Annotated in this window: 58 protein-coding genes; 15 read left to right on the top strand and 43 right to left on the bottom strand. The window is 68.6% G+C overall.

Annotation, left to right across the window (positions count from 1 at the left end; all coding sequences use genetic code 11):
• Positions 1-162: 162 nt before the first annotated feature.
• The 7 genes from KZ829_RS12495 to KZ829_RS12465 form a co-directional block, all read right to left on the bottom strand.
• Positions 163-1,512, bottom strand: coding sequence for an LLM class flavin-dependent oxidoreductase (locus tag KZ829_RS12495; protein ID WP_220144010.1), 1,350 nt, complete (start codon positions 1,510-1,512; stop codon positions 163-165).
• Complete coding sequence (locus KZ829_RS12490) at positions 1,512-2,408, bottom strand: TauD/TfdA dioxygenase family protein (RefSeq protein WP_220144009.1); 897 nt, start codon at positions 2,406-2,408, stop codon at positions 1,512-1,514. Before KZ829_RS12490 ends, KZ829_RS12495 begins: the two co-directional genes overlap by 1 nt.
• 27 nt (positions 2,409-2,435) lie before the next feature.
• The gene (locus KZ829_RS12485; RefSeq protein ID WP_220144008.1) at positions 2,436-3,314 is read right to left on the bottom strand and encodes an ABC transporter permease; all 879 of its coding nucleotides are present in this window, start codon (positions 3,312-3,314) and stop codon (positions 2,436-2,438) included.
• Positions 3,307-4,110 (bottom strand): ABC transporter ATP-binding protein, encoded by an 804-nt coding sequence (locus KZ829_RS12480; RefSeq protein WP_220144007.1) that lies wholly within the window; start codon positions 4,108-4,110, stop codon positions 3,307-3,309. Before KZ829_RS12480 ends, KZ829_RS12485 begins: the two co-directional genes overlap by 8 nt.
• Positions 4,107-5,132 (bottom strand): ABC transporter substrate-binding protein, encoded by a 1,026-nt coding sequence (locus KZ829_RS12475; protein WP_220144006.1) that lies wholly within the window; start codon positions 5,130-5,132, stop codon positions 4,107-4,109. The genes KZ829_RS12480 and KZ829_RS12475 overlap by 4 nt, the downstream gene beginning before the upstream one ends.
• 491 nt (positions 5,133-5,623) lie before the next feature.
• The gene (locus tag KZ829_RS12470; protein ID WP_220144005.1) at positions 5,624-6,634 is read right to left on the bottom strand and encodes a sporulation protein; all 1,011 of its coding nucleotides are present in this window, start codon (positions 6,632-6,634) and stop codon (positions 5,624-5,626) included.
• 117 nt (positions 6,635-6,751) lie between these two features.
• Positions 6,752-7,540, bottom strand: coding sequence for an SAM-dependent methyltransferase (locus tag KZ829_RS12465; RefSeq protein ID WP_220144004.1), 789 nt, complete (start codon positions 7,538-7,540; stop codon positions 6,752-6,754).
• 157 nt (positions 7,541-7,697) lie between these two features.
• Between KZ829_RS12465 and KZ829_RS12460 the strand changes: the two genes are divergently transcribed.
• Positions 7,698-8,156 (top strand): hypothetical protein, encoded by a 459-nt coding sequence (locus KZ829_RS12460; RefSeq protein ID WP_308285453.1) that lies wholly within the window; start codon positions 7,698-7,700, stop codon positions 8,154-8,156.
• Between the two features lie 18 nt (positions 8,157-8,174).
• Here KZ829_RS12460 and KZ829_RS12455 read toward each other — a convergent pair whose 3' ends face one another.
• Entirely contained in the window at positions 8,175-10,451 is a 2,277-nt protein-coding gene (locus tag KZ829_RS12455; protein WP_220144002.1) for a PAS domain S-box protein, read from the bottom strand.
• 79 nt (positions 10,452-10,530) lie between these two features.
• Here KZ829_RS12455 and KZ829_RS12450 point away from each other — a divergent pair, with 79 nt between their 5' ends.
• Entirely contained in the window at positions 10,531-11,328 is a 798-nt protein-coding gene (locus KZ829_RS12450; protein WP_220144001.1) for an SAM-dependent methyltransferase, read from the top strand.
• 239 nt (positions 11,329-11,567) lie between these two features.
• Here KZ829_RS12450 and KZ829_RS12445 read toward each other — a convergent pair whose 3' ends face one another.
• Positions 11,568-12,122, bottom strand: a complete 555-nt coding sequence (locus tag KZ829_RS12445) for a hemerythrin domain-containing protein (protein ID WP_220144000.1) — start codon at positions 12,120-12,122, stop codon at positions 11,568-11,570.
• 136 nt (positions 12,123-12,258) lie between these two features.
• Between KZ829_RS12445 and KZ829_RS12440 the strand changes: the two genes are divergently transcribed.
• A complete protein-coding gene (locus KZ829_RS12440; protein WP_188122704.1) occupies positions 12,259-12,576 on the top strand; it encodes a DUF3817 domain-containing protein in 318 nt (105 codons plus the stop codon).
• Between the two features lie 22 nt (positions 12,577-12,598).
• Here KZ829_RS12440 and KZ829_RS12435 read toward each other — a convergent pair whose 3' ends face one another.
• Genes KZ829_RS12435 through KZ829_RS12415 form a run of 5 tightly spaced genes read right to left on the bottom strand, consistent with a single transcriptional unit; the run spans position 12,599 to position 17,684 of the window.
• Complete coding sequence (locus KZ829_RS12435) at positions 12,599-13,537, bottom strand: cyclase family protein (protein WP_220143999.1); 939 nt, start codon at positions 13,535-13,537, stop codon at positions 12,599-12,601.
• Positions 13,521-14,663, bottom strand: a complete 1,143-nt coding sequence (locus KZ829_RS12430; RefSeq protein WP_220143998.1) for an alpha/beta hydrolase family protein — start codon at positions 14,661-14,663, stop codon at positions 13,521-13,523. Before KZ829_RS12430 ends, KZ829_RS12435 begins: the two co-directional genes overlap by 17 nt.
• Positions 14,664-15,587: a fumarylacetoacetate hydrolase family protein gene (locus KZ829_RS12425; protein WP_220143997.1), complete on the bottom strand. Its 924-nt coding sequence runs from the start codon at positions 15,585-15,587 to the stop codon at positions 14,664-14,666.
• An 8-nt stretch (positions 15,588-15,595) separates the two neighbouring features.
• Positions 15,596-16,537, bottom strand: coding sequence for a VOC family protein (locus tag KZ829_RS12420; RefSeq protein ID WP_220143996.1), 942 nt, complete (start codon positions 16,535-16,537; stop codon positions 15,596-15,598).
• Positions 16,538-16,547: 10 nt separating this feature from the next.
• Positions 16,548-17,684, bottom strand: a complete 1,137-nt coding sequence (locus tag KZ829_RS12415) for an FAD-dependent monooxygenase (protein ID WP_220143995.1) — start codon at positions 17,682-17,684, stop codon at positions 16,548-16,550.
• A gap of 112 nt (positions 17,685-17,796) precedes the next feature.
• Here KZ829_RS12415 and KZ829_RS12410 point away from each other — a divergent pair, with 112 nt between their 5' ends.
• Both KZ829_RS12410 and KZ829_RS12405 read left to right on the top strand, forming a co-directional pair.
• Entirely contained in the window at positions 17,797-18,726 is a 930-nt protein-coding gene (locus tag KZ829_RS12410; RefSeq protein WP_220143994.1) for a LysR family transcriptional regulator, read from the top strand.
• Positions 18,727-18,828: 102 nt separating this feature from the next.
• A complete protein-coding gene (locus KZ829_RS12405) occupies positions 18,829-20,022 on the top strand; it encodes an MFS transporter (protein ID WP_220143993.1) in 1,194 nt (397 codons plus the stop codon).
• Positions 20,023-20,567: 545 nt separating this feature from the next.
• Here the strand turns inward: KZ829_RS12405 and KZ829_RS12400 are convergent.
• A complete protein-coding gene (locus tag KZ829_RS12400; protein ID WP_220143992.1) occupies positions 20,568-21,137 on the bottom strand; it encodes a DUF2087 domain-containing protein in 570 nt (189 codons plus the stop codon).
• Between the two features lie 198 nt (positions 21,138-21,335).
• On the opposite strand from KZ829_RS12400, the gene KZ829_RS12395 reads away from it, so the two are divergent.
• From KZ829_RS12395 to KZ829_RS12385, 3 genes are all read left to right on the top strand, one after another.
• Positions 21,336-22,433: a lytic polysaccharide monooxygenase auxiliary activity family 9 protein gene (locus KZ829_RS12395; RefSeq protein WP_220143991.1), complete on the top strand. Its 1,098-nt coding sequence runs from the start codon at positions 21,336-21,338 to the stop codon at positions 22,431-22,433.
• A 470-nt stretch (positions 22,434-22,903) separates the two neighbouring features.
• On the top strand, positions 22,904-23,077 hold the full coding sequence (locus KZ829_RS12390; protein WP_220143990.1) for a hypothetical protein: 174 nt from the start codon (positions 22,904-22,906) through the stop codon (positions 23,075-23,077).
• Positions 23,074-23,820: an SLOG cluster 4 domain-containing protein gene (locus KZ829_RS12385; RefSeq protein WP_220143989.1), complete on the top strand. Its 747-nt coding sequence runs from the start codon at positions 23,074-23,076 to the stop codon at positions 23,818-23,820. Before KZ829_RS12390 ends, KZ829_RS12385 begins: the two co-directional genes overlap by 4 nt.
• Positions 23,821-23,957: 137 nt before the next feature.
• Here the strand turns inward: KZ829_RS12385 and KZ829_RS12380 are convergent, their stop codons facing one another.
• The 7 genes from KZ829_RS12380 to pcaH form a co-directional block, all read right to left on the bottom strand.
• Positions 23,958-24,578, bottom strand: a complete 621-nt coding sequence (locus tag KZ829_RS12380; protein ID WP_220143988.1) for a 3-oxoacid CoA-transferase subunit B — start codon at positions 24,576-24,578, stop codon at positions 23,958-23,960.
• Positions 24,568-25,236 (bottom strand): 3-oxoacid CoA-transferase subunit A, encoded by a 669-nt coding sequence (locus KZ829_RS12375; protein WP_220143987.1) that lies wholly within the window; start codon positions 25,234-25,236, stop codon positions 24,568-24,570. Before KZ829_RS12375 ends, KZ829_RS12380 begins: the two co-directional genes overlap by 11 nt.
• On the bottom strand, positions 25,233-26,411 hold the full coding sequence (locus KZ829_RS12370) for a thiolase family protein (protein WP_220143986.1): 1,179 nt from the start codon (positions 26,409-26,411) through the stop codon (positions 25,233-25,235). The genes KZ829_RS12375 and KZ829_RS12370 overlap by 4 nt, the downstream gene beginning before the upstream one ends.
• The gene (gene pcaDC / locus KZ829_RS45005) at positions 26,408-27,532 is read right to left on the bottom strand and encodes a bifunctional 3-oxoadipate enol-lactonase/4-carboxymuconolactone decarboxylase PcaDC (protein ID WP_220143985.1); all 1,125 of its coding nucleotides are present in this window, start codon (positions 27,530-27,532) and stop codon (positions 26,408-26,410) included. Before pcaDC ends, KZ829_RS12370 begins: the two co-directional genes overlap by 4 nt.
• 127 nt (positions 27,533-27,659) lie before the next feature.
• Entirely contained in the window at positions 27,660-28,865 is a 1,206-nt protein-coding gene (locus tag KZ829_RS12360; RefSeq protein WP_220143984.1) for a lyase family protein, read from the bottom strand.
• A gap of 62 nt (positions 28,866-28,927) precedes the next feature.
• Positions 28,928-29,491: a protocatechuate 3,4-dioxygenase subunit alpha gene (gene pcaG, locus KZ829_RS12355; protein WP_220143983.1), complete on the bottom strand. Its 564-nt coding sequence runs from the start codon at positions 29,489-29,491 to the stop codon at positions 28,928-28,930.
• A complete protein-coding gene (gene pcaH, locus KZ829_RS12350; protein ID WP_220143982.1) occupies positions 29,488-30,237 on the bottom strand; it encodes a protocatechuate 3,4-dioxygenase subunit beta in 750 nt (249 codons plus the stop codon). The genes pcaG and pcaH overlap by 4 nt, the downstream gene beginning before the upstream one ends.
• Positions 30,238-30,311: 74 nt before the next feature.
• Between pcaH and KZ829_RS44460 the strand changes: the two genes are divergently transcribed.
• Positions 30,312-31,061, top strand: coding sequence for an IclR family transcriptional regulator (locus KZ829_RS44460; RefSeq protein WP_220143981.1), 750 nt, complete (start codon positions 30,312-30,314; stop codon positions 31,059-31,061).
• A 40-nt stretch (positions 31,062-31,101) separates the two neighbouring features.
• Positions 31,102-32,271: a 4-hydroxybenzoate 3-monooxygenase gene (locus KZ829_RS12340; RefSeq protein ID WP_220143980.1), complete on the top strand. Its 1,170-nt coding sequence runs from the start codon at positions 31,102-31,104 to the stop codon at positions 32,269-32,271.
• Here KZ829_RS12340 and KZ829_RS12335 read toward each other — a convergent pair.
• Positions 32,194-32,793 (bottom strand): holin, encoded by a 600-nt coding sequence (locus KZ829_RS12335; protein ID WP_220143979.1) that lies wholly within the window; start codon positions 32,791-32,793, stop codon positions 32,194-32,196. The genes KZ829_RS12340 and KZ829_RS12335 overlap by 78 nt on opposite strands.
• Before the next feature lie 171 nt (positions 32,794-32,964).
• Between KZ829_RS12335 and KZ829_RS12330 the strand changes: the two genes are divergently transcribed.
• Positions 32,965-34,323 (top strand): DedA family protein, encoded by a 1,359-nt coding sequence (locus tag KZ829_RS12330; RefSeq protein WP_220143978.1) that lies wholly within the window; start codon positions 32,965-32,967, stop codon positions 34,321-34,323.
• Positions 34,320-34,889 carry an NAD(P)H-dependent oxidoreductase gene (locus tag KZ829_RS12325; protein WP_220143977.1) on the top strand — a complete coding sequence of 190 codons (570 nt, stop codon included), beginning with the start codon at positions 34,320-34,322 and terminating at the stop codon, positions 34,887-34,889. The genes KZ829_RS12330 and KZ829_RS12325 overlap by 4 nt, the downstream gene beginning before the upstream one ends.
• A 25-nt stretch (positions 34,890-34,914) precedes the next feature.
• Here KZ829_RS12325 and KZ829_RS12320 read toward each other — a convergent pair whose 3' ends face one another.
• The 11 genes from KZ829_RS12320 to KZ829_RS12270 all read right to left on the bottom strand — a co-directional run bounded on the left by KZ829_RS12320 (position 34,915) and on the right by KZ829_RS12270 (position 43,282).
• A complete protein-coding gene (locus KZ829_RS12320; RefSeq protein WP_220143976.1) occupies positions 34,915-36,333 on the bottom strand; it encodes a TIGR04013 family B12-binding domain/radical SAM domain-containing protein in 1,419 nt (472 codons plus the stop codon).
• A gap of 85 nt (positions 36,334-36,418) precedes the next feature.
• Positions 36,419-37,231, bottom strand: a complete 813-nt coding sequence (locus KZ829_RS12315; RefSeq protein ID WP_308285452.1) for a replication-relaxation family protein — start codon at positions 37,229-37,231, stop codon at positions 36,419-36,421.
• A gap of 68 nt (positions 37,232-37,299) precedes the next feature.
• Positions 37,300-38,529, bottom strand: a complete 1,230-nt coding sequence (locus tag KZ829_RS12310; protein WP_220143975.1) for a DUF2637 domain-containing protein — start codon at positions 38,527-38,529, stop codon at positions 37,300-37,302.
• A gap of 623 nt (positions 38,530-39,152) precedes the next feature.
• Positions 39,153-39,710 carry a hypothetical protein gene (locus tag KZ829_RS12305; protein ID WP_220143974.1) on the bottom strand — a complete coding sequence of 186 codons (558 nt, stop codon included), beginning with the start codon at positions 39,708-39,710 and terminating at the stop codon, positions 39,153-39,155.
• Positions 39,711-39,837: 127 nt separating this feature from the next.
• Entirely contained in the window at positions 39,838-40,479 is a 642-nt protein-coding gene (locus tag KZ829_RS12300) for a hypothetical protein (protein ID WP_220143973.1), read from the bottom strand.
• 38 nt (positions 40,480-40,517) lie between these two features.
• On the bottom strand, positions 40,518-41,426 hold the full coding sequence (locus KZ829_RS12295; protein ID WP_220143972.1) for a JmjC domain-containing protein: 909 nt from the start codon (positions 41,424-41,426) through the stop codon (positions 40,518-40,520).
• A 26-nt stretch (positions 41,427-41,452) separates the two neighbouring features.
• Positions 41,453-41,926, bottom strand: a complete 474-nt coding sequence (locus KZ829_RS12290) for a hypothetical protein (RefSeq protein ID WP_220143971.1) — start codon at positions 41,924-41,926, stop codon at positions 41,453-41,455.
• A gap of 75 nt (positions 41,927-42,001) precedes the next feature.
• A complete protein-coding gene (locus KZ829_RS12285; RefSeq protein ID WP_220143970.1) occupies positions 42,002-42,241 on the bottom strand; it encodes a DUF397 domain-containing protein in 240 nt (79 codons plus the stop codon).
• 137 nt (positions 42,242-42,378) lie between these two features.
• A complete protein-coding gene (locus tag KZ829_RS12280; protein WP_220143969.1) occupies positions 42,379-42,732 on the bottom strand; it encodes a hypothetical protein in 354 nt (117 codons plus the stop codon).
• Between the two features lie 8 nt (positions 42,733-42,740).
• Positions 42,741-43,031: a hypothetical protein gene (locus tag KZ829_RS12275; RefSeq protein ID WP_220143968.1), complete on the bottom strand. Its 291-nt coding sequence runs from the start codon at positions 43,029-43,031 to the stop codon at positions 42,741-42,743.
• Positions 43,031-43,282, bottom strand: coding sequence for a hypothetical protein (locus tag KZ829_RS12270; protein ID WP_220143967.1), 252 nt, complete (start codon positions 43,280-43,282; stop codon positions 43,031-43,033). Before KZ829_RS12270 ends, KZ829_RS12275 begins: the two co-directional genes overlap by 1 nt.
• A gap of 337 nt (positions 43,283-43,619) precedes the next feature.
• Here KZ829_RS12270 and KZ829_RS12265 point away from each other — a divergent pair, with 337 nt between their 5' ends.
• A complete protein-coding gene (locus KZ829_RS12265) occupies positions 43,620-44,186 on the top strand; it encodes an NUDIX hydrolase (protein ID WP_372453862.1) in 567 nt (188 codons plus the stop codon).
• Here KZ829_RS12265 and KZ829_RS12260 read toward each other — a convergent pair.
• The 7 genes from KZ829_RS12260 to KZ829_RS12235 form a co-directional block, all read right to left on the bottom strand.
• The gene (locus KZ829_RS12260; protein WP_220143965.1) at positions 44,183-45,559 is read right to left on the bottom strand and encodes a helix-turn-helix domain-containing protein; all 1,377 of its coding nucleotides are present in this window, start codon (positions 45,557-45,559) and stop codon (positions 44,183-44,185) included. The genes KZ829_RS12265 and KZ829_RS12260 overlap by 4 nt on opposite strands.
• Before the next feature lie 264 nt (positions 45,560-45,823).
• On the bottom strand, positions 45,824-46,474 hold the full coding sequence (locus KZ829_RS12255; RefSeq protein WP_220143964.1) for a HEPN domain-containing protein: 651 nt from the start codon (positions 46,472-46,474) through the stop codon (positions 45,824-45,826).
• Between the two features lie 74 nt (positions 46,475-46,548).
• A complete protein-coding gene (locus KZ829_RS12250) occupies positions 46,549-48,108 on the bottom strand; it encodes a type I restriction-modification system subunit M (protein WP_308285448.1) in 1,560 nt (519 codons plus the stop codon).
• The gene (locus KZ829_RS12245; RefSeq protein WP_220143963.1) at positions 48,105-49,517 is read right to left on the bottom strand and encodes a restriction endonuclease subunit S; all 1,413 of its coding nucleotides are present in this window, start codon (positions 49,515-49,517) and stop codon (positions 48,105-48,107) included. Before KZ829_RS12245 ends, KZ829_RS12250 begins: the two co-directional genes overlap by 4 nt.
• Complete coding sequence (locus tag KZ829_RS12240) at positions 49,514-53,071, bottom strand: DEAD/DEAH box helicase family protein (RefSeq protein WP_220143962.1); 3,558 nt, start codon at positions 53,069-53,071, stop codon at positions 49,514-49,516. Before KZ829_RS12240 ends, KZ829_RS12245 begins: the two co-directional genes overlap by 4 nt.
• Before the next feature lie 366 nt (positions 53,072-53,437).
• Positions 53,438-53,581 carry a hypothetical protein gene (locus KZ829_RS42860; RefSeq protein WP_246635458.1) on the bottom strand — a complete coding sequence of 48 codons (144 nt, stop codon included), beginning with the start codon at positions 53,579-53,581 and terminating at the stop codon, positions 53,438-53,440.
• A gap of 1 nt (position 53,582) precedes the next feature.
• The gene (locus KZ829_RS12235) at positions 53,583-54,026 is read right to left on the bottom strand and encodes a radical SAM protein (RefSeq protein WP_246635457.1); all 444 of its coding nucleotides are present in this window, start codon (positions 54,024-54,026) and stop codon (positions 53,583-53,585) included.
• Between the two features lie 240 nt (positions 54,027-54,266).
• On the opposite strand from KZ829_RS12235, the gene KZ829_RS12230 reads away from it, so the two are divergent.
• Positions 54,267-54,710: a hypothetical protein gene (locus KZ829_RS12230; protein ID WP_220143961.1), complete on the top strand. Its 444-nt coding sequence runs from the start codon at positions 54,267-54,269 to the stop codon at positions 54,708-54,710.
• Between the two features lie 3 nt (positions 54,711-54,713).
• Here KZ829_RS12230 and KZ829_RS12225 read toward each other — a convergent pair whose 3' ends face one another.
• Positions 54,714-55,124, bottom strand: coding sequence for a histidine phosphatase family protein (locus KZ829_RS12225; protein WP_220143960.1), 411 nt, complete (start codon positions 55,122-55,124; stop codon positions 54,714-54,716).
• A gap of 458 nt (positions 55,125-55,582) precedes the next feature.
• Here KZ829_RS12225 and KZ829_RS12220 point away from each other — a divergent pair, with 458 nt between their 5' ends.
• Positions 55,583-56,131, top strand: coding sequence for a Uma2 family endonuclease (locus tag KZ829_RS12220; RefSeq protein ID WP_220143959.1), 549 nt, complete (start codon positions 55,583-55,585; stop codon positions 56,129-56,131).
• Positions 56,132-56,290: 159 nt separating this feature from the next.
• On the opposite strand, the gene KZ829_RS12215 is transcribed toward KZ829_RS12220, so the two are convergent.
• Positions 56,291-56,545 carry a radical SAM protein gene (locus KZ829_RS12215; RefSeq protein WP_246635456.1) on the bottom strand — a complete coding sequence of 85 codons (255 nt, stop codon included), beginning with the start codon at positions 56,543-56,545 and terminating at the stop codon, positions 56,291-56,293.
• Positions 56,546-56,647 lie beyond the last annotated feature (102 nt).

Genomic DNA, 56,647 nt, shown 5'->3' with positions numbered 1-56,647 from the left:
CCCCTGCCCGGCCGCGCTGGGCATCGCCAGGCAACACGGCCTACCCAGGCGGCCGCCGAGCGACGCGGCCCTGCCTGGGCGGCCCGAGCGGGTGTTGCGGAACGCCCCCGGCCGGCCGCGCTGGGATGTTGTTGGGCAGCGCGGCCGGGTGGGTGGGCGGGCTTACGGGAGGAGTGCGGGTGGGCGGGTGTTGGTGTTGGTGTTGGCGGGGCGGGGTAGGCCGTAGTGTTCGCGCAGCGTGCGGCCGGTGTACTCGGTTCGGAAGCGGCCTCGTTCCTGGAGGATCGGGACTACCTGGTCTACGAAGGCGGCCAGGCCTGAGGGGAGGACCGGGGCCATGATGTTGAAGCCGTCGGCGGCGCCGGACTCGTACCAGTGCTCGAGTTTGTCGGCTACCTGGACGGGGGTTCCGGCGAAGGTGAGGTGGCCACGGCCGCCGCCGAGACGGCCGATCAGTTCGCGGACCGTGAGGCCCTCGCGGCGGCCCAGGTTGACGATCAGGGTGCGGCGGCTCTTGGCGCCCTCGATCTGTTCCTCCTCCGGCAGGTTCGCCGGGAGCGGGGCGTCGAGGGAGAGCTCGCCAGGGTCGACGCCGAGCAGGTCGGCGAGCTGGGTGAGGGCGTATTCGGGGCGGATCAGGCGTTCCAGTTCGGCTTCGAGTTCGCGCGCCTCCGACTCGGTGGCGCCGATGAGGGGCACGATCCCGGGGAGGATCTTGACGTGGTCGGGGTCGCGGCCGTGTTCGGCGGCGCGGCGTTTGAGGTCGTCGTAGAACGCCTGGGCGTCGGACAGGGTCTGGTGTGCGGTGAAGACGGCTTCGGCGTACTTCGCGGCGAAGTTGCGGCCGTTCTCCGACGAGCCGGCCTGGACCAGCACCGGGCGTCCCTGGGCTGAGCGCGGGAGGTTGAGGGCTCCGGCCACCGAGTAGTACCGGCCCTGGTGTGCCGGCGGGTAGATCCGGTCCTGGTCGCCCCAGACGCCGGTCTCCTTGTCGGCGACGATGGCGTCGTCGTCCCAGGAGTCCCACAACTTGACGGAGACGTCGACGAACTCGGCGGCGCGCTCGTAGCGATCCCGGTGGGTGGGCAGCGCGTCGAGGTTGAAGTTGCGGGCCGAGTCGAGGCCGGCCGTGGTGACGATGTTCCAGCCGGCCCGGCCGCCGCTCACGATGTCCAGGGAGGCGAACCGGCGGGCCAGGTTGTAGGGCTCGTTGTAGGTGGTGGACGCCGTGGCGATGAGCCCGATGTGCTGCGTGGCCCCGGCAAGGGCGGTGAGCAGCACGGTCGGTTCGAGGATGCCGGACGGGCGGCGGCCCACCTGGTCGAAGATGACCGGGACGTCGGCCAGGAACAGCGAGTCGAGCTTGCCGCGCTCGGCGATCCGGGCCAGGTTCTTGAAGTGCTCGACGTTCAGGTCGGCGTACGGGTCGCTCTCCGGAAGACGCCAGGCCGCCTCGTGGTGGCCGACACTCATCAGGAAGGCGTTGAGGTGAAGCTGTCCGGGACGGGTCATCACTGCACCCGCGGGGTGTAGTGGGTGGCCTCGTCGCCCTCGAGGATGCGGCTCTTGGTGCCGTCGGTGCCTACCGGGACGTCGCCGGCCACGGTGACACGGTGGAGCTTGCGGGCGAGGTCGCCGTAGTCGTCGGCGGCGTAGTGCTGGGTGGTGCGGTTGTCCCAGACCACGATGTCGCCGACCTGCCACTTGTGGCGCAGCGTGTTCTCGGGGCGGGTCACGTAGTGCTGGAGCAGGCGCAGGATGTCGCGGGACTCGGTACGGGACAGGCCGATGATCCCGGTGACGAAGTTGCCGATGAACAGGTTCGGCAGCCCGGAGTCGGGGTTGACGCGGACCACCGGGTGGGCGGTGCGGTAACGGGTGGAGACGAAGACCTTGTGGTATTCCTCCACCTCGGCCGAGCGGAACTGCGGGTGCTCGGCGTAGTCGTACTCGTTGGAGTGCTCGGCCCACAGCCGGTCGGCCAGCACCCGCAGGTGCTCGGGCAGGTCGGCGTAGGCGGCCGCGGTGTTGGAGAAGAGGGTGTCGCCGCCGTAGGGCGGGATGACGAGGCTGCGCAGGGTGGTGGCCTTCGGCGGGGCGACCACGAACGTGACGTCGGTGTGCCAGGCGTTGGCCCGGGCCCCCTCGGCGCCGGCCACCTCGAGCACGTTGGCCTGGCCCTCGACGGACGGGACGGTCGGGTGGGCCAGGGTCAGCGGGCCGAAGATCGAGGCGAACCGCTGGTGCTGCTCGTCGTCGAGGTGCTGGCCGCGGAAGACCAGGACCTTGTGCTCGACCAGGGCGTCGTGGATCTCCTTGGCGGTGACGTCGTCCACTGAGGTACGAAGGTCGACGCCGGAGATCTCGGCTCCGATCCGGCCACCGAGGCGCGTGATGTCGATGCTCATTGTCGTTCCTTTCCGAAAGCGAGGGGCTTAGTTGGTGCGCCAGGTGGAGAAGCGGCGCTCGGTGACGATCAGCAGCTGGTTCACGATCAGGCCGATGGCGGAGATCGTGATGATTCCGGCGTACATGTCGGGGACCGCGAAGTTGTACTGGGCGTAGTTGATGAGGTAGCCGAGGCCGGCTTTCGCGCCGACCATCTCGGCGGCGATCAGGATGAGGATCGAGGCGGCGCCGGCCAGCCGGATCCCGGTGAAGATCGTCGGCACGGCGGCCGGGAGCACGACCTTCTGGAAGAGCCGCACCGGGCCCAGTCCCAGCGATCGGGCCGATTTGATCAGGAGCGGATCAACGGTACGGACGGCGCTGACCGTGTTCAGCAGGATCGGCCAGGTGCACCCGTACAGGATGATCGAGATCTTGGAGGTTTCGCCGAGTCCCAGGATCAGCACGAACACCGGCAGGATGGCCAGCGCCGCGGTGTTGCGGAACACCTCGAGCAGCGGGTTCAGCAGGTTCGCGACCGGGCTGTACCAGCCGATCAGCAGGCCGAGCGGCACCGCGATGAGGATGGCCAGGCCGAAGCCGGCGGCCGAGCGGACCAGGCTGGCCTCGGTGTGGGTCCACAGTTCACCGGAGATCAGCAGGTCCCACCAGGCGACGAGCACCTCGGACAGCGGCGGCAGGAACGTCGGGTCGACCAGGTACTCCCCCGGGGCGGTCTCCCACTGCGGGGCGAGCTGCCAGACCAGGGCGAGCGCGCCGATCGCCGCGATCCGGGTGAGGACTGTGGTGAGAAAGCGGGCGCCCTTGCGGTACCAGGGGTTCACGGGGGCCGGCGACGCGGTGACCCCGACCACCGGGACGACCCGTTCCGACAGCGCGACCGGAACATCGGTGATGCTAGACATGGCTGCTCTCCAACTCCTCGCTCCGGGCGCGGTCGACCTCGTCGCGCAGCAGGCTCCAGATCTCGTGGCGGTAGTGCGTGAACTGCGGGTCGGAGCGCAGGTCCTCGGTGGCCGACCGGGCGTCGATCGGCACCTCCACGACCTCCTTGATCCGGCCCGGCCGGGAGGTCAGTACGGCGACGCGCTGGCCGAGGTAGACCGCCTCCTCGATGCCGTGGGTGATGAAGACGATGGTCTTGCCGGTCTTCTCCCAGATCCGCAGCAGTTCGTCCTGGAGGCCGTCGCGGGTCTGCGCGTCGAGGGCGGCGAACGGCTCGTCCATGAGCAGCACGTCCGGGTCGAAGGCGAGGCTGCGGGCGATCGCCACCCGCTGCTTCATGCCGCCGGAGAGCTCGTGCGGGTAGCGGTCGTGGAAGCCGGACAGGCCGACCAGGTCCAGGTACTCGCGGGCCTTCTCGGCACGTTCCCTCCGGCCGACGCCCTTGGCCTCCAGGCCGAACTCGACGTTGCCCTGGGCGGTTCGCCACGGCAGCAGCGCGTACTGCTGGAAGACGATGCCGCGGTCCAGGCCGGGGCCGGTGACCGGTTTGCCGTCGACCAGGATCCGGCCGCTGGAGATCTCGCTGAGGCCGCCGAGCAGGTCCAGGAGGGTGGACTTGCCGCAGCCGCTGGGGCCGACGATGACCAGGAACTCGCCGTCGCGTACCTCGAGGTTGATGTCCTGGAGGGCGGTGACGGTGCGGCCGCGGGCCTGGAAGGTCTTGCCGACGTTCTCGAACACGATCTTGGCGGTCATGCGGCACCGCCGGTGGCGAAGGAGTTGTAGTCGTTGGAGTAGATGTCGGTGGCCTTGATGTCCTTCTTCAGCTCACCGGACCGGTCCAGCCACTCGATCCAGGTGCTGAACTCGCGCTCCTCGATCACGCCACCCTTGCCGGCGACGCCGTAGCTCTTCCAGAACTTGGTCTGGCTGTCGTCCTCCTCGCGGCCACGCTTCTTGATGATCTCCTGGAGCTTCGCGATGACCTCTTCGCGCGGTGTGGCGCGCGACCACTCGATGGCCTTGCCGACACCGGCGACGAAGGTCTTCACGGTGTCCGGGTTCTTCCTGATGAAGTCGTCGCGGAAGATGTAGCTGCCGGCCGTGAACTTCCCGAGCAGGTCGTAGTCGGTGTAGAGGGGGTGGATGCCGCCCCGCTCGAGTGCCTTGTCGCGCAGCGTGCCACCGAGGGCGGCCACGTCGATCTGCTTGGCGCGCAGCGACTGCTCGGTGTTGACCGGCGGCACCACGATCAGTTCGACCTGCTTGATCTCCTCGTCGGTGAGGCCCTCCTTGGCCAGGTAGGTCTTGGTGATCGCCTCGGAGTGGGCGCCGAGGGTGTTGACGCCGATCTTCTTGCCGATCAGGTCGCGGGCCGACTTGATCGGGCTGTCGTCGAGGACGTAGAAGCCGTTGAAGTTGACGTCGTCGACGCCGTAGTAGCCGACCACCGCGGTGATCGGCGCGCCCGAGGAGGCGAGCTTCACGATCGCGCCGTTGAACGCGCCGCCGAAGTCGGTGTCGCCGGTGGTGGCGGCCTGGATGTCCTGCGGGCCGCTGATCGTGTTGCCGATCCACTTGAGCTTGACGTCGCTCAGGTAGCCCAGGTCGGCGGCCAGTTCGGCGAGGGTCACGGCGCCGACGTTGCCCTGGTAGCGCAGCTCCTTGACCTGGTCGCCGGCGGCGGCGGCCGAGCCGGATCCACCGCAGGCGGCGAGTGTGGTGACGGCGAGGACGCCGGCCAGCGCGGCGGCAAGTGTGGATCTACGGGTGGTCATCGGTACTCCTCAAGGGGCGGGCCGGTGTCATCGACCGTGCGGGGGTGCGTGTCATCGGCCGGGCGGCCGGTGGCCGTCGGCGTATCTCAGGCAGATTTCAGCGCGCCGGTCCGGGAACCGGCGGGTTCAGGTGGGCCGCCGGCGACGGTGCTCGGCGGTCCGGTACGGCGGCGGCTTCGCCGTCCGTCTCAACAGGCGCAGGTACACACCCGGAGGTAGTCGACGAAGCGGCGCCGGGTCAGGCGCTTGCTTCGGTTCATGTCAGCAACGTATGCCGCCGACGACCACCACGTCAGCGGGTTTGTGACTCAGCTCACATACATTTCCCATAGAGTGAGTGGGATATGAGAACCACTCAGGCGGCGTTACCGCCCGTGACCTGCGACAACGCCCGGCTCACGAAGGCGTACCGGAAAAGAAGGAAGGGCGAGGGCGCACGATGCGCACCTCGCCCTGCTCAGCCGGAACTCACCCGCCGGCCGCGGGTCCGATCACTCGCCGAAGTCCCCGAAGGACTCGCCGATCTCCTCGATCGCCTCGCCGGCGAGGTAGCCCGCGGCCAGACCGCCCGCGATGCCCATCGCGGCGCCGCCCATGCCGTGGCCGCGGTGCCGGTAGTGGCCGTGGTGACCGTGGCCCCCCTGCCGGTAGTGACCGCGGTGGCCGTAACCGGGCCGCGGGTGGCCGTAACCCGGCTGCGGATGACCGAAGCCCGGCATCGACTTGCGGCGGTCGACGGCCTGGCGGACCCAGCCGTCGACGACCTGGCGCCAGTCGGTGGTGTCGGCGTCGCCGTGCGACACCGTGTAGCGGCCGTAGGTGTCGTGGCCCTGCGTGAACAGGCCGCCGCGCTTGTCGAACTCCAGCACCACCTCGACCTGGTGCGGGCTGGTCACGAAGGTCAGCTCGACCTCGTTGATGCCGGCCGCCGCGTAGTGCTGGGGCGGGAAGTACTCGATCTCCTGGTAGAACGGGAGGGTCTGGTGGACGCCGTAGATCTGCCCGTACTCCAGGTCGGCGGACTTGAAGCGGAAGCCCAGCTGGGCGAACGCGTCCAGGATGCGCTGGTGGATCGGCAGCGGGTGCACGTGCACCGGGTCCAGGTCGCCCTTGTCGATCGCCCGGGCGATGGCCACCTCGGTGCGCACGCCCATCACCATGCCGCGCAGCGTCTGCCCGTAGACCGTGGTGATCGGCGTCTCCCACGGCATGTCGATCCGGAACGGCAGCGCCAGCTGCTGGCCGGGCGCCAGGCGCATCGGCCCGGTGACCGGGACCCGCAGGAAGTCGGTGACGGCCGAGTAGTCACCGCCGCCGCCCTCCACCTCCATCCGGGTGATCAGACCGAGGGTGATGTGCTCGATGGCCGCGTCCTGCGTGCCGCCGACCAGATTCACGTTGCCGGTCAGTGGAGCGCCCGGGTAGGTGCTCGGGTTGGACAGCACAGTGTCCACGCTCGGCCCGCCCACTCCGATGGCACCGAGCAACTTCTTGAAGACCACGATGTTCTCCCGCTAGAAAAAGGTGCCTCGGAAAACTAGCAACGCCCGCTGAACGAACGCTGAGAAATCGCCGTCACCACACGATCCCGTCAAAAACGGTACGACCATCGTGCAAGGTCAGGAGGGTTTCCGGGCGACCGCGCCGTACATCGAGACCTCGGAGGGCGCCGGGCGATCCTCGCGTTCCGGGCGCCAGTCGCTGATCGCCACGATGCCCGGCTCGACCAGCTCCAGGCCGTCGAAGAAGCGGCCGAACGTGGCCCGGTCGCGCGGCCAGGCGTCGACGTGGCCGGCCGCGAGCATCGCGTCGTAGCGGGCGGCGGCCTCGGCGTCGACGAAGTCCTTCGTCGAGTTGGTGGCCACCAGGTAGCTGCCGGGCGGCACCGCCGCCAGCAGCTCGGCGACCACCTCCCGGGCCTGCTCGTCGGAGGCGACGAAGTGCAGGACGGCGAGCAGGAGGATGCCGACCGGGCGGTCCAGGTCGATGGTCTCCTTCAGCTCGGCGGCGCCCAGGATGGCGGCCGGGTCCTTCAGATCGGCGTCGACATACGTGGTGGCGCCGCCGATCATCAGCGCGCGGGCGTGGGTGAGCACCATCGGGTCGTTGTCGACGTAGACCACCCGGCTGTCCGGGGCGATCCGCTGAGCCACCTCGTGCGTGTTCTGCGGGGCGGGCAGACCGGTGCCGACGTCCAGGAACTGGCGGATGCCGGCCTCGGCCAGGTGACGGACCGCCCGGTTGTGGAACGCCCGGCCCTGCTGCGCGGCGGTGCGGACGGCCGGGTACACCGCGGCGATCCGGTCGCCGGACTCCCGGTCCACCTCGAAGTGGTCCTTGCCGCCCAGCCAGTAGTTCCACCGGCGGGCCGAGGAGACCGTCGTCTGATCCACCTTGTCGCTGGTCACGGGGCATCCTCCGGGAATGGGAGCGCGATCGGGCCGCGATCATCCTAGCCGGAATCGAGACCCGTCGTGGTCCACAGTGGATCGACTCGGGTTTCCCCGCCGGTGGCTCGCGGCATATCCTGCCCGGGCGACGTTCGGAAAGGGTTCAGCGTTGGCCGTGCAAGCCCCGCCTCATCGGCCCTTCTCCCCCGGCTTCCCGCCGGACGATCCGACGCGCCGCAACGGTGGCGCGTCGATCGCGGTCACCCTGCGGTACGCGCCGCTCGCCTTCCTGCTGCGGCTCTACCCTCCGGTGCTGGAGATCGACGGACAGGCGGTGCCGGCCGGCTGGGGGCGGTTCGTGCAGTCGGTGGGGTTCGGGGAACACCACGTGCACGTGCACGTGCCGTACCTGATCCCGTCCCGGATCGGCGCCGCCGACGTCACGGTGCTCGCACTGCCGGGCAAAACCGTCGAGCTGGAGTACCGAGCGCCCCTGTTGTCCTTCCTGCGCGGGGCGCTCGGCGCTCCTCCGCAGCGCTACCCGGGGGCGGTGGCCGCGTGGGCGCTCCTGACGGCCGCGGTCACACTGGGCGTCTGCGCGTGCATCGGCTGGATCGTCGACGCCGCCGGCTGAGATGACATCCGGGCCGGGTCACGGTTTGGCCTGTAGCTCCTCGTGCAGGGCGCGCATCAGCTCGGCGCCGGTGAACGGCTTCTCCAGCAGGTGCACCTCGGCGGAGAGGGTGCCGTGCGTGGTGAGGACCGGCTGGGCGTACCCGGACATGAACAGCACCCTGGTGTCCGGCCAGCGTTCGCGGACCGCGTCGGCCAGGTCCTTGCCCAGCATGTTCGGCATGATGACGTCGGTGAGCAGGACGTCGACGCTGTTCTCCTCGGCCAGCCGCAGCGCCTCGTCGCCGCCGCCGGCGGCCAGCACCGTGTAGCCGGCGCGCCGCAGGATCCGGCAGGTCACGTCGCGCAGCGCGTCCTCGTCCTCGACCACCAGCACGCTCGCGCCGTGCCCGGTGAGGTCGAGGCCGGGATCCTCCGGGACCTGCTCGTGCGGTTCCACGTCGGTGGCCGGCAGCAGGATCGTGAAGGTGGTGCCGATGCCCACCTCGGAGTAGATCTGCACGGTCCCGCCGGCCTGGGTGATGATCCCGTAGACGGTGGCCAGGCCGAGGCCGGTGCCCTGGCCGCTCGGCTTCGTGGTGTAGAACGGCTCGAACACCTTGTCGATCACCTCCCGGGGCATGCCGGTGCCGGTGTCGGAGACGCGCAGGCGCACGTACGGGCCCGGCGGAAGCCCGGCCTGGGCGGCGGTGTGCTCGATGTCCACCTCGACCGGGGCGGTGTCGATGGTGAGCCGGCCGCCGGTCGGCATCGCGTCCCGGCCGTTCACCGCCAGGTTGACCAGCACCTGCTCCATCTGGCCCGGGTCCATCATCACCGACGGCAGGCCGTCCGCGGTGCGTACGGTCAGGGTGACGTGCTCGCCGAGTGACCGTTTCAGCATCTGGTGCACCTCGGTGACCACATTGTTCAGGTTCAGCGGCCGGGGCCGGATCACCTCCCGCCGGGCGAAGGCGAGCAGCTGGTGGGTGAGGTCGCTGCCCCGGCGGGCGGCCCGGGCGATCTGCTCGGCGTCCGTGGCGGGTGGGGTGCCGGCGGAGTCCTCGATGATGAACGACGCGTAGTTGAGGATCACCGCGAGCAGGTTGTTGAAGTCGTGGGCGATGCCGCCGGCCAGCTGCCCGAGGCTCTCCAGCCGCTGGGTCTGCTGGATCCGGGCCTCCAGGCGCTGCTTCTCGGCCTCCTCGCGCAGCCGGCGCCGCTCCTCCTCGGTGGCGAGGCGGTCGGTGATGTCGCGGACCACGGCCACGGTCACCACGCCGCTGTCGGTGTGCAGGGCGCTGCAGGCGATGTCGACCGGGATCTCGGCGCCGTCGCGGCCGATCGCACGGCGGGTGGCCCAGCGCTGGTCGGCCTGGCCGTCGGCGGCGCGTTCGGAGTCCAGCGGGGTGGTGTCCTCGCCGGTCCACAGCACCGCCGAGACGGCCGGCAGCCCGTCCGGCAGGAGCCGGTCCAGCGGTATGTGCAGCAGGTCGTACCGGGTATGGCCGAACAGCCGCTCGGCCTCGGCGTTGACCAGCACCATCTCACCGGACGCGCCGACGCCGAGCACCGCGTCCGGCGCCGCGTCGAGGATCGCCTGCACCCGGGCCTCGGCCTGCTCCCGGTCGCTGATGTCGCGGGTGATGCTGGTCGTGCCGACGATCGTGCCGTGCTCGTCGAGCAGCGGGGACACCAGCGTCGACACCGCGATGATCTCGCCCCTGGCGGTACGCCGGACGCTGCGGTAGCGGTCCACCCGGCCGCCCAGCCGGACCAGCAGCCGGACCTGCTCCTCGTCGGCCTGCCGCTCGGCCGGGATGATCTCGTCGATCGGTTTGCCGATCATGTCGGCCGGCGGGTGGCCGTAGAGCGCCTCGGCGCCCGGGTTCCAGGACAGCACGCGGCCGTCCAGGTCGGCGGTGACGATCGCGTCGTGCGACGACTGCACGATCGAGGCGAGCAGTGAACGGCTGCGGGCCGCCTCCCGTTGCACCGTGTCGTCGCGCAGGACCGCGGTCACGTACCTCTCCCCGTCGGGCGCCCGCACCGCGGAGAGCGAGACCTCGACCGGAAAGACGGTGCCGTCGCTGCGCGTGCCGCGAAGCGGCAGCCGCCGCAGCGGAAGCGGTTGGGCGTCGCGCACATCGTCCGGGATCAGTTCATCGAGGGTACGGCCGACCAGCGGCTCGGTCGTGTATCGGAACATCTCGTGCGCCCGGCGATTGGCCATGGTGATGGTGCCGTCCGAGCGGCTCACGATGATCGCGTCCGGGGCGGTGTCGATGAGGAGCCCCGGGATCCCGGTTGACTCCACCGATGCCTCCCGCCCTCCACGGTACTTCTGTCCGGATATTTCGGGCATGAGGTTGGGTTAATCGGGGAACGTATTCAGGGTGAGCATCGCAGCAGAACCGCCCATCGACCCGAACCGGCCCAGCACGGCCCGAATCGCCGATGTCTTCCTGGGCGGCACCCACAACTTCGCCTCGGACCGCGCCGTGGCCGCCCGGGCCATCGAGCTGCTGCCCGAGGTCCCGGCGATCGCCCGCGCCAACCGGGCCTTCCTGCGCCGCGCGGTCCGGTACGCGGCCGGGCGCGGCATCCGGCAGTTCCTCGACCTCGGCTCCGGCATCCCGAGCGCGAACCGAGTGCACGAGGCGGCCCGGGACGTGGCCCCCGACGCCCGGGTGCTCTACGTCGACATCGACCCGACCGCCGTCCTGTACGCCCGCCATCAGCTCGAGAGCGACCCGGGGGCCGCGGCCGTCCACGGCGACCTGCTGCGGCCCGCCGCCCTGCTGGACGAGCCCGAGGTCCAGGACCTGCTCGACCTGGACCAGCCGCTCGCCGTACTCCTGAGCGGGGTCCTGCACTTCCTGCCGGACGGTCCGGACCTGGACGCGGCACTGGCCGCCTATCGGGAGGCGGTCGCGCCCGGCAGCGTCCTGGCGATCTCACACGTCACGCCCAGCGACCACGCCGACCTGACCGAGCGGTTCACCGCGCTCTACAACCGCACCGAGACACCTCTGACGCCGCGCGAACCCGACGAGGTGGCGCGGTTCTTCGCGGGGTGGCGGCTGGTGGAGCCCGGCCTGGTCTACTGCCCGGAGTGGCGGCCGGACCCGGACGACGAGCCGGTCAGCGACCCCGCCCGATTCGTGACCCTGGGCGGCGTCGGCGAGAGATAGCGATCCCGGCGTCGGCCGGCCGGTCCCAGCCGTCACAGCTGTCCTCCGGCTCGATCTCCAGGAGATCGAACAGGTCCGGACCGGAGTGCCCGGTGTCCACCGAACCCCCGATCAGGCCCATGATGGCGGCACAGTTGCGCCCGTACCCCTGGATCATGCGGTCCACCCGGGTCGGGTGACCACAGCGACGGCACGGCCGCATCCGCTCCGATGATCTCGCTTCCCCCACCCCTCGATTATCAGGATTCGCCGACGGCTTCGGCGAGTTCCTGCTTGCTCATCCGGGAGCGGCCCGTGATGTGCTGCTCCTTCGCCTTCTCGTACAGCTCCCTACGGGTGGTGGCATGGTGGTCGCCGCCGTCGGGGAGGGAGCCCATGGTGACCTCGGCGAAGCGGCGGCCCATCTCCTCGCGCTCGTCGGCGGCCAGCCGCTTCTCCAGGACCGGGAGCAGGTCCTCCTCCTCTTCCTGTACGTGGTGGCGCAACTCGCCCGCGATGGCCGCGATCGTGCCGCCGTAGCCGGGGTCGCCGGGGTCGCCGCGGAGGAGGTTCTGCAGCATCTCCTCGACCTGATGGTGTTCGACGGTGCCGTCCTTGACCTCTTCGCCCTCGTCGGCGGCCAGGTCACGGATGGCCGGGTAGACGAAGTCCTCCTCGGCCTCGGAGTGCGGCAGGAGCATCCGGGCCACCTCCTGCATCAGCTCGGCCCGGTCGGTGCCGCCCTCCTCGGCCCGGGCGAGCAGATCCTCGACCTGTCGGTGCTGCTGTTTGATGATCTCCACGATGTCCGGCACGGCTGGGTCCCCCTCGGTCCAAGCGTTGGATGGAACGCCTGGCGAGATACCCGGAAAGGGACGAGTCATCCCCACAGCAAACGCTCATCTTCGCGGCCGTACTCTCCGGTAGCCGACTGGGAAGAGGAGTTCACACGTGCAGCCGTTCCGGATCTTCAGGATCACCGCGATCGCCGAGGCGTTCTCGTGGACGGGCCTGCTCGTCGGGATGTATCTGAAGCATGTCACCGAGACCACCGAGGCGGGTGTGTGGCTGTTCGGCCGGCTGCACGGGGCGCTGTTCGTCGCCTACCTGGTGGCCACGCTGTGGGTGGCCCGTGCCGAGCGGTGGTCGCCGTGGCGCACCCTGTTCGGCCTGGCGGCGTCGATCCCGCCCCTCACCACACTGATCTTCGAGCGCTGGGTGGCCAGGCGCCGAGAGGCCCCCGCGGACTCGGTGGCCGCCACCGCCTGAGTCCGCGGGCCCGCCCCACGACCTATTTGACCGCTATCGGGTTCACCGGCGAGCCGACCGCGCCGGTGATCGGCAGCGGCGCGGCGGTCAGCCAGAACTCGTAGACGCCGTCCGACGCGCAGTCGAGTGCGAGCGCGTCCAGGTCCCACATCTCGCCGATGAACAGGCCGATGTGCGGGATGGCCACCTGATGCAGCGGCTGGAACGCGTCGTCGAACTCGTTGGGCCGCACCTCGAAACCCCACGTGTCGGTGGCGATCGCCGCGATCTCGGTGCGGTGCAGCCAGTCGGCGGTTTCGAACGACAGACCGGGGGCCGGCCCTCCGGCGTAGTCGCCCCAGCCGTCGCGCCGGGCCCGGGCGAGCTGTCCCGTGCGTACCAGGACGATGTCGCCCCGGCCGATCGCCACACCCAGATCCGCGGCCCGCGAGGCAAGATGCTCCTCACGAATCGCGAAGCCGTCCGGAAGGTCCCCGAAGTCGAGCAGGACCCCACGCCCGGCGATCACGTCGGCGACCGTCTCGATGCCGGTCTTCGCGTCTCCGAGGCTGGTCACCACGTCGGCGGCTCGCCGCCCGTTCCAGGCGTAGCCGTGGTCGAAGATGTGACCGAGCCCGTCCCACTGCGTGGAGCACTGCAACGGCATGGCGATGACGTCGTCGGCGCCGCCGATGCCGTGCGGGAACCCCTGGACGCCGGCCGCCGCGTCGGTGCCCGTGTCGAGCATGGTGTGCACCGGGTTGGTGCGCCGTCGCCAGCCCTTCTGTGGCCCGTTCGCGTCGAACGCCTGCGACAGCGAGAAGGAGGCGCCGCGGCGGATCAGCGCCGCGGCCTGCCTGCGCTTGCCGGGAGTCAGGAAATTCATGGTTCCGCGTACGTCGTCCGCGCCCCACCGGCCCCAGTTGGAACAACGCTGCGCGGCCGCGGCGATGGAGCCCTCCGGGTCAGTTCTCGAGAACACCGGTGACCCAGTCGGCGATGTACGTCTGCACGTGCGCGAAGTGGTCGAGCCCGATGTGCTCGGCCCCGCCCTCGGCCGGGGTGAAGATCCGCAGCTCCCGCTTCGGCGAGTTGACCGCCTGTTCGTAGGAGCGGTGCGCGTACGTCAACGGGATCTGCCGGTCGTTCTCGCCGTGGCAGATCAGGAACGGCACGGTGATCCGCTCGACCACCCCGTCCAGGTTGACCGCCTCGGCCTTCCTGATGAACGTGTCCAGGTCGTCCTCGCCCCACACCCAGAGCACGTGGTCCCAGTAGTGCGGCACCGGGTTCTCGCCCTCGCGTTCGAGGCGGCGCTTCTGCACGGCGCCCCAGTCGTGGTTGGCTCCCCAGGCGACGCAGAGGGCGAGCCGCTTCTCGAACGCGGCTGCCCGGGGCGCGTAGTACCCACCCAAGGACCAGCCTACGAGTCCTATTTTTCCAGAAACAACATCATCGCGGTTCAGTAGATGGTCAACGCAGGCCGCGGCCCAATCCTCGGTCTCGACCCGGCTCTTAAGATCAAGAAACCGCAGCGCCTCGCCACTGCCCGGGCAGTCGACCATCAGCGTGTTGACACCCCGGGCGGCGAGTTCGTGCGCGAACCCCGAGGCGTACATGTGCTCCTTGGTGGAGTCGAGCCCGTTCCACAGGATGACAGTCGGCGCGGGACCATCGGTCGCCTTCTTGAAGTAGGCCGGAAGCAGCGAACCCTCGAACGGAATCGAGACCCGCGTGGTGTCCGGGTCGATCAGGTCGAACGCCTTCTGCTGAAGGTCGAGCAGCCGCTGGTAGAACGCGCGGCGGCCGGGCGACTTCGCGCTCTGCATGCGCTCGGCCTGGGCCAGGTAGTTGGTGGCCCGCTGGTACTTCTGCCCCGCGGTGCGCGTGTTGCCGGCCGCCTCGTCGGCCGCCGCCTGGGTCGCGAGGTCCTCCGCGACCGCCGCCCAGGAGGCCATGAACTCGGCCGTCCCGACGTCCGAGCCCCGCGCGGCCAGGTCCTTGATCGGGCGGCACGCGCGGTCCACCTCGTCGATCAGCCCGCCGCTGTTCAGGGTGGCGACCACGCCCAGGTTCCAGACATAGTTGCCGGGGAAGTACTCGAACATTCAGTGCTGCCTTTCGTTGCGCGTGATCGCCGGATCACGGCGGCGAGCGGGCGGGAGTTCAGCGGTCCCGGGACCGGAGATGATGCGGTTCGTCAGGCTGCCGATGCCCTCGACGGTCAACGTCACGGTGTCGCCGTCCCGCAGCGGCGGCGGATCCTGCCTCCCGTTGCGGCCCCACAGCTCGGCCAGGCAGCCGCCGTTGCCGACCGTCCCGGATCCGAGCACGTCACCGGGGACGACCCGGCTGTCCCGGGCCGCGTAGGCGAGCATCGTCTCGAAGGTCCAGGCCATGTTGCTGAGCAGGTCACGGCCGACCTCGGTGCCGTTCACCCGGGCGGTGCACCACAGCTCCAGGAAGCCGTCCCTCCTGTACGGTTCGAGTTCGTCGGCGGTGACGATCCAGGGGCCGAGCGTGCCGGCGAAGTCCTTGCCCTTGGCCGGGCCGAGGCCGACCTTCATCTCCCGGCTCTGCGGGTCGCGCGCCGACCAGTCGTTGAAGATCGTGTAGCCGAAGATCCGCTGGTCCGGGCCGATCACGGCGGCGACCTCGAGTTCGAAGTCGCGCGCCACCGACGCGGCCGGGAACGGCACGTCGTCGTCCGGGCCGAGAATCGTGTGCGGGTTCGTGAAATAGAAGGTCGGCGCGGCGTACCAGGCATCCGGAACGCCGCTCGCGCCGTCGACGCTGCGCCGGACCCCCTCGACGTGCTCCTCGAACGCGACGAAGTCGCGGAGCGAGGCGGGTTTCAGCGGCGCCAGCAGGCGGATCTTTTCGAGGGGTACGGGCTGAGCACTGTCAACCGCATCGACGCCCGCGGAGATGATCTCCAGCATCGTGGGATCACCGCGGAACGGCAGCACCCGATCCCCGTCGACCACGCCGGTGCGGACCCGGCCGTCGTGGCGGAATGTCGCGATCCTCATGGCTCTCCTTACACCGGCGGGGCGACGAAGAGGCCGCGGTCGACATCGTTGAACGACTGCTTCGCCACGAACTCGTTCATCGGGTTCGCGGTGCCCCACTGGTCGCTGACCGCCGGGTCGGAGAAGTCGTAGATGTGCGGGTGCCAGGTGTCCTCGTCGAGTTCCTCCAGCTCGGTGGTGTACTCGATGGTGTTGCCGTGCGGGTCGAGGAAGTAGCTGAAGGTGTTGTTCCCGGCCATGTGCCGTCCGGGGCCCCACACCTTCTCGACGCCGCCGCGCAGCAGCCGGCCGGTGCCGCGCATGTACTCGTCGACGCCGCGCATCTCGAACGACGCGTGGTGCAGCGAGACGTGCGGACCGCGGGCGACGGCCAGGCTGTGGTGCCAGCGGTTGGTCCGCAGGAACCACATCATCTCGCCCATCCGCGGGTGCATCAGGGTGTCGGAGAGCGCGAAGTCGAGGTGCTTGGCGTAGAAGGCGACGGTCGCCTCCGGGTTCGGCGAGTTGATCACCACGTGGGAGAGCTTGACCGGGACGGACTCGCCCTCCTCCACCTTGCGGTGCTGCCGGACCTCGACGTCCGAGGACACCTCGACGGTACGGCCGTCGATGTCGAAGAACCGGAAGCCGTACCCGCCGCCCGGGGTGAGCAGCCTGCCGGGCTCGCAGACCAGTTTCACCCCGGACCGGCCCAGGCGCTCGGCCAGCGCGTTCACGTCGGCCTCACTCGCCGCGCCGAAGGCGATCAGGTCGAGGCGCTTCTCGGCGGCCCCGCGCAGCCGGACCGAGTACTGCTCCGGAGAGCCGGCCGCGGCCAGGAAGGCGATGCCGTCGTCGGTGGTCTCCGGCTCCAGGCCCCACATGGTCGTGTAGAACTCGAACTGCCTGTCGTAGTCGGGCACCGCCAGGTCGACGTGCCGCAGGTGGGTGATGAGCCGCTCGTCGTTCATGTCTGTCCTTTCAGGCCGGCTCAGCGACGAGCTGAGCGACGCGGGCCATCAGGCCGGGCACGTCGCCGCGCTCGTGGGCGAGCTGCCAGCGGGCGAGTCGCAGGGATGCCTCGACGACCGTCTTGGCCCGGCCGAGGCGGCGGCCGGTGAACTCCTGCCACAGGCCGTCGGTGAGCGCGTCCTCGCGGAGCAGCAGCTCGGCCAGGACGGCGGCGTCCTCCAGGGCCTGGGCGGCGCCCTGGGCCAGGGTGGGCGGGCAGCTGTGCGCCGCGTCGCCGATCAGCACCACGTTCCCCCGGTGCCAGGGCCCGTCGATGACGTGGCTCTCGAAGGCGGTGTAGTTGACCCCGGCCGGGTCGGTGAGCGTCTCCCGGATCTCGTCCCACGGCCCGTGGTAGGCCCCGGCCAGCTCGCGCATGGTGGCGAGGGCCTCCTCCGGCGACAGGCTGAACCGGTCCTGCACGTCCTCGACCAGGTAGGCGTAGATCGAGTCCGGCCCGGTCGGGCAGTAGCCGGCGATGTAGGCGGGCCCGCCGTAGTAGAGGTCGGTGCGGGTGACCGACGCGGGCCGCTTCGTGAAGGTCCGCCAGATGCCCATGCCGACCGGCTGCGGCTCCACGTCGATGCCCATTTGGCGACGGGTCCACGAGCGCAGCCCGTCGGCGCCGATCACCAGGTCGTACCGCTGCTTCGCGCCGTCTTTGCTCTCGCCGTCGGCGAAGGTGACCTCACCGTCCGGGGTGAGGCCGGCCGGGCAGGCGCCGAAGCGGATCCGCGCGCCGGCCGCGGTGGCCCGGTCGATCAGGATCCTCGCGAGCGTGGGCCGGTACATGCCGAGGGTGGCGGGCAGGTCCGCGCCGCCGGTACGGATGTCGGTCAGCTCGGCGATCAGCGTGCCGGCCGGGTCGGGGGCGCGCAGGCCGAGCGTGTCGAACGCGTACCCCTCGGCTTCGATCTGCTCCCAGACGCCCAGCCGGCGCAGGACGCGCAGCGCGTTGCCCTGGAGGGTGATGCCGGAGCCGAGCGCCGCCACGTCGGGTTCGAGGTCGACCAGGTCGACCGTCACCCCGCCCTCGGCGAGCAGGATCGCCGCGGCGGCACCGGCGGCGCCGCCACCGACGACCAGGACCTTACGAACTGCTGGCACGGCGGTTTCCTCCCTGTTACCCCTGTGACTGGGACCACTGTCCCGTCCGGCCGGGCCATAAGGGAACGTCGAACTGCTGATCGGAGGCATAGGCCAGGCTTATAGTTCGGGGATGGCCGTCGACCGGGTGCTCGCCAATCTCGACCTCAACCTGCTGCTCACGCTCGACGCCCTGCTCAGGGAGCGGAACGTGACCCGGACCGCGGAACAGCTCGGGGTCAGCCAGCCGGCCGTCAGCGGGGCGCTCGGCCGACTGCGCCGGCACTTCGGCGATCAGCTGCTGGTCCGGGTCGGCAACCGGTACGACCTCACCCCGCTCGCCACCCGCGTCGCCGCCCTCACCGGACCCGCGCTGGCCGGGGTACGCCGGGTCTTCGACGCCACCGCCGAGTTCGACCCGTCCGGGCTCGACCGCGAGTTCACCATCGTCAGCTCCGACTACGCGGCCACCGTGCTGGGGCCGCCGCTGGCCCGGCGGATCGCGGCGCAGGCTCCGGGGGCCCGGCTGCGGTTGCAGCAGACCACGCCGTACGCCGTCGACCACGCCACCGACACGCTGCGCACCGCCGACGGGCTGTTCATCCCGCACGGTTTCGTGACCGGACTGCCCTACCTGGACCTCTACACCGATCGCTGGGTCTGCATCGTCTCCGAGGACCACCCCGACGTCGGTGACACGGTCAGCATGGAACAGCTGGCGGCACTGCCGTGGGTCGTCCTCTTCGACCGCCCGACCGCGTTCGCCCCCGCCGTACGCCAACTGCGGATGCTCGGCATCGAGGCCCGGGTGGATCTGGTCGTCGACGGATTCCTCCAGATGCCGTTCCTCGTCGCCGGCACCCGGCGGGTCGCGCTCATCCAGGAACGGCTGGCCCGGCTGCTCGGACCGGTCGCCGGAGTCCGTGCCCTGGACTGCCCGTTCGACGTGGTCCCGGTGGCCGAGGCGTTCTGGTGGAACCCGATGTACCGCAACGATCCGGCCCATGTCTGGCTGCGCGAGGTGTTGCTCGACGCCGCCGCCGAACTGCGCCCATCAGCCTGAGTTATGGCCGCCATCAGCGGTTCCGTCTTCCGCTGATGACCACCGGCTACCCATAGTCAGTGCCCACACGTGACCTGGACCACTCTCACGAAGGGCCTGTCCATGCCCGACACCGTCCGCACGGAACGACGCGCCGGCATGCCGCAACTCGTCCTGCTCCTCGCCGGCAGCTGCCTCTCCGTCCTCGGGGCCGTGCTCATCGCACCCGTACTGCCGCAGATGACCGACCACTTCGCCGACGTGCCCGGCGCGGACGTCCTGGTGCCGATCGTCCTCACCGTACCGGCGCTGATCATCGGCCTGACCGCGCCGTTCGCCGGGCTGATCGCGGACGCCGTCGACCGCAAGCGGGTGCTGATCCTCGCGATGATCGGTTACACCCTCTTCGGCACAGCGCCGCTCCACCTCGACTCGCTGGGCGCCATCATCGGCAGCCGGGTCCTGGTCGGACTCTGCGAAGCGGCGATCATGACCTGCTGCACCACGCTGATCGCCGACTACTGGTCCGGGCCGCGCCGCAGCCGCTACCTGGGACTACAGACACTGCTCGCGTCGGTGTCGGCGACCGTCTTCCTCGGCGTCGGCGGTGCGCTCGGGTCGTCCGGATGGCGTACCCCGTTCTGGCTCTACACCGTGGCGGCGCTCCTCGCCGTACCCATGTATCTGTTGATCTGGCAGCCCGCGCGCACCGCTCCGGGGGAGAGGCTGCCGCCGCTGCCGTGGCGCCGGCTGCGGGTGCCGTGCCTGGTCACCCTGGCCGGAGGCGTCGTCTTCTACGCCCTGATCGTCGAGCTCTCGTTCGTCCTCGACGAGGCCGGGGTGACGGCCACCGCGACGATCGGCGCGCTGAGCGCGCTCATGTCGCTGGCCACCGCGATCGCCGCCGGGTCCTTCGCCAGGCTCTCCGGGCGTACGCCGCGCGCGTTGCTGCCGGTCGCCTTCGGATCGTCGGCCGCCGGGTTCCTGATCATCTGGGCCAGTGGCGGCGCGATCCCGGTGATCACCGCGGGTGCGGTGCTGACCGGCGCGGGCACCGGCCTGCTGCTGCCGGTGCTGCTCACCTGGGCCACCAACGGGCTGTCCTTCGCCGAGCGGGGCCGGGGCACCGGCCTGTGGACCGGAACCCTGTTCATCGGCGAGTTCCTGTCCCCGGTCCTGATCATGGGCCTGTCCGGCGCCTTCGGTGGCCTGCGCCCGGCCCTGGGCGTGCTCGGTGTCGCGACCGCGGTCCTGGCCGTCGCCATGCCGGCGATCGTCCCCCGCTCCGCCGCCCCCTTGAACGTCACCCACGACTGACCCCACCCGGCCGGCCTTTCGGGGCGGCTAGAGAACCTATGTGGTCGAGGTCCGCGTCCCCTTCCAGCCCCTTCTTCTTGTACGCGTGTTGCTGTCCCGCCCTGTCAGGGCCGTCCCGTCCGGTCGGCGCGATCTCGCTGCCCACTCCGGCCTTTGCCGCGCCCGCCGGGCGTAGATCGGTTGGACACCCCCGCGTGTGCCGCCGCCCTCTCTTCACGGGTGGTTGCGGCAATGCCGGCGACGCATCATCACCCAAGATCTATTTTCCTGCGAGATCTTGGGTGATGATGCGCCGCCGGATAGCCACGATCGCCCAAGAACGCGCCGCCCGACAACCACCCACCCAGCGTGACCGAAACGGCCGGGAGCGGCGGCAGACAGGGTGGTGGCGACGGAGCCGGCCCGCCCGGGCACCGATCTACGCCCGGCGGGCGCGGCAAAGGCCGCAGCGGGCAGCGAGATCGCGCCAACCGGACGGGACGGCCCTGAAAAGGCGGAACGCGGACACGCGTACAAAAGAAGGCGAAACGCGGACCTCCAGCCGGTCAGGCGTTGGCCAGGGTGGGGAGGACTCGGGCGGAGCCGTAGGAGGTGCCGGCCCGGTCGCGTTCCAGCCAGCCCGACTCGACCAGCATGCGGCGGACCGCGGCCACGTCGTCGGCGGCCGCCGCGATGCGGTCGTTCACCTCGGCCTCGGTCAGGATGCCGTCGACCGCGAGGAAACGGGCGAACAGCTCGGCGGCCTGCTGGTAGCGGTCGCTCATGGTGGGCGGCAGGCTGGTCAGCCGGCCGTGCGAGAAGAACGATCTGAGTTGTGGGTACTCCCGGAGCAGCGGGGCGATCGGCTGGACCCGGTCGAGCGCCTGGGCGGCCTCGCGCAGCACGTCGGCCACGGCACGGTAGACGCCGTCGCCGGTGCCGGTGGCGACGCCCGCGCCGACCAGCCGGCCGAGCAGCTCACCCACCTCCGGTTTCGGCAGATCCAGGTGGATGGACATCTCGGCTATGGTGCAGCCGTCGCGGCCGTGCCGGACCAGTTCGGCGAAGGCCCGCAGCCGGGCCGGGTGGGACAGCAGCATGAGAAGCCCGGAGGCGTGCGCGGCGGGTACGGACATCCCCTCACCGTAGGCACGACCGGAACCGGCGGCACCCGATTTTCTCATTGACTTATCTCGATCACTGGACCAGGCTGTGGCCACAGCACGCCGCCGGAGCCGCGCGGCGCGGAGGCATGGGCAGCTTCCGCGAGTCCACCTCAGGCGGACCTGTCGCGCTCGGCGTGACGGTCCCGAGCTCAGGAGTGCTGAGTTCACATGCTTACATCCGTACGCATCAAATTCCTGATCAGTGCCGTGGTTGCGGCCCTGGCCGCGTCGCTCGCCGTGCTGGCCGTGCAGACCGGCCCAGCCGCCGCGCACGGCAACGTCACCGGCCCGGCGTCCCGCAACTACGGCTGTTTCGAGCGTTGGGGCTCGGACTTCCAGAACCCGGCCATGGCCACCCAAGATCCGATGTGCTGGCAGGCCTGGCAGGCCAACCCGAACGCCATGTGGAACTGGAACGGCCTCTACCGTGAGGGTGTCGCCGGCCAGCACGAGACCGCCATCCCGGACGGTCAGCTGTGCAGCGCCGGGCACACCGAGAGCGGCCGCTACAACGCCATGGACGCGATCGGCGACTGGAAGGCCACGTCGATCGGCAACTCGTTCACGGTGAAGCTGTTCGACGGGGCGCGGCACGGCGCCGACTACATCCGGGTCTACGTGACCAAGCCCGGTTTCAATCCGGTGACCACCGCTCTCAAGTGGTCCGATCTGCAACTGCTCACCACGGTGCCGAACACGCCGGCCGCGCAGTGGACCCACCAGCTGACCAACGGCGTGCAGATCGACATCCCGGCCAGCGTGCCCGGGCGGTCCGGGCGAGCCATGCTCTACACCATCTGGCAGGCCAGCCACTCCGACCAGTCGTACTACTTCTGTAGTGACGTGAACTTCGGCGGCGTCACCAGCTCGCCGTCGACGTCCCCGTCCACCTCGCCGTCGTCGTCGCCGTCGACCTCCCCGTCGGTGTCGCCGTCGGTGTCGCCCAGCACGTCCACGCCGCCGGTCACCGGCTCCTGCGCCGCGACCCACGCGGTGACGTCGCAGTGGTCGGGCGGCTACCAGGGCGAGGTCAAGGTGACCGCCGGCTCCTCGGCGGTGAAGGGCTGGACCGTGACGCTGACCTACCCGGGCACGTCACCGATCCAGCAGGTCTGGAACGCGAGCCTCACCACCAACGGCAGTACGGCGGTGGCGACGAACGCGTCGTACAACGGCAGCCTGGCGGCCGGTGCGAGCACGACCTTCGGCTTCCTCGGCTCGGGCACGGCGTCCGCGCCGACGCTCACCTGCGCGGCCACCACCTGACCCTTTCGCATCGGCGTTCATCTTTGTTACAGTGCGGTTAATGGGAGCGCTCCCAGAGATCTAGCCGTCCCCCATCCCCCAGAAACGGAGGCCAGGCAACACCCGCGTGGCTCGGCTCCGTCCACGCACGTGCTGTGACTCCACGACGGAAAGCGCGGGCGCCCCACCCGCTCCCGTCACCGCCGCCAGGCCACCGGTTCCTCCGGCCCGAAGCGGCGTGCAGTCCCGCCGCGGTCACCCCACCGCGGCAGTTCCCCGGCAGCGCCACCGGTACGCCAGCCGGCGTCCCGGTGCCGCTGCTGCGCTTCCGCGAACCCACCGGCCGCACACACAACGTGGCGCGCGGGCAACCACCGACCGCATAGGGCAGGCGGACACACGACAACGCGATCGCGTGCGCCCACCCACCCGAAGCAGGCCGGCAGCACACGAGAAGCGGCGCGTGTACGACCACCCACGCCCTACGACACATGGGCGCGCACGACAACGCGATCGCGTGCGCCCACCTGCCGTTGGATCCGTTCGGCGGAGGTGTTCGGCGGGTGCCGCCCGCGGGCCTCGCGCGGCTGATCCCGCAACTCAGCGGCGCGGCGATCACCTGGCGCACGATCGCGCCACGCCGGGTGGCCAGAATGCCGTCATGACATCCGTTCAGATCGCGGTCTGTGGGCCGGCGGAATGCACCGTGCAGGAGACCGAGCAGGCACGGCGGGTCGGTGAGCTGCTCGCCGGCGCCGGGGCGGTGGTGCTCTGCGGCGGCGGGGCCGGGGTGATGGCCGCGGTCGCGGCCGGCGCGCGGTCCCGGGGCGGGCTGGTCGTCGGGGTGTGGTCCGGGGACGGCCGGGCCGGGGCCTCTCCGGATCTGTCGGCGACCGTGGTCACCGGGATGGGGCAGGCGCGGAACGCGATCCTGGTCCGGAGCGCGGACGCCCTGATCAGCGTCGGCGGCTCGTGGGGCACGCTGAGCGAGATCGCCCACGGCATGCGCCGCGGCGATCTGCCGGTGGTCGCCCTGGGAGGCTGGCGGATCCACGCGGCGGACGGCACCCCCGTGCCGGGCATCCACTACGCCGATACTCCGGAGGCCGCCGTCGAGCACGCGCTGGGGCGTGGCCGCTTGGACGACGTGGTCGCGGGCTGGGTCGGCGAGGACAATCTGGTGCGGTTCTTGGAGGAACTGAGCCGCCTCATCGGGTACGACTACGACCACCTGGACGAGGCGGCGCCGGCCGCCGACGCCCCGCTGCGTTACCCCCTGATGGGCACCCCGCCGCTGGAGGTGGAGCTGTCCCAGGATCCGGACGGCCGCATTGTCGACATCCGGGTGCACGGTGCGATCGACCCGGTTCTCGCGGCACGCATCGAGACCATGTTCGCGCTGCTCTGAGGGACCACCGATCTGAGCCCGGCGGTCGCGGCACAGGCGGGAGTGGGCAGACGAGCGCGGCTCTGTCGTACAAGAAATGGATTTTGATCAACCGGTGAGCGGAAGCGCGACGCTGAGCCGCCGCCCACCGGTGGGGTTCAGAGCAGCGGCACGTCGAGGCGGGTGGCCAGCTCGTCGCGGCCGATGCCGTGGGTTTCGCGGACGCGGACGCCGCCGGGGGTGAGCAGGAAGGTGGCCACGTCGGTGTAGACGCGGGTGACGCACGCCTTGCCGGTGAGCGGGTACGTGCAGGCCGGGACGAGTTTCGGGGCGCCGGTCCTGGTGAAGAGGGTCATCATCACCCAGACCTCCTTGGCGCCGACCGCGAGGTCCATCGCGCCGCCGACCGCCGGGATGGCGTCCGGCGCGCCGGTGTGCCAGTTGGCCAGGTCGCCGTCGGCGGACACCTGGAAGGCGCCCATCACGCAGACGTCGAGGTGGCCGCCGCGCATTATGGCGAAGCTGTCGGCGTGGTGGAAGTAGGCGGCGCCGGGCAGTTCGGTGACCGGCTGTTTGCCCGCGTTGGTCAGGTCCCAGTCGGCCTCCTCGGCGGGCACCACCTCGCCCATGCCGAGCATGCCGTTCTCGGTGTGCAGGATGACGCCGCTCTCCGGTTTCAGATAGCGGGCGATCGACGTGGGCTGGCCGATGCCGAGGTTGACGTAGGCGCCCTCGGGGATGTCCGCCGCGATGACCTGGGCGAGCTCATCAGTCTTCAAGGGGCACCTCCACGAGACGGTTCACGTAGATGGAGGGGGTCACGATGTTCTCCGGGTCGAGTTCGCCGATCTCGGCGATCCTCGACACCTGGGCGATGGTCAGTTTGGCGGCGGTCGCCATGACCGGGCCGAAGTTGCGGGCCGTCTTGCGGTAGACCAGGTTGCCGAGCCGGTCGGCGACGTGCGCGCGGATCAGGGCGACGTCGCCGTGGATCGGGTACTCCAGAACGTACTCGCGGCCGTCGATGATCCTCGTCTCCCGGCCCTCGGCGATCGGGGTGCCGACGCCGGTCGGGCAGTAGAAGGCGCCGATCCCGGCGCCGGCCGCGCGCATCCGCTCGGCCAGGTTGCCCTGCGGGACCAGTTCCAGTTCGATCTTCCCGGCCCGGTACATGCCGTCGAAGTGCCAGGAGTCCGCTTGACGCGGGAAGGAGCAGACCATCTTTCGTACGCGTCCCGCGGCGATCAGCGCGGCCAGGCCGGTGTCCCCGTTCCCGGCGTTGTTGCTGACGATGGTGAGGTCGCCGGCCCCGTGCTCGATCAGCGCGTCGATCAGCTCGACCGGCATCCCGGCCATGCCGAACCCGCCGACGAGGACGGTGTCGGAGTCGGCGATCTCCTTGACCGCGGTCAGCGCGTCGGTCACCTGAGTTTTCACGGGTTGCAGTTCTCCAGGACGACGGCGAGGGCCTGCCCCACGCCGATGCAGATGGCCGCGACACCCCAGCGCTGGTTGCGTTCGAGCAGCACGTGGGCGAGGGTGCCGAGGATACGGGCGCCGGACGCGCCGAGCGGGTGGCCGATGGCGATGGCGCCGCCGCGGGTGTTGACGATCTCCGGGTCGATGCCCCAGGCGTCGACGCAGGCCAGCGACTGGACGGCGAACGCCTCGTTGAGCTCGACCGCGCCGACGTCGGACCAGCCGATGCCGGCCCGCCGCAGCGCCGTCTCGGCGGCCTGGACCGGGGCGAACCCGAAGTCCTGCGGGTCGAGGGCGTACGCGCCGCGGCCGGCGATCCGGGCGATCGGGTCGAAGCCGATGTGGAAGGCGGCGGCCGCGGTGCCGAGCAGCACGGCCCCGGCGCCGTCGTTGAGCGGCGACGCGTTGCCGGCGGTGATCGTCCCCTCCCTACGGAAGGACGGCTTGAGCCTGGCGAGCTTCTCGGCGCTGCTGTCGGCCCGGATGCCCTCGTCCCGGGTGAGGTCGCCGGCCGGCACGGTCAGGGAGTCGTAGAACCCGTCGTTCCAGGCCTTGTCGGCGAGCTGGTGGGAGCGGGCCGCGAACGCGTCCTGCCGGTCCCGGGAGATGCCGTACTTCTCCCCCAGCCGCTCGTTGCACTCACCCAGCGAGATCGTCCACTCGGCCGGCATCCCCGGGTTGACCAGGCGCCAGCCGAGCGTGGTGGAGACCGCCTCCAGGTTGCCGGCCGGGAAGGCGCGCGACGGCTTCGGCAGCACCCACGGGGCCCGGGTCATCGACTCGACGCCGCCGATCACCACGATCTCGGCGTCCCCGGCGGCGATCGCCCGGGAGCCGATGATGGCGGCGTCCAGGCTGGAGCCGCACAGCCGGTTCACGGTCGACGCCGGGACGTTGGTGGGCAGGCCGGCGAGCAGCACCGCCATCCGGCCGACGTTGCGGTTGTCCTCGCCGGCGCCGTTGGCGTTGCCCCAGTAGACGTCGTCGATGCGGCCCGGGTCCAGGTCCGGGGCCTTGGCGAGCAGGCCGGTCAGGGCGGTGGCGGCCAGGTCGTCGGGCCGCACGTCGGCGAGGGCGCCGGAGTAGCGGCCGAACGGGGTACGGGCGGCGGCGTAGACGAACGAATCGGTCACTGGTGCTGCTCCTCGTCGAGCTCGGTCAGAACGCGCTGGGCGATCCGGAAGGCGGTGTTGGCGGCGGGAACGCCACAGTAGATCGCGGTCTGGAGGATCAGTTCCTTGATCTCGTCGTCGGACAGGCCGTTGGTGCGGGCCGCCCGTACGTGCATGGCCAGCTCCTCGTGATGTCCGAGAGCGATCAGGGCGGTCAGGGTAATCAGCGAACGGTCCCGCCGCTCCAGGCCGGGGCGGGTCCAGATCTCGGCCCACGCGTACCGGGTGATCATGTCCTGGAAGTCGCGGGTGAACGCGGTGGTCCCGGCGGTCGCCCGGTCCACGTGGGCGGGCCCGAGCACCTCCCGGCGGACCGCGATGCCGGCCGCGCGCAGCTCGTCGAAGTGCTGGTCGAGCAGGGTGGCGACGACCTCCGGCGCCTCGGCCGGGGCCAGGTGGGCGACGTCGTCGAGGACCACCAGGCGGCCGTGCAGGACGCCGTCCGCGATCGCGGCCAGGCTGTCGACCGGGGTCGGCCTGTCGTGGCCGCCGGCCACCGCCAGCACCGGGGCGGCGATCTCGGCGAGCCGGTCACGGACGTCGAACCCGGCCAGCGCCTCGCACGCCCGCGCGTAGCTCTCCGCGTCGGTGGCCCGCAGTGCCGCGATCAGCGGCTCGGCACCGGTGAAGCCGGGCGCGAACCAGCGCTCCCGGGACCCGGCGACCACCGCCTCCATACCCTCCGCCCGGACCAGTTTCGCCCGGTCGTGCCACATCGGCGCCTCGCCGATCTTGGCGCCGGTGCAGAGGAGCGCGGCAGCGGTCACCCGCTCGGGCGCGTCCAGCAGCAGTTGGAGGCCGACCACGCCGCCGATCGAGTCGCCGGCGTAGCCAAAGGCCTCACCCGGCCGAATACGATCAGCCAGCGCGAGCACCTCCCGGGACAGGCCGGCGATGGTGTACGGCCCGGTCGCCGGGGCGCTGCGGCCATGACCGGGCAGATCCCAGCCCACCACGTGGTAGCGGCCGTGGAGCCGTCCGGCGCAGCGTGCCCACAGTGTCTCGGCGGTGGTCCCCACCGACGGCCCGAGCAGCAGCAACGGCCGGCCGGGGGCATCGGTGAAGGTGGTCGCGGTCAGCAAATCGGTCCCTCTCCGCGCTTCGGCGCGAGCTTCTTCAGTGGTACGCCGGAGCGGTGCCGACGGTGTGCCGGTGACGCGGTCACCGGCGCGAGCCTCTTCAGGGGTACGGCGTGCCGGCGGCCGGTCATCAGCGGTGCTCCTTCGCACGGGCGATGACCGCGTCGATGATCCGGTCGGTGGCTCCCGGGTAGGGCTCGCCGGAGGCCGCGCCCGGGTTGATCGACCGCTGTTCGGCGTCGATCCCGGGCCGGGCCGCGGTCAGGTTGGCGGTCATCCAGGCGGTCTCCACCTGGAGCCCGGCCAGCAGCTCGGCGGTCTGCGAGCCGGCCGTCACGGTGCGGCGGGCCAGCGTGCGCAGGGTAGCCCATTCGACGTGCCAGCCGCCGTCCGGCCGCTCGTCGACGGCGGCTGCCGCGCCCGCGTGCACCGTCGCTGCCAGGAACGGCGCGGCCAGCGCGGCCCGCTTGACCAGGACGGACAGCACCGGGTTCTGCTTGTTCGGCATGGCCGACGAGCCACCGCGCCCGGCGACCGCGCCCTCGGACAGTTCGTGGATCTCCGGCCGGGCGCTGACGAGCACGTCGTTGGCGATCCGCCCCCACGCGTCGGTGCAGGTCACGCACGCGTCGGCGAGGCCGGTGAGCGGTGCCCGGGCGGTGTGCCAGGGATCCCGCACCGGCAGGCCGAGGGTCTCCGCGGTGGTCTCGATCAGGTCGCTGACCACCACCGGGGAGCCGGCCAGGGCGACCGGCGCGGCCAGGCTGCCGGCCGCGCCACCGACCTGCAACGGCAGATCCGAGACGGCGGCCAGGCGGTCCCGGGCGTCCAGCACGCCGGTCAGCCAGCCGGCGGCTTTGAGACCGAAGGTGATCGGTACGGCGTGCTGGGTCAGCGTGCGCCCGGCCATCGGGGTGTCCCGGTGCTCCTCGGCGAGCCGGGCCAGGACCGCTGTCTGGGCGGCCAGGTCGTCACCGATCCGGTCGGCGGCGTCGCGCAGGCACAGCACCAGCCCGGTGTCCACCACGTCCTGGCTGGTGAGGCCCCGGTGCAGCCAGGACGCGGCGGCCGGGTTGCGCGCCTCGAGCCGTTTGCGGAGCAGCTTGAGCAGCGGGATGAGCGGGTTGCCGCCGGATTCGGCGCCGGCCGCCACCGTCGCCACGTCGTCCGGGCCGATCAGCCCGTCCAGGTCGTCCCGGGCGTCCGGGGCGGCGACGCCGTGCAGCACGAGCGCGGCCAGCCAGGCGGCCTCGACACGGACCATGGCCTCGCACACGGCCGCGTCCGTGAAGAGGTCGCCGGCCCGCTCGTCACCGGGCCACAACAGATCGCTCACCGCGTACCCCTCATGGTTTCTCCCTCACCGGATGCCCGTAACCCCGCGGCACGAACCGTGCGTCAGGCCCATGCGTCGCGCAGGCGCGGGTAGGTGAGGAAAATCGTCTCGTCGTCGCCCTGGAGGCGGATGTCGAAGACGGCGCCGTCCGGATCGCGGCGCGCGATGAGCGTGGCCCGGCGGTCCGGCGCGACCGACTCCAGCAGGGTGTCGTTGGCCAGCAGGTCCGGGTCGTCCGGCAGGTAGGCGCGGGTGAACAGGCGGTCGAGCAGGCCACGGGCGAAGACCGTGACGGCGAAGAACGGCGCCCTGCCGGGCTCGGTGGCGCCCGGCTCCAGGGTGGTGAACTGGTAGTGCCCGTCCGGGCCGGTGGCGGCGCGGCCCCAGCCGGTGAAGGTCCAGCCGTCGCGGCGCAGGGAGCCGGGCTGGCGCGGGATGTGGCCCTGCGGGTCGGCCTGCCAGATCTCGATGACCGCGTCCGGGACCGGTGCGCCGGCGCCGTCGTAGACGTGGCCGTGCAGGCGCAGCGCCCGCGGGTGGCCCGGGGGGACCAGCTCGTTCATGCCGTCGTACTCCAGCCCCAGGTGGAAGAAGGGCCCGACGGTCTGGCCGGGAACGGCGCTCATGCGATCTCTTCCTCGGTGTCGGACTCCAGCGGAGTGCGGTGGGTGCCGGTGAGCACGATGTCCCAGCGGTATCCGGTGCTCCACTCCGGGGTGGTCACGTCGTGGTCGTACTGGGCGATCAGCAGTTCCCGGGCCTTGGGATCGGTGATCGACTGGTAGATCGGGTCGAGCGGGAACAGCGGGTCGCCCGGGAAGTACATCTGGGTGATCAGGCGCTGGGTGAAGTCGGTGCCGAAGATCGAGAAGTGGATGTGGGCGGGCCGCCACGCGTTGACGTGGTTGCGCCACGGGTACGGTCCCGGCTTGATGGTCTGGAACCGGTACGTCCCGTCCGGCCCGGTCAGCATCCGGCCCACCCCGGTGAAGTTCGGGTCGTGCGGCGCCGGGTGCTGGTCGCGCTGGTGCCGGTACCGGCCCGCGGCGTTGGCCTGCCACACCTCGACGAGCTGGTCGGCGACCGGGCGGCCGTCGCCGTCGAGGACCCGGCCGGTGACCACGATCCGCTCGCCCAGCGGGGTGCCGGCGTGCTGGATGGTCAGGTCGGCCTCGTCGTCGGCGACGTCACGGTGGCCGAACACCGGGGCCCACAGCTCGACCGCCTCCGGGTCGATCAGGTGCGCCGGCTGCTTGGGGTGCCGGAGGATGCTGCTCCGGTACGGGGCATAGTCGATCTTCGGCTGAGGTCCGCCCGATTGCTGGGCCGCCGCCTCGATCTCCCTGTTGATGTCAGCTTGTGACGACTCCATGTTCACGCTCCGGACGCTAGGCGGAAACGCGGCCCGCGGCGATACTCTTCTTCCACTGAGCGGAAGGAGCATCCGTGGGGGCAACCGTCACGTCCCGCGCGCTCGCCATCCTCGGCGCCTTCGACGGCGAGCACCGCAGCCTCTCCCTGACCGATCTGGCGCGCCGTGCCGGGCTGCCGCTGGCCACCGCGCATCGCCTGGTCGGCGAGTTGCAGCGGTGGGGTGCGCTGGCACGCGAGCCGAACGGCGAATACGTGATCGGCCGCCGGATCTGGCAACTCGGGCTGCTCGCGCCGGTGCAGAGCGGCCTGCGCCAGGCCGCGTCCCCATTTTTGCATGATTTGTACGGGACAACCCTCGCGACCGTGCACCTGGCCGTCCGCGACGGTCTCCAGGTCCTGTACGTGGAACGCCTGGCCGGGCACGTCTCGGTGCCGGTGGTGAGCCGGGTCGGGTCCCGCCTGCCGATGCACGCCACCGGGGTCGGGAAGGTGCTGCTCGCCTACGCCCCGGAGGAGGTCCGCATGGAGGTGCTCCAGAATCTCACCCGGATCACCGCGTACACCGTCACCCAGCCCGCCCGCCTGCTGGAACAGCTGCGCCGGGTCCGCGCTGAGGGGTACTCCACCACCGGCGAGGAGATGAGCCTGGGCGCCTGTTCGGTGGCGGTGCCGGTGCGCAGTGGCGACACCGTGGTGGCGGCCCTCGGCATGGTGGTGCCCGACCTGCGCCGGCAGTTGCCCCGGCTGGTCTCCGCCCTCCAGGTGGCAGCGCACGGGATCGGCCGGACCCTCGCCGGCGATCCTTCCATTCAGTGGAAATAGGGTCTTGTGTCCCGGCGGTTCGGGACTGAACGCTGGGGGCATGCGTACCCAGGTCGCCATCATCGGCGCCGGCCCGGCCGGACTTCTGCTCTCCCACCTCCTCGCCCAGGGCGGCGTCGAATCGGTGGTCCTCGAGACCCGCTCCGAGGAGTACGTCGGGGCCCGGATCCGGGCCGGCATCCTGGAGCACTCCAGCGTCGAGTTGCTGGAGTCGGTGGGGCTCGGATCCCGGCTGCGGGCCGAGGGTGACCAGCACCGGGGCATCTACCTCCAGTGGCCGGGCGAGCGGCACCACCTGGACTTCGTCGACCTGACCGGGCGCAGCGTGTGGGTATACGGGCAGACCGAGGTGCAGAAGGATCTGATCGCGGCCCGTCATGCGGACGGTCAGGAGATCCATTACGAGGTCTCCGACGTCACCCTGCACGATGTCGAGTCGGACCAACCTCATGTGACATTTACCGATAAAAATGGACTTATCAGTCGCTTGGACGCTATTTACATCGCCGGCTGCGACGGCTCGTTCGGGCCCAGCCGCCAGGCCGTGCCCGCCGCCAGGACTTTCGAGAAGGTCTACCCCTACTCCTGGTTCGGGATCCTCGCCGACGTCGCCCCCTCGACCGACGAGCTGATCTACGCCTGGCATCCCAACGGCTTCGCCCTGCACTCGATGCGGTCGGCGAGCGTCAGCCGTCTCTACCTCCAGGTCCCCAACGGCACCGACCCGCGGTCCTGGTCCGACGACCGGATCTGGGAGGAGCTGTCCACCCGGCTCGGGCACGGGCAGAACGGCTGGAAGCTCAACCCCGGCCCGATCACCGACCGGAGCGTCCTGCCGATGCGCAGCTACGTGCAGACGCCGATGCGGCACGGCAACCTGTTCCTGGCCGGCGACGCGGCACACATCGTCCCGCCGACCGGCGCCAAGGGCCTCAACCTGGCGATCGCCGACGTGGCACTGCTCAGCAGGGCGCTCATCGCGTCACTGAGGGAGAAGAACCCGGCGCTTGCCGACCGGTACTCGGACGACGCGCAGCGCCGGGTCTGGCGGTGCACCCATTTCTCCTGGTGGATGACGACGATGCTGCACACCTCGGGCGACCCGTTCGACGCCGAGTTGCAGCTCTCGCAACTACGCTGGGTCGCCGGCAGCCGGGCCGGAGCCACCGGCCTCGCCGAGAACTACGCCGGGCTTCCCATCGGGTACTGACCCGCCGTCCGGCGGGTCGGTGGCCGCGATGGTCGGCGGCGGCGGAGCGTGGTCGACGGCCTCCCGGTAGGTGCCGGTGGGCAGGGTGGACGGGCTGGCGCCGGGCGGGACCTGCCCGTTCGGCGCGGCCGGCTCCCGGGCCAGCAGACCCTTGGCCAGCGACGCCACGGTGGCCAGGAACGCCACGTTCAGCGCGGCGTCCCAGTCGAAGGCGGTGACGTCGAAGACGCCGGCCGTCATCGAGCCGGCCAGCGACGACAGGAACGTCTTCGCGAGCCGGACCAGCAGGTCGGGCCAGAAGGCCAGGTTGGTCATCTTCGACAGGTACTGCACCCCGGTGAGGATCACCGAGGAGATGAACGCGCCGATCGCGATGGTGACCGAGTACTTCCATGGCAGCTCGGTGACCGAACTGACACCTCCGGCCAGCAGGGTCGCGATGAACACCTGCCCGGCGGACCAGCCGGCCCGCTCCAGGAAATCGAGTAAAACTGCACGCCACTTGGGCACAACCTGTGTCATGACATCGACGGTTCTCGCTTGATAGATCAGTGGGAATCAGCTGAACGGATTAGTTCGCCGCATCCCACCCCGCAAGAGATATCGGTGTAGCCCTAAGGAGCATCACGGATCCACCGCTACGGTCTTTGCCATAGCGTCCACACTGTCGGCCAAACCTGGGGGATTCGATCGATGCGGTGGCTCAACGACCTGCTCAGCGGCTTGCCGTGGGCACTCGTCTGTCTCGTCGTCGGCGTGCTGGTCACGGCTGAGACGGCACTGCTCGCCGGCCTGGTGCTGCCGGCCGCCACCGCCCTCGTCGCGATGGGCCTGCTCGCCAACGCCGGGGTCGTACCGGTCGGTCCGGCCCTGCTCACCGCGGTCGCGGCCGCGGTGATCGGCGGCAACATCGCCTACTGGCGGGCCGGGACCGCGCCGGCGGGCGGCAAACAGCGTGCCTGGGACCGGGCCGAAAAACTCTTCCGGCGACACGGCGGACGGGCCGTCTTCCTGGGCCAGTGGGTGGTGGGGGCACGCACCCTGATGCCGCGACTGGCCGCGCGCAACGGCGTACCCCGAAAGATCTTCATGGCCTGGCACACGCCGGCGGCGATTCTCTGGGCCCTGTGGATGGTCGGCGCGAGCTACGCGGCCGGAGCCTCCTACGACGTGCTGGCGGCGCGCGCCGGGCGCGCCGCGGGCGCGCTGGCCGCCCTGACGGTGCTCGTTCTCGGTCTGACGCTGGCGGGCCGCTGGTTCGGACGACACCCCGATCCGGTACGCGCGGCCGCGCGCCGTTTCCGTCCGAAGCCGCTGCCGGCCGGAACCGCCACGGTGGTGAGCCTCGTCCTGCTCGTCGCGCTGGCGTTCCTGCTGATCGCGGTGATCCCGCCGGTGGTCCGGTTCAGCGGGCTGTCCGCGGTCGACGAGACGGTGGCCACCTGGGCCCGTTCGCAGTGGACCTCCGACGGCTACTTCGCCGCCCTCCAGATCGCCACCTCCCTGGTCCCCGAGATCCTGGTGATCCTGGCCCTGGTCATCGCCCTGGCCCGGTGGTGCTGGCGCGGGTTCGACCTGCGCGCCTTCTTCCCCGAGGTGCTCGGCCCGATCCTGCCCGCCGTCGTCCTCGCCGTCGTGCTGGCGGCCACCGCCGATCCCGGTCGGCGGACCACCGGCGACATCCCGTTCCCGCCGGCCGGCGAACTCGACGGATCGCTGCCCCTCGATGCCCAGCTGATCGCGGTACACAGCATGCCCGCTGGGCAGACCGCACAGGTGGCGGCCGCGGCCGGGCTGCTCGCCTGGGTGGTCGTGCGCGGGCTGCCGTGGAAGTGGCGGGTCACCGTCTGGACGCTGGCGACCGGGTACACCCTGGTCTGCGCCGGCTCGTGGGTGTACCTGAACTGGAGCGACACCAGTGTGACCGTGGCGGCGGTGGTCCTCGGAGTCGCCTGGGCCGCCGTCAACGCGGCCGTCTGGTCCAGCCGGGCCGACGGTGGCACACCCGAACCGCGGCCGGAGCCGGCGGCCCTGTCAGGATCCACGGTGTGAGCCCGGTTCATGTCGTCTACGCCCATCCCGACCCGGGAAGCTTCACCCGGGAGGTGCTGGACGCGTTCGTGGGCGGGCTTTCGTCGTACACCGTCTCGGATCTTTATGGGTCCGGCTTCCAGCCCGTCCTGAGCGCCGCCGAGTACGCGCGGCCGGCCTCCGATCCTGTGCCCTTTGACGTGGCCGCGGAACAGGAACTGCTCGACGCGGCCGAGGTGTGGGCGTTCGTCTACCCGGTGTGGTGGGCGGACTGCCCGGCCATGCTGAAAGGCTGGTTCGATCGGGTGTGGACGGTCGGGTGGGCCTACAAGCCCGGATGGGGGCGGGTGGCCCGGCGGGTGGTCGTGCTCTGCACCGCCGGCTACACCGTCGCCGAGCTGGAGAAATCCGGTGTCCACCAGGCCATGCGGACCAGCATGGTCGACGACCGCATCGGCGCGCGGGCGTCCACGTCCGACTTCGTCGTCCTGGGCGGGTCGGTCCTGGCCGGGAGCGACCCCGCGGGGTGGGCGTCGCTGAAGGCCGACCACCTGGCCCGCGCTGCTTCACTGGCCCGCTCCCTCTGAGCGGCGCTCTTTTCAGTGGCGCGTTTCAGCAGGTCGCGCAGCCGTCGGTGGGCTTCGCCGCGGCCGGCGCCGTGCTTGCTGCCGGCACCGTGCTTGCGGCCGGCACCGTGCTTGCGGCCGGCATCGTGCTTGCGGCCGGCACCGTCGGGAGGATCGTGCGGCTGCGGCCCGGCCGCGGATACGCCTCCGCGGCTGCCGCCAGCCGGGCGGCGTGGTCGCGCTGCTTCTGCCAGTGGCCGTAGAGGGCGCCACGCCGCGACAGCCGGTCCACCTCACGGATCGTCTCCGGGTCGACGTCACCGGGCGGGGCGTCCCGCCACGGTGTGCCCGGCAGCGGCATGAACGTGTGCGCGTGGATCCGGGCACCGAGGTCGGCCAGCTCGCGAGCCAGGTCGAGGGAGTCGCTGACGTCCTGCTGGTCCTCGCCGGGCATCCCGAAGATCATGTCGACGTTAATCCGGAAGCCCTCCTCGATACCGAGTCTCGCGGCCCGCTTCACCTCCTCGACACCATGCCCCCGTTTGGCCGCGCCGAGCACCCGGTCCGAGCCGGACTGGGCGCCCACGATGATGTTGTTGTTGTCGCAGTACTTCTTGACCAGGCGGAGAGCCTTCCGGGAGACGTGCTCGGGGCGGATCTCGCTGGGGAAGCTGCCGAAGAAGACCCGGCCGTTCGGGCCGATGCCCTCGCGGCAGCTGGCGAGCAACTCTTCGACGGCGTCGAGGTTCGGTTCCTCCGTTTGGCTGCCGTAGCTCAGCGCGGTCGGGGTGATGAAGCGGACGTCACGTAGCCCGCGGGCACGCATCTGGTCGACGTGCCACCGCACGTTTTCGATGCCCCGGTGCCGGAAACGCGCGGAGAACATAAAGGGTGTTTGGCAAAATCTGCATGAAAAAACACATCCCCTCGTGATTTCGAGGGCGTTGAACTTGTCCCACTTGAGGGCGAAGCCGGGGAAGTCGTTGAGGTCGCGCTGCTTCGCCTTGCCGGTCCTGATCAGGTTGCCGGTGGCATCCCGATAGGCCAGGCCGGTGATGCCGGCCGGGTCACCCTTCGCATCGACCAGGCTGAGCAGGGTCGACTCGCCCTCACCGATCGCTGCCATGTCCCACCCCGCGTCGAGGGTCTGTACCGGCTCCGCGGTGGCGTGCACTCCCCCGGCCAGGTGCGTCACGTTCGGGCCGTCGGCCAGCTCGCGGATGCGACCGAGTTCCTCCGCGAGTGCCGCGGCGTCGGGTGAGTAGAACGACCAGAGGACGAGCACCTTGGCGCCAGTCGCGAGCGCGGCCCGAATGTGCTCGGCGGTCGATTCGGGCGTGTCGCCGAAGCGCACCTCGTACCGAGTGGCCGTCTCGTGCTGCCCCAAGGCACCGAGCAGCACGTGGAAGCCATACGTCACCGCTTTGCGGTAACGCAGCACCAGAACCAACTGAGGACCACTCATGCGACAATTTTGCCAGGTCGCGGACCGGCCCCCGACTGCGGCAGTCAGGGGCCGCCCTCGCTCAAGGTCCTCTCATAGGTGCTCGTCAAATGGGTTCCACGGGATCGTGATGAGGAAGTTCGGACAGGCGTAGTCGGGGACCGTGGTGGCCGTGCAGCCACCACACGTTCTCGGCGGGCGACTGCCCGGTAGTGGTGGCGTGGTCGCCGGTGGCGGTGGCCACCAGGTCGGGGATCGTGGTGTCGCTCAGGAGTTGGTGGAGGTTGAGTTCACGGCGGGTCGAGGGCAGCCAGAACAGCACCGGCCATCGCCAGCGGGTCATGTCCGCGAGTCGCACGTAGTTGATGATCTTGTTGGCGAGGATGGTCAGGTTTTCGGTGCCAAGATCCATCTCGAGCAGGAACGGCACCTGCCGGTCGTGTTCGGCCCAGACGCCGTGGGCGTCCGGGCGAGGCAGGTTCTTGAGCAGCATCAGGCTGGGGTCGTCGCCGGTGCGGAAGAAGGCTCCTCTCTCTTGCAGGGTGGAGGCAGACCTCCATTCGATGAGGCGGCCGCCAGGGTGGGTGCGTTCATGGCCGGCCAGGTCGACGAAGAACTGGTTGGTGGCCAGCAGGTGCGGCAGGTTCGCCCGAGAGGTCAGGTGCTGGCGGCGCGGCCTCGCCTGGTCGCGACGTGGGAGTGGGTCGCGGCGTTGGGCGGCGACGATCTCAGTGCCGAGTTGGTCAAGCAGGTAGTGGTACGGATAGGAGCCGCCCTCCCAGCGTTGCGGCCGGAACCGAGCCACCACGCCCAATGCGAGGAGCTTGAGCAGCCACCGCTGACAGAACGTCAGCGACCCGTACAGGGCAGTGTTGATCTGGTCGGTGGTCAGGACGCCGTGGTCGTAGAGCCAGCCCAGCAGCCGCAGATCACGGCCGGTGAGAGCGGATTGCGCCTCCAGCAGGCGCTGTTCATAGGTGGTACGGATTACGCATCACCCCCAGGGGAGACCCCAGACAAGGGTCTGTCGCAGCACACGACAGTCAGCGCCGGATAGCGGCTGACCTGGGCTGACAGGTGGAAGATGTGGTCGGTGTGGGGGTCGGTGTCAAGACCGACCCCCACACCACCACCCGGACGCACCCCGGCACCGACACCCCGACCACACCCAACCAGTCGGTCTGCGCCGAAAGCCGTGCTGGTTCCGGTCAGAGGACGGGATGCGTCGGCTGGTTGACCTGGTGGTGGTGTGGTCGGCGGTCCGGGCCTGCCGTCGGTGTTGGGTGCCAGTTGGGTGCGCGGCGAGGCGAGCAACAGCGGTGACGGAGCCGTGGCCGCGGGCGTGACAGGTTCTGACAGATCGGCCGCGGGCCGTGGGAATGGACTTCGGCAGGAGTACGGAGCTACTTTCCGCAGCCCTGCTGGTAATCGATGGAAGAACGGGCGGTTCATGGAAACTCCATTCCGTTGGTATGACGGCAGACGGCTCTTCGCAGCTCCTCCGACGCCCGTCATCACGACGGCTAGCGGGTGACGGCGGTAGTCGGCAGGTCGGTTTTCCCCGTGGCTGGGGGTGCGTCGCCATCTCCGGTTGGCGCTTCGGGGCGGGCGGGTTGGTCGCGGATCAGCTTTGACCAGTGCAGACGCCCGCGCGTTCGACATCGCGTGGCCTCGCCTGCGAAGCAAGTCGGCCAGAGCTTCGCGTGACAGCGGGCGACCCTCGCGGATCAGGTCGTCCGCGGCCTTGCGGGCGACGGGGAGTAGGTCGCGGATCTCGTCGTCGATCGTCGCGGGTGGCGGACCGTCGTCCGCGACGGTTGTGGGGTGTTGCGGACGTCCGGGACCGTCCGGGACGGCGGCTGAGGCCGGGGCCGTGGCGGCCGGGCCGGGTCCGGCTCGGCCGAGGGCGATCTTGACCATGGCCAGGAACCCGACCGCGGGTAGCGCCGCTGCGAGCCAGCCGATGACCGACGGTTCGGCCTCCACGACCTGTGCGCCCAGCGACAGCACCACAGCGACGATCAACACCACGGCCGGAAACCAGAGGTGAACGCCGAGGCGTTTGCGGCGTCGTAGTTCCAGGCCGCCGGCCACGGACATCAGTTCCAGCACCACGGCGTCGGCCCACGCCAGCCACCCTGGTTGGCCGTGCGCCTCGGCGACGTCGTGCACGTGCGTGAACGAGGCCGCCGCCGCGGCCGCCCCGATCGCCAGCATGATGACGACCTGGACGACACCCTCGACAGGGGCGGCACGGTCCGGCCGCCCTGCAACTGGTGTAGGGGGTTCGCTCACCGGCGGCCCCACACCGGTGATGCCCGGCCGTGCCGGTCGGCGGAAGAGTCCGGTTCGCGGTGACAGGGCGTGACAGATCGCGAACGGGCTCGGATCGGCGCTGGTGATAGACCAGGCGCGTATCCCGCTCTCCGCAAACAGCGTGACAGTGATCGATAATCATGGCTTCTCTCTCCATAGAAGACGAACCTGCCCCGCGGTGGCAGGGCACGGGATGAACGGAGCAGCCGCCGCAGCCCGAGGGCGGCGATGGCAGCGGGCAAGCAAGAGAGCGCGGGCTTGCTACCGGAGAAAGGGGCGGCTCGACGCCGTTCTGGACACCAGACCGGCAAGATCTTTTCGAGTGATCACACCGGCGACGGGGGTTGGTGGTGCAGCCGAACCAATCAGCACCACACCCGCGCCCTGCTGAGCAGGGCCTACACGATCTCACTCCGCTCACGCTGCCCGGCAACCGGGACGGTTCGGATGCCCGACACGGGCCGCTGTTCGACTGGTTCGAGATGCTCAACTGGACCATCCCGGCCGGACACCTCGGTCCCGGCTTACCGCCCAAGGACATGCGTCCCCGCATGCTCCTGCGGTTCCTGCTCGAAGACGCCGACTACCCGCAACGCGACCAGATCTGGGCCGCCGTAATCACCGGCGCCCGCCGGCCCGCCACCGCCGAGCCGTACCGGCTCCTCGCGATCAGCCTCGCCGCCCGCGGCCTGCGCCGCTCCCGCAAGCGCATCATCCTGGCCCACCGCGACGACACCGCCGACATCGACCACGACCTGCTCTGCGGCTTCCTGAAACGAATGACGACCATCGACGTCCGGGCGACGAACCTCGGCATGAAACTGATCGAGAGCGGCGTCACGTACGCCAAGGGCAAACAGCCCCGGCAATCCCAACGAGCCCGGAGCTCCCGAAAACGCCGACCACCTACGGCCACAGCCGAACCTGTGGCAGGCAGCACGCCCGACGAGGAACTCGGCGTTCTCTTCCACGAATTTCTGGCCACGCTCGCCGCAGCCGGAAACCCGCTGGCCGAGCGGGACGTCAAGCTGCTCACCATCACCGGCTTCGACCACGTCAGCATGAAAGATGCCGCCGACCAACTGGGCATGAGCCCGGACACCGCCCACAAGCAACGCCAGCGCGCCAAGGCCCGCTTCTTGAAATGCCTCGCCGCCCGCGACCGGAAACCTGATGCGAAGCCGGCCGGTGGAGTTCGTGGGAAGTCGGCTACCGGTCGCGGTGCCACGGCATCGGTGGAGGGGGCGGCAGCATCGACTCGTCGAACGGCTCCGAACCCTGCCCCACCGCGATCAACTCGCCGATCAGCGCCGACAGTTCCTGCTGCCAGCTCGGATCACGATCGATCCGCAACACCCTATGGATCCGATCCGACACCACCAGCACCGGACCACCCGAACGACCGGCCACACTGAAATCCGGCCCATGCACCAGCACGACGGTGCCCGCGACACCGGACTGGACCGTCACCTCGGGCGGAAACGGGCCCGACCGCGCGATGTCCCACAGCACCACCACGAGATCCGCCAGCGCGATCTCGTCCTCCATGAACACCACGTACGACGACACCGCGCCCCGCGACCGAACCGGCCACACCGATACCGGGAGATCCCGCAGCTCCGACGCCAGGGCTTCCGCGTTTTCCCGACGCGCAAGGGCCGCAGCGGGCGTGCCGCTCCCGTCACTGCCGGGTTGATCGGATGGTCTCGTCACGGATGCCAGCCTGCCAGCATCCCTGGGCGATCGATAGCTGAGCCTCCATCGATGATCGGGCTCGCTATCGGGCGTGAGGACAGCATTCCGGATGAGAACCGGCGGCTGGGCAGTCTGGCCCGGCTCGGCAGGAACCACGGGGAAGTCCCCGCCGAGCCGGGCGGTCTGTTGGGCCGTCAGATGTAGTCGGGTTCGAGTTCGCTTCGGGCCGTGTCGAGCAGTTCGGCGGCGAACGTCTGGGTGTCGACCTTGCTGAGCCAGTCGAACAGGGCGCTCCGAGCCTGATCGATCTGCGCGGCGAGCGCGGTTTCGCTGACGATGTCGGCCGGGGTAATCACGCGTCGCAACGGGGTCGACGCGATGGCGGCCTTGGCCAGCTTCTCGCCGATCCAGAATCCGGTGCGTTCGCGGATGACGAAGGTCAGGTGGACGCTGTTCTCGGTCTGGTCGAGGGCGTGGGGGTTGTGGACCCAGCCGCGCGGGAGCACGAGGACCTGTCCCGGGTTGAGTTCGATCTCCAGATCGGGGCCGTCGGCCTTGAGTTGTTCGACCATTTCGGCGAGCGGCTGGGTGTTGGACGCCTTGTAACCGCGGTGAGGTTCTTCGACGACCGGCCGCCAAATCTGCCAAGTCTTGACGCCTGCGACTTGGTAGACCATGCCCATGTTCTGGTCCCAGTGGTAGTCGAGGCCCTGGGCGCCGGCGGGGGTGATAAACGCGGTGACGTAGCAGCCGAAGCCGGTCTCTTGCTGGATGGCTCGGCACATGGCGTGCAGCGGCGGGTACCAGCGGTCCAGGTTGCGGATCTGGAAGCTGTAGCCGCGCTTGCGCCACATCGCGATCCGTGCGGGATCGAGCTTGCCGGCGGTCGCGTACGCGCGGGGGTGCCGGGCGGCGCCGTCCTTGACGACGTTGATCTCGTCGGCGGGCGCACAGCCGGTGTCGAGGTAGGTGTTGAGCAGTTTCGCGTTGACGATGGCCGGGAGGTGACTGCCGTCGGGCAGGTCGTGGACTGCCGGCTCGGTCGGCCAGCTCGTCATCATGTCCTGGTACGTCGCTTGATCGAACAGCATCCTGAGGGACACGTCATCCTCCGTGGGCTGGGGGGTGGTCAGGGTCGGGGCGGGAGCGGGCACGGGATGTCCGGCAGGTGGGTGTGCGGGCAGCAGATGGCCGCGTAGGCGATGACGCCGCCGTTCGGGTTGGTGTAGTACTGCCAGTAGGCGTCCACGCCGTTGATCAGCCCGTCACGGGAGGTCGCTCTACGCGCGTCCAGTCCGACATCGCCGGCCAGTGGCGGGGCACCGTTTACGGCGGGGAATCCGACGTCGCCGTCCATGGGCGGGTGGCTTTTGTAGGTGGCGGCCATCCAGTCGATGGCTTCGTCGACGTCGGTCCAGGTGAGATCTGCGGAGGCGGCGTTGCGGCGTAACAGGTAGTGGCCGAGGCGCATCGGCGGCAGTGAGGAGCGGAGGAATTCCTGGGTCGCTGGGGTGCCGGGTGCACCGGGCCAGCGCAGTGATTCGTCCTTCAGATCCTTGCTCGATCCGGTCCAGAGATAGCCGTGCCAGTGCCCGAGGGTCATCCCGCTCCTCAATCTATTGTCCGATGCGGTGGGCCGCCCTCCGACGGCCCACCCGGTGTGAACTGGGCTTGCGGATCAGGCGTTGTCGCCCGGGGCGGTGATGGCGGTGACGAAGTCGGTCATCTCCGCCGCGCTGAAGCGCAGGGTCGGGCTGGCCGCGCCGAGCTTGGTGTCGCGGATGGCGTAGGCGCCGGGCTCGCCGGGGATGTCCGCGAACGAGACGCAGGACTCCAGGCTGCCGCCGATGTTGCCGCCGCACGGCGTGCGGAACGCCGTTTCCGGGACCTCGACCGAGTACAGGTCGTCGGTGTCCATGGCATGCTCTCCTTTGCGTGTGCGCCACGAGGTCCGTCCTCGCGGGTGGTGCATTCGCCCCGGTCTGGTCGTCGTCTTTCGCAGGGAAGGCGACCGGGCCGGGCGCCTGGAAGGCCGAGAAGTCGATCGCTCGGCGTTCATGGAGAGGTGCTCTCGCTTCCGACTACGGGATGCGTCGGCTTGTCCTCGCCGTGGGTGCCGTAGCAGACGCGGCAACGGGCGTGCAGGGCGTCGGCTGACTGGTCGTCGCTGGGAACGTAGCGATGTGGCCGGTAGTCGAGTCGTTCGACGGTGACCATCGGGACGATGCCGTCACGGATGACGCACGCGGCCGTGATCGTGGCGAGGTCGTAGCCTGCCTCGGCGAAGCAGAAGTGGAAGCGGTGGCTGTAGAAGCCGGTTTCTAGTACGGACGCCATGACCGCCGGAAGCGCTGCCCCTTCCACGCACTCCGGCACATGGACGAGCACTGCGGGCGGGTAGTGCCTCATGATCATATTCAGGCCGCCCGTCGCGTCGCGCGCCCGGCCGAAGCGCGTGGGGACGCGTCGAACCAGCCGAGGATGCGGTCGTAGATCCCGTCGTCACGGCCGCTGGCTCGATGCCCGTCAGCGCGGTCGTCGATCATGTCGATCGCGCAGGACTCCAGGTAGAGCCGCAGCGATCGGCGATGCACTGCGCCCTGTTCGGCCAACTCGACCTTGCCGGGTGCGCACGGCCACGGCTCGCCGCAGGCGAGGCAGTCCCACGCCGGCCGGTCGGGCTGGTGCGGCGTCCTCGGGACCAGCATCAATGGCCGCCGTTCGCGCGGCGGCGTTGAGCTGGGGTGAGTGCTCCCGCTCGCCCGACCTGGTTGTAGGACTGCGTCGGCAGCGCCGACCAACTCGGTGGGCTCGGCGTCTGCGGCGGCGCGGTCGCTGTGGGCAGGTCGGCGGTGGTCATCGCGCCGCAGTGCGGGCACCACCGGCTCTTGACTTTGAAGCTGATCAGGCCCGCGAGGAACCCCACCAGCAGTGCGCTCGTCGCCGCTATCGCCACCACTGGGGTTCACCTCCGCGAACGCGGTGGTTCGTGGTCGTCGCCATGTCCTGCCTTCCGTGATGTCGAGGGCACGCCGACCTGCGACGTACTGTCACGGTGGTCCCACCGATCCGCAGGTTCGTTGTGGTGCGGCGGGAACCGCGTGCCCGGTCTCGATTCCAGGGGTGGCGGCCGGCGTGGTGCGGTGGCCGCGGTGGGCTTCGCTGCTATTCATCAGGTGTTTCGGTCACAGCGTGGCGGTCCGGTGACCAGAATTTGAAGGCGACAGGCGTCAGCCGCTGTCAGCCGACGCGGCAGGTGTCGGAGTACAACCCGGATGGCGTACGGCTACTGTGCGCTGATGAGCGTTGAGCCGAAACGGGCCAGTGAATGGACCATCCATGGGGAACGCATCGTCGATGACACCCGCCGGGCGGTGCTGACCATCGCGGACGTGGAGCTACCCGATGGCGTCCGCTTCGAGCAGTACGTTCTGCGTATTCCGGCCGCCGCGATGGTCATCGTGCTCGACGACGACGAACGCGTGCTGATGATGTGGCGGCACCGCTTCATCGTCGACCGCTGGGTCTGGGAACTGCCCGGCGGCTACCTCGACCCGGCCGAGGACTCCATGACCTGCGCCGCCCGCGAGGTCGAGGAAGAGACCGGATGGCGGCCGCGCAGCATCGAGAAGCTGATTAGTTTTCAGCCGATGGTGGGCACGATCGATCAGGAGAACATCGTCTACCTTGCCCGCGGCGCTGACTTCACCGGCGCGGCCCCGGACATCAACGAAGCCGAACGCCTCGGCTGGATCTCGCTCGACGAGATCCAGCAGCACATCGACAACGGCACCATCGTCGGCGCCGGCTCCGTCTCCGGGCTGCTCGCCCTGCTGCTGCGAAAGGCGACCGGAAACCTTTAGGCACTTGCCATGATCGGCCGTGCCCGCTCGGCGAAGTCCTGCACCGCGGGTAGCCCGACATGCTTGGAAAGACGATCGGCGAGATCAGTCAGGTAGTCGCGGGCGCGGGACGAGTACAACCCTTCCGCGGCTTCGACCGCGTCGACACCGACCCGTGCGGCTTCTTCCGGCTCGCCGTTCTGCGCGTGCGCCACGGCGAGCAGGACGAGGTTGAACTGCCGTCCCCGCGCGTACTGCCGACCGTCCATGTCCAGCGACCGGGTGGCGAACCGTGTCGCGATATCGCCCCTGCCCAGGGCGGTGAAGCAGTGGCCGAACTTGGCCGCCAGGTAGGACTCGTCGAAGTAGCCGATCCACTGCGGCTCGCTCGTCCGGTCAGCCTTGTCGAATATCGCCTCGGCCCTGTTCAGTGCGGCTGCGCAAGCCTTCTCGTCGCCACCAACAGCATGACCTTGAGCTTCGAGGACGGCTGATTCCGCCTCGATCGCGGCGATGCCCGCCTCGGCCGCTGCACGGCTGGCGGCCTTGGCCAGATCCACTGCCTCGCCGGAGGCCCGGAGGAAGGCTGCTTGATGGCTCATCGCCGCCAAGATCTCGGCTCCGAGCGCGCGGTCCCCTGCACCGGCCGCGAGGCGTAGAGCCTGGATCAGGTACCGCTGGGCCAGCCCGTGCATCCCGGTGTCGTAGGAAGCCCAGCCCGCGAGCTGAGTCGTCTCCGCGACCGCGGACAGCAACTGGCGGCCGGTGGTCGCGTCGTAGCGGCCATTGATCAGCTCGGTGACATCGGCGTTGAGGAAGCGGACAAGGCTGTCACGGATATGACCGCCGCCGAACTGGTTGTCCAGCGTCCGGTACGTCGAGGTCATCCGGCGCACCGTCTCTACGTCGGCGGCCCCGATCAGCCGCTCACCGTTGCCGGCCGGGCGCTCGTCAAGCGACGACATCAACCATCGCATCGCCGCAGGTAAGAAGGCCGTCGCGCTGAAGCCCACCTGCCGAAGAAGGTTCCGCCGCTGCATATCGCCTCGCCAAAGATCAACAGCGACATCTATGCCGTGCCGCCAGTCCGGCGCGAACTCTAGCCCGGACGGCGTGGCCACCACGGCTTGTTCGACCGCGACGGGCCGGGTATCGGTGTCGGCTGACACCTCGGACACCATGGCGGATAACTGCCCGCCCGCTTCGAGTGCCTGATCCAGCAGAACCGCGACGGACAGGCTCGGCCGTTTGATCCCCGATTCGAGATCCCACAGATGGCCGTGCGAACAATGGATCATCCCGCCGAGCCGACGCAGCGACAATGCATGCTGCTCACGCAGCTCCTTGAGCTTGCAGCCGAAGTCAGGATGGACAACAACAGTCCGCCGCGGCATCGTGCCCCCAACGATTCGATGATCGGTGACATCGGCTTTCCGAACCGGACGTCACCCGGACACCATAGCCCTCAGCTGGACGAATGCCGAGCACACGCAACAAGGAATAGGAACGACACGGCGAACCGATACGATCAGGATCAAGCTCAGCTATATGACAGCTTAACTGTCCGCGCAGCCGACCCAGACGCACCGTGCTCCAGAACAGTTCCGATTCGCCCGTGGTGATCGGCGATTGGCGTAGGAACGGCCGGCCGGTTCGTCCTACCCAAGGACAGTGGCAATGGCCAGAGCGATGCGCTCGATCCAATTGATCGCGTCGGTGACCTCTGCGTCGGTGATGGCTCGCCGCTCATGGAGGCTTCCGTCGACCAAGTCGGCCTCATGAGCGATCTTGTTCCGACGATCGGTGATGGCGATGTACCGCTTCTTCAGCGCTTGCTCGTTCATGGCCGTCCGGCCACGAGTCCACTCGTTGATTTGCCCGGCAGCCTTGGCCCAGATGTTCTCCTCGGTGACGAGCTTGAGTGCCTCGCCGATCTTTCGAGGGTTCTGTAGGGCGACGTTTCCCCACTTCAGACGCACCTGCTCGGACACGGCATCAGCGAGCGTTGTGGTGCCACGCCGCACCTCTTCGACCTTCTTGAGCGGAAGCTCGAAGGCGGTGAGCTGGTACGGCATTCCTGGGCTGTCCTGAGCGGCAAGCTCCGCCACGCGCCGGTACAACTCTTCGTGAAACCAATGATCGATAGCGCCTACAGCCTGCACCCAGGCGGCACGATAGAAGTCGCCGATGTCAAGGATGGGAGACTGGAAGGCGGCAAGGCTCTGCCCGGCAACGACCATCTTCCTGGCGTACTCAATGTTGGTCTTGAACGCCTGGAACTCGCGCGTCTGCGGATGCTCACGAACCACTGACCCACCCCGCCCTTCGATCGACTGCGATCAGCCTTCCCTCTGGGGCGGGGTATACGCAAGTCTATTGTGGATCAGCTCGCGGTGGACTCCTCGACTGTCTCCGCGTCAGCCGGCACATCTGCACCGAGCGCTTCCGCGATCGCGGCGAACTCGTTCAGTGCGGCCTGGAGGTCTTCGATGATCTCTTGCGCGATCACCTCGGGCGGCAGCAGGCTTTCGGCATCGTCAAGCGAAGGATCACGCATCCAGGTGATGTCGAGGTTGACCTTGTCGCGGGCGATCAGCTCGACATAGTCGAAGCACTTGAACCGCTCCGACTCCTTACGTTCGGTGCGTGGCTTCCCCGGTAGATATGCCTGGACAAACTCTTCCAGGTCGGCGCGGCGGAGTGGGTGCTGCTTGAGGGTGAAGTGCTTAGCGGTCCGAAAGTCGTAAACCCAGAGCTTCGTGGTGTTGGGTACTCCTCCGCTGCGCGGCGGCTTTTTCTCGAAGAAGAGAACGTTGGCCTTAACACCACCGGCATAGAAAATGCCGGTTGGCAAGCGCAGAATTGTGTGCAGGTCGAACTCGTCGAGCAACCGACGGCGAACCTTCTCGCCAGCGCCGCCCTCGAATAGCACGTTGTCCGGTAGAACGACTGCGGCCCGGCCGTTCATCTCCAACAGCGACATGATGTGCTGCAGGAAATTGAGCTGCTTGTTCGTGGTGGTTGCGCGGAAGTCTTGCCGATCGTAGGAAATGTCCTCACGGTCGACCTTGCCATCCGTTCCGATGACGGTGATTGCTGACTTCTTGCCGAACGGCGGATTGGCGAGGACTAGGGATGCGTGCTTTTTCGGTGTTTCGGCGAGCGCGTCGCTGACTGTGATGAGTGATGGCCCGTCGGCATCGCCGATACCGTGCAACAGCATGTTCATTGCGGCCAACCGAGCGGTTCCGGTTACCAGCTCGTTGCCCCAGATCCGCCCGGCCCCCATTGCGAGCCGCTGATCACGCGAGAGGTTCTGCATGTGATGCTTACGGATGTAGTGATGCGCGGCGATGAGGAATCCACCGGTCCCGCACGCCGGATCGGTAATGGTGTCCTCTGGCCCGGGTTGCATCACGTCGATTATGGCGTCAATCAGCGCCCGAGGCGTAAAATACTGCCCGGCACCCGTCTTCGTGTCCTCGGCGCCCCTGGCGAGCAGACCCTCGTAGGCATCACCTTTGAGGTCTGTTCCCTGGATGGTCCACTCCTCTCTGCCGATCAGATCAACGACGAGCTTCTCCAGCAGAGACGGCTCGGTGATCCGATTCTGCGACTTCGCGAAGATGGTACCGAGCGTAGTCCCTGGATTCTTGGCCAATTCCGCAAGAATTTCACGGTAATGAATCTCAAGCTCAAGCCCTTTTAGGCTCGCCAGTGACTTCCAGTTGCAGTCTGCGGGAACAATTTCCTTGGCTTCATTCTCCGTGAATGGGTCCGAGGCGATCTCGTCCGCCATCTTCAAGAAGAGCAAGTATGAAAGTTGTTCTACGTATTCAATAGTCGACAGCCCGTTGTCGCGCAGAACATTGCAGTAGTTCCAGAGCTTCGCAACCAAGGTGTCGGTCTGCGCGTGCGCCAGTGCGGATGATGCGGAAGTCACAGCGGAAGCTCCTGCTGTTTGGCAATGGTTTGGATATGGCTCGAAGCTAGCGACTGACGGACCGATGGGCCGGACGCCGCCTTTTTGGCGCTCGATTTGCGAATATCTTGTTTACTATTTCGTGATCGAATGGCGCCATTGTCGCGGATTCTCGCCAGGAGCACTGTGGCTGACTCCTCTTCCGGGTTTTGCGCGACGAGCCGGCCACTAAACGCTTTACGCAAGATTGATTTCCTAAGCATCCTCGCCCCAATGCGAGCGCCCTCGACTTCGGCGGCAAGCTTGTCGATCCGGGAAATCCCATTCTCGATTTCCTCGGAAACTACGGCCTGATCAGGCGCTGGCGCGATAGGAATGCGAATTCTGAAAAGATCTGTTTGTGAGATATTCCGCATCGAGTCTTTAGTGCCAGTAGCTTTGGCGGAAATCTGGCTCCGAACGATCGGAGATGAAAGTACTTGTATGAGCCATCTCTTATCTATCCCTGGCTTGGGAACGAGGCGTAGGCTCTTGTCGCTCAGCAGAAGTTGGGGACGACATTCTCTAACGAGTACCGGCGCACCGACATAGGCTATGGTATTGGCTCGGCTTACAAGGATGTCACCAACCTTGATCTCGTGTCTTGGATCGACTTGTTTTCCGGCCGGCACCGCCTTCTGCTCCGCAGGTCTGAACTCGCCCCAGGTCATGGCGCTGACTTTGATCACTCCCCACTCGTCCGTGTTTGCGGGGCGGGCCTCACATCGGAATGACTTGCCAGCTTCGATCCGATCAAGGACGTCCGCCAACCGACCCCAGTGCCAGCCTGGAGGCAATTCTGCTTCCAACTGGCGGCTGCACGTCATCGTAGAGCGTATGGCGCCGCGGAGTGCTGGTAGGCGTGTGATGCTATTTGCGATCCCCGTTTCGGCGACATCGAGTCGGGAGAGGTGATCTTCGAGCGTCTCTACGATCCGCCGCTGCTCTTCTAATGGCGGAACTGCTACTCGAATGTTGTCGAATTTGGTGCGCGTTATATGCACCATTCCAGATCCGTGGCTTTCGGTCACCATCTCGTCGAGGTGGTAATCAATTAGATACCTCAAGAACAACGGATCGATGTGAGTTCTTACCTTGAAAATATGCTGATTAAGGGCAGCTTCCGGCCCTCGCCAGATATGGGCCCCCAATGTTGCCGCCCACGAGATCAGGAGGTCGCCGTACCTGACCACGTGGCGGTCGTCCAACTCTCCTGAAAAGTAATTGAAAGAAGATCCCGAGCCGGTAAGGTTTTGGATCCTGATGATCGGTAGGCCGCTGTTCGACCACTCCGACTTTTTGAATCCTCGCCCGTTAATGTACTCGCCGAGGCTTCCTAGTCGGCTCCATGCCCATCCGATTGGAAGATCGTCGTCGTTCAGAGTGCTCAAGCTAACTCTCGATTCAACTCGCTCAGTAAGGTGCGGACGTCGCGTTCCGGAAAAGCGTGGGCGAATCCACGGCCACCGCCGTAACCCTTGAAGGGTTCGGCGTTGAACTCGGACGGGCTGATACCGACGTCGCTGGCGACTACGTCGCGGATGGAGCGCAGCCACCACATTTGCTCCTCAGTGAACCTGGCACCCGCCTGTTCTTGGCGCAGCAACCATCCTTCGAAACGTTCCTCCACCGTCTCCCGATACGGCCGGAGTTCCTGATCGGCACCGAGCTCGTAACGGATCAGAGAAATCAGGTCTGGGATGCCCGCCTCACGATCGCTGCGATGGGCTGCAGCCCCGAGATCCTCGTAGTAGACCCATAGCGTCTGCGGTGTCCAAGAGAAGTCCGGCCTCCGGATATCCAGCGCGAGTTCTTTGAGCGCCCCGTACGCCTCGCCAGGGGAGACTGTCCGAGGGCTAGTCAACGCGATCTCAACCGCCGCAATCCTGTCCCGTTCTTCTTCCAGCAGGCGCCGCCAGCGGCCGATCTGTTCCCGGGCGCGCTCCTCGCGCGGGACCTCGTGCACGTCGGTCACCTTGACGGCGGTAACCTCGTCGATCACGTAGTCCTTGTCCCGTCGGATCTCGATGATGTGCCGGCGTAGCTCAGGAGACTGGGTCAACGGCGCGATCGCGTCTTCGATGAGCTGGCGAGCAGCCTTCTTGCCCCCTTCGGCTTGGGCCTTTTCCTGCCGGTCTGGGTCGACGGCCTTGACGATGGCGCCGGCGATATCCGACAGCATGCGTCCACCGGCCGCTCTGGTCAGTTGTTCGCGTTCCTCGCTGGTTAGCTGCTGGTTGAGGCGGGCGAGCCGCCCGGCAAGGATTTCCGCCTCTGAAGCGGTGATCGACTTTGTTCCGGCCTTGTCCAGCAACTTCGCGAGGGAGACCTGTCGCTCGCCAGCAGGAACGAGCGGTTTCGCGTCCACCAGTGGGGAGTCCGTTACGCCGACCGCGTCGATCAGGACGAAGCGATCTTTGCGTACGGCATCGTCAGCGTCTGGCGTGACTTCTTGCAGTTCGGTCGGGTCGATGGTGCGAGCGCCGCGTCCTTTCATCTGCTCGAACAGCACGGCGCTGCGCACTTCACGCAGGAAGATCACGCATTCCAGCGCCTTTACGTCCGTGCCGGTTGCAATCATGTCGACGGTGACCGCCACGCGTAGCCGAGGTGAGGTCCGCAGGTCGCGGATTAGCTGGTCGGGGTCATCACCAGCCTGCCGGCTCTTGTAGGTGATCTTCTTCGCGAAGTCGTCGCCGCGACCGAAGACCTCCTTGACCAGGGCGAGCACGTCTTCGGCATGGTCCTCGCCCACCGCGAAGATTAGTGTCTTCGGCAACTCGGCGCGTCCAGGGAACCAGCGTCGCCAGTTGTCGCGGTACGCGAGGAGCACCGCCCTGATCTCGTCGACCGCGACCACCGATCGGCCAATCTGGCGGGTGGTGTACGTGAAGTCGTCGTTCAACTCCTGGTAGCGCTGCCTGCGGGTCTTGCGGTCGCGAACCCGCACGGTCGTGCCCTGCTCGATGGTGGCGGCACCCCTCTCCCGCAGGTCTGTGTGCATGCGGACGACGTCGAAATCGACGTTGACGCCATCGGCGACCGCCTGCGGGTAGGTGTACTCCGAAACGACATTGCGGTTGAAGAATCCGACGGTTTGGGCGGTCGGTGTGGCAGTCAGGCCGACAAGGTGGGCGTCGAAATACTCCAGAACGCCCCGCCAAAGGCCGTAGATAGACCGGTGACACTCATCGATGATGATCAAGTCGAACGACTCGATCGGGACATCTGGGTTGTAGGACACCTCGATCGGTCGATCTGTAGCGTAGGCATCCTCATACGCCAGCTCGTCCTGGACCTCATCAGCCTGGTCGTCGCTGACGGTCTCACCTCTCAGCAGCGAGTACATCCTCTGGATGGTGCAAATGACCACCGACGAGGTGTCCTGCAGGCCAGCCGCGCCAAGCCGATCGATGTTGTAGATATCCGACAGCTTGCGACCGTCGTCGGGTGTCGTGAACTTGCGGAACTCGTCGAGCGCCTGCTTGCCCAGGTTGGTGCGATCCACCAGGAACAGGACGCGACGTGCCTTGGCGTACTTGAGAAGACGGTAAGTCTGGGCTACCGCAGTGAAGGTTTTGCCGGCCCCGGTCGCCATCTCGATCAATGCGCGCGGCCGGTCCTCGCCGAGAGATTCCTCTAGGCCGGCTATCGCGTCGATCTGGGCCAGGCGCAACCCGTTCGGCTCCAGCACCGGGAGCCGCCGCAGGGCCGCCCGGAAGGTTGGGGCCTCGGGTGTTCCGTCGGCGCGCTGCATCCAAGTCGCCGCCGTCTCTGGTCGGTGGAAGGAGAACACCTCACGGGATCTGGCATCCGGGTCGAGGCGGTTGAGAAAATACGTCTCTGTGCCGGTCGTGGCATAGCGGAACGCGAACGGTTCGTCACGTCGCCAGACCGCGAGACTGTGCTCCTTCAGCACGCCAGCGGCGTAGCGGTCGTTCTGCTGAACGGCGCTGGACAGATGGTCGCCCTCACGCTTGGCCTCGACCACGCCGACGATTTTGCCGTCGACATACAGCACGTAGTCGGCTCGGCCGGTAGCCAAGGTGAACTCTCTGACCGCCACGCCCAAGGCAGCTATCGGGTTGATCTGGTCGCGGTCTTGGATGACCCAGCCGGCCGCGCGGAGCATCTCGTCGATGACTTCGCGGGCTTGCACCTCATTGAGCGGTGCGGCTCGCTGCGCCCGATGGACGATGGCGTCGCGTCGCTGAGCGTCGACCTTACGAGGCTGGTGGCGGGCGATCTCATACTTGACCTGCTGTGCGCTGCGGAGTTCTCCGACTTGTGCCGTCAGCTGCTCGATCATCTCGAGCAGCTGTCGCTTGTTTGCGTCGGCGCTGGCGATCAGGCTTTCGGCTTCAGCGCGTGCCTTCCGCTCAGCCTCCAGCGCACTGGTGGATTCAGCCAGACGCGTTCGCGCCTGAGTCAGCGCTTGCCGGTGACCGTTCAGCGCCTCACGCAGCTCAGCCAGTTCTGCCGGGTCCGTGACCTGCGTGCCCTCGCCGGGATCGGTCGGCGGTACGAACTGGGCGACCGTCCTACGGCCCTCGATAGCGTCGTGAAACCAGAGACCCAGTTGGTAGCAGACCTGCACCGCAGACAGCGCACCCGCGGTGTCGAACAGGTGTCGATGCGCGGCCCTATTGCGGTCGCGGCGTACCTGGTCGAAGGCGTCCCGGATTGCCGGTGTTAGAACACCGGCTCGGGTCAGGGCCGTCAAACGGTCGATCTGCCGGTCACCCTCGACACGCATTCCGGTCCGAGTGACCAGCTCTTCGGCTAGGACCTCGCCGAACTGCCCGGCCTGAACCATCGACGAGTTGGGGTTCGTGAAGACCGTGGCCTCGGCCATGGCTCCGTAGATCGCAAGTAGCGGCTGGAGGGGGAACAGAAGCCCGAAGTTCGGTGACCCCTTGGCGAGATCACTGAGCCGCTTGTCCACGAGTCCCCCTCTGATCCACATCTTGGACCCGGCAAGTCTACGAAGCGACAAAAGTCATTCCTACGAGGTAGCCCCGTGTGTCTTGCTGATAACGCATCCCACTCGGGGCTGAACGCTTCAGCGATTACAAAAGGTGCCACCGCCAGACTGTCAAGACCCATCTGATGATCGGCAGTTGACCTCTCGATCTGCGCTGGCGGAGACGACCAAGGCGCTGATTGGCGGGCGAGCAACGGTGCGGCGGGCTCGACCGCCATCGACAACGCCCCTGATCGGGGTGGGCCGACTCGATGAGCATTGCGATAAGGAGCGTGTCGGGCGGGCATACCTGGTTCGCAAATTAACCATATCCGGCCATGCTGGCGCTCAATGAGGTAGTAGTTCGCGCTTGTTCCGGCAGGCGTAGATGCAGCCTCTCGTGATCTCGAGGGCGTTGAACTTGTCCCACTTCAGGGCGAAGCCCGGGAAGTCGTTGAGGTCGCGCTGCTTGGCCTTGCCGGTTCTCCTCACGTTACCGGTGGCGTCGCGGTAGGTCAGGCCGGTGACGCCGATCGGGTCGCCCCTTCGCGTCGACCAGGCTCAACAGGGTCGACTCGCCCTCGCCGATCGCGGCCATGTCCCAGCCCGCGTCCAGCGTCTGCACCGGCTCCGCGGTGGCGTGCACTCCCCCGGCAAGATGGGTGACGCTCGGAGCATCGGCCAGCGCCCGGATCTGCTTCAACTCCCCGGCAAGCGCGGCCGCGTCCGGCGAATAGAACGGCCACAGCACGTAGACCCGCGCCCCGGTGGCGACGGCCTCCCGGATGTGGACCGCCGTGCTCACGACATCCTCACCAAAGCGAACCTCGTACCGGGTGGCGGTCTCGTGCTGACCAAGCGCACCCAGGAGCGCGTGAAAGCCGTACGTCACCGCCTTGCGGTAACGCAGCACCAGGACCAGCTCAGGACCACCCATGCCGCGATTTTGCCAGGCCCCGGAGAGCCAGCTCCGAGTCCATGACTAGCCACCCCTCAGGGGCAGGACTCAGAACACTCGTGATGTGCCGGCGCTCCCAGCGACCGGTGTGCAGGTATGCGTCGAAGCCGGTCGTCGCGGCCGCTCGCCCCTTACCTGTTCCACCAATCGACGAAGCGAGAGAACTTCGCGGGTGCGCGGGCCGCATCACACTGATCAGATATGGGCGGATGGTGATCGATGGGGCTGGCGCAGCAGCAGGGGATCTCGATCGGCGTCTACAGCATGGCACCGGAATATCAACTCGCGGATCTCGCCGCTGCCGAGGAAGAGAGGACGGTCTGCTGGGAGGGCGTGCTGCTGTTCGGCAGTGACGACGCCATTCGGGCTGGCCGGCGATGGCATGACTGCGTCTTCCGCCTCGAACTTCTCGCGGCGGGCAAGGACTGTGACATGACGTGGGAATCAGCGATCAAAGAGGTGAGCCAGGCACGCGGCGACTTCTATCGGGTCATCCGCAAAGACATCGGCGTGAGCGTGCTGGCCGATCCCGGTAGCCATTACGACTGGCAGGTCGGTGTCTCGCCCTGGCAGGCGGGAGTCTCATCCCAGCGGTCGCTGTCCGCGGACCGCTCAGCCATCGTCCCCGAGACGCCTTCCTCAGCCGGCCTCAATGTTGAGTGATGTTTAGAGATGGCTGACGTCGTTGTGCCGGACGAGGGTCCACCGCTGGTGAGGGTGCTGGATTCCGGGCCATTCGGTGGTCGGCTGCAGAGTGGTGATGGCGCAGTGGTCGAACGCGATCTTCAGGCGACTCAGGCCGGTCGTGCCGAGCAGCAACTGCAGGACGGCGGTCAGTGTTTCGCTATGGCCGACGATCACGAGAGTGCCGCCCGGGCGGGTGTCTAGGAGTCGGCGCAGGGCCGCGGTGGCTCGGTTGAGGTGTTGACGAGGCCGAGATGTGACGCGATCAGGTCCAGCCGGCCACCGCGCCCACCGACTTTGGCATTGACCATCGGCGGTGTGGTGATGAGATCGGTCAGGACAGTTTCGCCCTGGCCCGTGATTTGGCGCGCGCTTGGTGAAAGGCAGATTCACCTTTCAGTTCGTCGCGTACAGCTGGTCCAGGTCGATCGATTGGATGGAGGGATCGGTGGCAGTCGTGGCACGGAGATCATCGGTGAACCCATCGTCGCTGAACAGCAGCAGCCGGCACCGGTCGGTGCGGAGGTCATCCCGGCGATGGAGCAGGGTACGGATGTGGGCCAGGCGTTGCAGGTGACCGGTTCCGACGGTCTCGCTCCACTTGGCCTCTCACCGACAGCGAGGAGTTCCTCGCGGTCGTGATCGTCGCGCCGAAGACCGCGACTTCGTGCTGGGTCCGGGCAGCGGGGTCGTTGACGATGTAGCCGACGATCAGCAACCCGTGCGGCAGGACTCGGCGGGCGCCGCCTTGCACACGGTGCACATGTCGATCCCGTCCGGCGGCCGGCGCGCAGGTATCGTAGACGACACGAAGGGCTGTGGTCGGCTTCGGGAATCGCAGAGGGGGCACGGTGAGCGCTCAGGCTTTCGGCGCGAAGATGCCGACGCACGTGACCCTGGACGACGTCGCCAGCATGGCAGCCGCCGACGAGAACCACCGATACGAGCTGAGTCCCGAGGGAGTGCTTTCGATCATGCCCCCCGCGGACCCGGAACACGCGTTGCTGGTGATGCGCATGATCCTCTGGCTCGCCAGCCATGGCTACGAAGCCGAACAGCTCGCCGCCGACTGCGGCATCGACGTCGGTGGTGGCCGCGTTCCCGACCTGACGGTGTGGGCCAAAGGCATGCCCCCGCGTCGCGCCCGCTCAAGCTACGCGGGCACGGCCGGGCTGCTCCTCGCCGTCGAAGTCGTCTCCGGCGGGTCCGAGGTCACTGACCGGATCATCAAGAAGGCCGAGTACGCCAAAGCCGGCATTCCGCGATACTGGGTCGTCGAGCGCGACGGTGGAGCGACCGTACACCGGCACGTTCTGAACGACGTCGGCGAGTACGTACCGGACGCCGCCGGGCCTCAGCCGCTCACCTGGCTTCTTACCTCCGACCCTGACATAGAGTAACTTTCGCCGCCGTGGAGCTGGTCCATAGCGGCCGCGTGGGCTCGGCGCGCCGGACCTCGCCGCAGAGTCCCTCTCCGATCGTTTGATTTGACTTCGCGGCGCGCGATGACGGGCCGCGAGACATGGTCGGGCACCCGGTATGACGGGTAGTAGTTCGGGCTATTGCGGGCACGCGTAGATGCAGCCGCGGGTGATCTCCAGGGCATTGAACTTGTCCCACTTGAGGGCGAAGCCCGGGAAGTCGTTGAGGTCGCGCTGCTTGGCCTTGCCGGTCCGGATCAGGTTGCCGGTGGCGTCGCGGTAGGCCAGGCCAGTGATGCCGGTGAGGTCCCCCTTCGCGTCGACCAGGCTCAACAGGGTCGACTCACCCTCGCCGATCGCGGCCATGTCCCAGCCCGCGTCCAGCGTCTGCACCGGCTCGGCGGTGGCGTGCACTCCCCCGGCCAGTTGGCGTGGGGGGGCCCGCCCGCCCGGCCCCCCCCCCCCGGGGCGGCTCCTCCGGACCCCGGGGGGCCG

The sequence above is a fragment of the Actinoplanes hulinensis genome, assembly GCF_019429605.1.
In the GTDB taxonomy this organism is placed as follows: Bacteria; Actinomycetota; Actinomycetes; order Mycobacteriales; family Micromonosporaceae; genus Actinoplanes; species Actinoplanes campanulatus.
This window is presented reverse-complemented; position numbering and strand designations above follow the sequence as displayed.

Coding starts and splice junctions, on each gene's coding strand:
- KZ829_RS12495 (WP_220144010.1), bottom strand. CDS start 1,512: ATGACCCGTCCCGGACAGCTTCACCTCAACGCCTTCCTGATGAGTGTC.
- KZ829_RS12490 (WP_220144009.1), bottom strand. CDS start 2,408: ATGAGCATCGACATCACGCGCCTCGGTGGCCGGATCGGAGCCGAGATC.
- KZ829_RS12485 (WP_220144008.1), bottom strand. CDS start 3,314: ATGTCTAGCATCACCGATGTTCCGGTCGCGCTGTCGGAACGGGTCGTC.
- KZ829_RS12480 (WP_220144007.1), bottom strand. CDS start 4,110: ATGACCGCCAAGATCGTGTTCGAGAACGTCGGCAAGACCTTCCAGGCC.
- KZ829_RS12475 (WP_220144006.1), bottom strand. CDS start 5,132: ATGACCACCCGTAGATCCACACTTGCCGCCGCGCTGGCCGGCGTCCTC.
- KZ829_RS12430 (WP_220143998.1), bottom strand. CDS start 14,663: ATGTTCGAGTACTTCCCCGGCAACTATGTCTGGAACCTGGGCGTGGTC.
- KZ829_RS12425 (WP_220143997.1), bottom strand. CDS start 15,587: ATGAGGATCGCGACATTCCGCCACGACGGCCGGGTCCGCACCGGCGTG.
- KZ829_RS12420 (WP_220143996.1), bottom strand. CDS start 16,537: ATGAACGACGAGCGGCTCATCACCCACCTGCGGCACGTCGACCTGGCG.
- KZ829_RS12410 (WP_220143994.1), top strand. CDS start 17,797: ATGGCCGTCGACCGGGTGCTCGCCAATCTCGACCTCAACCTGCTGCTC.
- KZ829_RS12405 (WP_220143993.1), top strand. CDS start 18,829: ATGCCCGACACCGTCCGCACGGAACGACGCGCCGGCATGCCGCAACTC.
- KZ829_RS12400 (WP_220143992.1), bottom strand. CDS start 21,137: ATGTCCGTACCCGCCGCGCACGCCTCCGGGCTTCTCATGCTGCTGTCC.
- KZ829_RS12395 (WP_220143991.1), top strand. CDS start 21,336: ATGCTTACATCCGTACGCATCAAATTCCTGATCAGTGCCGTGGTTGCG.
- KZ829_RS12390 (WP_220143990.1), top strand. CDS start 22,904: ATGGGCGCGCACGACAACGCGATCGCGTGCGCCCACCTGCCGTTGGAT.
- KZ829_RS12385 (WP_220143989.1), top strand. CDS start 23,074: ATGACATCCGTTCAGATCGCGGTCTGTGGGCCGGCGGAATGCACCGTG.
- pcaG (WP_220143983.1), bottom strand. CDS start 29,491: ATGAGCGCCGTTCCCGGCCAGACCGTCGGGCCCTTCTTCCACCTGGGG.
- pcaH (WP_220143982.1), bottom strand. CDS start 30,237: ATGGAGTCGTCACAAGCTGACATCAACAGGGAGATCGAGGCGGCGGCC.
- KZ829_RS12340 (WP_220143980.1), top strand. CDS start 31,102: ATGCGTACCCAGGTCGCCATCATCGGCGCCGGCCCGGCCGGACTTCTG.
- KZ829_RS12335 (WP_220143979.1), bottom strand. CDS start 32,793: ATGACACAGGTTGTGCCCAAGTGGCGTGCAGTTTTACTCGATTTCCTG.
- KZ829_RS12330 (WP_220143978.1), top strand. CDS start 32,965: ATGCGGTGGCTCAACGACCTGCTCAGCGGCTTGCCGTGGGCACTCGTC.
- KZ829_RS12320 (WP_220143976.1), bottom strand. CDS start 36,333: ATGAGTGGTCCTCAGTTGGTTCTGGTGCTGCGTTACCGCAAAGCGGTG.
- KZ829_RS12310 (WP_220143975.1), bottom strand. CDS start 38,529: ATGCTGGCGATCGGGGCGGCCGCGGCGGCGGCCTCGTTCACGCACGTG.
- KZ829_RS12290 (WP_220143971.1), bottom strand. CDS start 41,926: ATGACCCTCGGGCACTGGCACGGCTATCTCTGGACCGGATCGAGCAAG.
- KZ829_RS12285 (WP_220143970.1), bottom strand. CDS start 42,241: ATGGACACCGACGACCTGTACTCGGTCGAGGTCCCGGAAACGGCGTTC.
- KZ829_RS12280 (WP_220143969.1), bottom strand. CDS start 42,732: ATGAGGCACTACCCGCCCGCAGTGCTCGTCCATGTGCCGGAGTGCGTG.
- KZ829_RS12275 (WP_220143968.1), bottom strand. CDS start 43,031: ATGCTGGTCCCGAGGACGCCGCACCAGCCCGACCGGCCGGCGTGGGAC.
- KZ829_RS12260 (WP_220143965.1), bottom strand. CDS start 45,559: ATGCCGCGGCGGACTGTTGTTGTCCATCCTGACTTCGGCTGCAAGCTC.
- KZ829_RS12235 (WP_246635457.1), bottom strand. CDS start 54,026: ATGGGTGGTCCTGAGCTGGTCCTGGTGCTGCGTTACCGCAAGGCGGTG.
- KZ829_RS12230 (WP_220143961.1), top strand. CDS start 54,267: ATGGGGCTGGCGCAGCAGCAGGGGATCTCGATCGGCGTCTACAGCATG.